Consider the following 55997-nt stretch of genomic DNA (forward strand, 5'->3'; position numbering starts at 1 on the left):
GCGCTTTTTCCTGCGGCAGGAATACCTGGCCGCTGGTGGCATCGCGACCGCCTTCCAGCGCTGCCAGCATCACGCGGGCGAAGTTGATAAAGCTCATGCCGGTGCAGCGATAGCCCCACTTTCCGCCGACGGCGGTTTCGATGCAGCCAATCGCCGCATAGTCATACGCGTCCTCTCGTTCCACGCCGAGCTTGATAAATTCCGGGATGACGATTTCATCGTTGTTAAACGCTGGCATCCCGAAGCCGCAGCGGATCACCTGCACGCAGGCGTCGAGGAAGTCGTTGCTCATGCCCGCGTGGTAGCGCACGCTCAGGTTCGGCTGGGTGGAGCGCAGGCGACCGCAGGACTCCAGAATCGCGTAGGAGAGCGGGTTGACCGCGTCCATTGGCTCGCCGTTGACCAGCTTCTGGCCGCCAATGGTGACGTTCTGATACAGCGGGCTGCCCGCAGAGGCTTTGGAGTGCGAGCCGGAGCGGATTTTGTTCACTTCCAGCAGCTTCAGCCAGCAGCTGTGCAGCAGCTCAATGGCGTGCTCGCGATCCAGGCTCTGGTCCAACTCCACGTCGCGGCGATAGTACGGGTAAAGGTACTGGTCCATACGGGCAAAGGAGACGGAGTGACCGTTGGACTCAATTTGCAGGATCAACTGAATGAAGTAGCACAGCTGTAGCGCCTGCCAGAAGCTTTTTGGCGGCTGGTGGGCGATGATGTCGCAGTTTTTCGCCATCGCCAGCAGCTCGTCGCGGCGGCTGTCGCGGGTTTCGCTGGCGGCCATCTCACGTGCCAGATCGGCGAAGCGCCTGATGTGCAGGCTTACGGCTTCCAGCACGATATCAATGGCTTTCAGGAACTGATCGCCGTGCAGATCGTCCAGTACCGTCAGGTTGATGCGCGAGCGGCGCTCGGCTACTTTCGCGCGCAGGCCGTCGAGCCCTTTCTCCAGCACCAGCGGGAAATTCACCGCCAGGTGTGCGTCGCCTGAGGTCATGTTGCCTTCCGCTTTGATGATGCCGGTTTCCAGCAGGCCCTTCTGCTCGTCGGTAAACATACCGTAGCAGCGATCCTGTACCGTCTGGCCGCGCCACCACGGGCAGATTTCATGCAGAACGCGTTTATTCTCTTCGCTCACCGCAAAGCCTGCACCTGGACGGTCCGCCAGATCGTCAATCTCTTTCTCAATCCAGGAGACGGTATATTCCGGGAAGATCGGCGCGGCGCGCACTTCGCTGGCCTGGTTACCGATAATCAGCTCGTCGTGCTTGATCCAGATGGTACGTTTTGCCAGGTGGTGGGCGAGGGCCAGCGCGCGACGTACCGGGATCGGCTTGTCCAGATGCTGCTGATACATTTCGGTATAGTGCTGCGCGCGTTCGGTACAGACCGGCGGCTTAACGATATGCACCAGAGCCGTTTTGTGCGCCTTGATGCGCTCGCTGAGGGTGTTGAGATTCAGGGTGGTCATAAGTTTATCCTCGTAAGGTCGCGGTTAACCCTTTCTGGCAGGCATACTGCTGCGCGAAGTCCAGCAGGGCAGGGTTATCCAGCGGTTTGTCAGGGGCAGAGTAGGGTTGGCCGAGCAGGGTGTATTTGTTCATGCCCAGCGTGTGATACGGCAGAAAATGAATATCATCGACGCCGAGTTCATCGGCGGCGAAGTTGGTAATGGCGGTAACCGACGCTTCATCGGCGTTAAAGCCCTGGATCAGCGGCACGCGGATGGTGATCTTCTTCCCGACGGTAGCCAGGCGCTTCAGGTTGTCCAGGATCCGCTTAGCAGAGCCATCGGTCCACTGCTTGAACACCTCGCCGTCGACATGTTTCAGGTCCGCCAGGAACAGATCGACATACGGCAGTGAAGGCTCGATATAATGCCAGGGCACGTGAAGGCAGGTTTCAACCGCAGTATGAATGCCTTGTTCATGGCTGGCTTTAAACAGGGCGTGCGCCAGGTCAGGATTCATAAACGGCTCGCCGCCGGAAAGGGTGATCCCGCCGCCGCTGCGGTCGTAGAAGGGCTTGTCGCGCAGCACGGTGGCCATAATCTCCTCCACCTGCTTCTCTTCACCGCAGACGGTAAGCGCCTGCGTCGGGCAGCAGTCGGTGAGGGCAGTGAGCGTCTTTTCACTTAATTTTTCACGATGGATGGTCAACCCGTTCAGCGCGCGTTCAACACACCCTGGCGCGGCCTGCTGACACAGGTCACAGCCGTCCAGACACAGACGGGCGTCAAACAGGACGTCCCGCGTGCGGGAGCGGCTTTCCGGGTTCTGGCACCAGCGACAGCCCAGCGAGCAGCCTTTCAGGAACACCACGGTTCGAATACCGGGGCCGTCGTGGGTGGAGTAACGCTGTATGTTGAAGATCATTTTTTTGCCCTCTAATTACATATGAAGATTAAATTACTTTCGAATGAAAGTTATCTTGATATGGGTCAATTCATGAGCAGGTTTTCTCGTGATAGGGTAAATGCAGGCTAATTTTGAGGGTGACATCATGGAACTTTATCTCGACACTTCCGACGTTGCGGCAGTCAAAAAGCTGGCGCGTATCTTCCCGCTGGCGGGCGTGACCACTAACCCAAGCATTGTGGCGGCGGGTAAAACCCCCCTGGAAGAGTTGCTGCCCGCGCTGCACGACGCGCTGGGCGGCAAGGGCCGGCTGTTCGCTCAGGTGATGGCGAAGACCGCCGAGGGGATGGTGGAAGACGCACGTAAGCTGCGCGCGATAATCAATGACCTGGTGGTGAAAGTGCCCGTGACCGCTGAAGGGCTGGCGGCGATCAAAATGCTGAAAGCAGAAGGGATCCCGACCCTGGGTACCGCGGTATACGGCGCAGCGCAGGGGATGCTCTCCGCGCTGGCGGGTGCTGAGTATGTGGCCCCTTATGTAAACCGCGTGGACGCGCAGGGCGGGGACGGGATCCAGACCGTGATTGAACTGCAACAATTGCTGACGCTGCATGCACCGCAGTCAAAAGTGCTAGCCGCGAGCTTTAAAACGCCGCGCCAGGCGCTGGACTGCCTGCTGGCAGGGTGCGAGTCCATCACGCTGCCGCTGGACGTGGCGCAGCAGTTTATTACCTCTCCGGCAGTAGATGCGGCAATTGTGAAGTTTGAGCAGGACTGGCAGGGGGCGTTTGGGCGGACGTCTATTTGATGCTGTTGCCGGGTGGCGCTGACGCTTACCCGGCCTACGATTTTCTCCCTCTCCCTGTGGGAGAGGGCCGGGGTGAGGGCATCAGGCCGCAGCAGGGTTTAACCTCCGCACACCTCACACCCCGGATTACGCATCAGCTTCATCTCGCGGAACTGACAGGTCATCGCGTCATACATCACGATTTTGCCCGCGGCGGGCGTGCCGTAATGCGCCAGCACCTTAATCGCCTCCATCGCCTGCAAGGAACCAATCACCCCAACCAGCGGCGCCATCACGCCCGCCTCGACGCAGGTCAGCGCATTCTCGCCAAACAGACGGCTCAGGCAGCGGTAGCAGGGCTCTCCCTCAGCGTAGGTGAAAACGCTGATTTGCCCCTCCATGCGGATGGCCGCGCCGGAAATTAGCGGCGTTTTATGGGCAAAGCAGCCCGCATTGAGCTGGTTGCGAATGGCGACGTTATCGGTGCAGTCCAGCACCAGGTCATGCCGTGCAATCTGCGCAAACAGCGCGTCGTCATCCAGCATCGCGTCAATCAGGGTGAACTGAACGTTGGGGTTAATTCGCGCCAGCGCCGTGCGCGCAGATTCCACTTTCGGCTGACCAACCGTCGCGTCGCTGTGCAGCGTCTGGCGTTGCAGGTTCGACACCGACACGGTATCGAAATCCAGCAGCGTCATGCGGCCGACGCCCGCCGCAGCCAGATATTGCGCCGCCGCGCAGCCCAGCCCGCCAAGGCCGACAACCAGCACGCTGGCCGCCTTGAGCGCTTCCTGACCCTCAAAATCAAACCCACGCAGCACGATCTGGCGGTTGTAGCGCATCATCTCCGGGTCGCTCAGTTCCACCGTCATGTCAGCCTCCGAACAGGTGGTTAAAGCGTTCCACTTCAACCCATTCGCCCGCCTCAACGTGGCCGCGATCGCGCTCCAGCACGATAAAGCAGTTACCCTGGCTGAAGGAGCTAAAGATGTGCGAACCCTGATGCCCGGTGGTGCTCACCTCCAGCTCGCCATCGGCGTTGCGCGCCAGAATGCCGCGCTGGAAATCGAGACGGCCCGGAGATTTTTTGAGGCGCGTTGCCGCCCGCACGCGCACACGTTCCGGCAGCGGGTCGGCATTGTTGCCTGAAAGCTTCGCCAGCAGCGGGATCACCAGCTGGTAGAAGGTCAGCGCGGCAGAGACCGGGTTACCCGGCAGGCCACAGAACCAGCTGTGCGGAAGTTTGCCAAACGCGAACGGTTTGCCCGGTTTAATCGCCAGCTTCCAGAAGGCGATTTCACCCAGCTCTTCAAGCAGGGTTTTGGTGTAATCCGCTTCGCCAACCGAAACGCCGCCGGAGCTGATCACCACGTCGGCAGAGGCGTCCGCGTCGATAAACGCCGTGCGCAGTTTCTCCGGATCGTCAGGAATGATGCCGAGGTTAATCACCTCGCAGCCCAGTTGCTCAAGCATCAGGTGCACCCCCAGACGGTTGGTGTCGTAAATCTGCCCCTCGTTCAGCGGCTGACCCGGAAGCTGTAGCTCGTCTCCCGTGGAGAACACCGCCACGCGTACCTTGCGGACAACGTCAATCTCCGCGATGCCAAGCGATGCCAGCACCGGCAGTTCGGCGACCGTCAGTTTTTGCCCGGCGGCAAAGACCGTTGCGCCGAGGGTAATGTCTTCCCCGATGTGGCGGATATTCTGTCCCGCTTTGACGCTGGCGGTAAAACGCACGCCGTCGTCCGTTAGTTCGGTCTCTTCCTGCATCACCACGGCTTCACAGCCTTTTGGCACCGGCGCGCCGGTCATAATGCGCACGCAGGTGCCCGCTGGCCACTCACCGTTGAACGGCTGCCCGGCAAAGGCTTTACCTGCCACCGGCAGCGGCTGACCCGTTTGCAAATCCGCCAGACGTACGGCATAGCCGTCCATCGCCGCGTTATCGAACCCCGGCACGTTCAGCGGCGAGACGATATCGCGCGCGGCAATACGGCCAAAACAGCGCACAAGCGGCAGCGTCTCAACGTCGTGCAGGGGAGTAATACGATCAAGCATCTGCGAGAGTGCCGTCTCAAGCGGCATCAGTCCGGCGGTAAAATCCATGGTGGGCTCCTGCGGAGTAACAACGAAAGCGCTCATTATGGCAGAAAAGTGCGGCTAACTGTATGACCCGATGGGTGTAAGCTTTACATCACAGTTGCGTCTTTCTATATTCAAAAATCATCTGAAGATTCGTCGACGATAATGATATTTATAGAAAAAGCAGCCAGCCAGGCTGATGGGTGATGCGAAATGAGTAAAGCGGTTATCGCAATTCATGGCGGTGCCGGGGCAATCACCCGTGCACAGCTCAGTCCCGAGCAGGAGAAGCGTTATATTGATGCGCTGAACGCCATTGTGGAAACAGGCCAGCGCATGCTGGAAGCGGGCGAAAGCGCGCTGGACGTGGTGACCGAAGCGGTGCGCCTGCTGGAGGAGTGTCCGCTGTTTAATGCCGGTATTGGCTCGGTCTTTACGCGCGATGAAACGCATGAACTGGATGCCTGCGTGATGGACGGTATCACCCTGAAAGCGGGGGCGGTGGCAGGCGTCAGCCGACTGCGCAATCCCGTGCTGGCCGCGCGTCTGGTGATGGATCAAAGCCCGCATGTGCTGCTGGCCGGGGCGGGGGCGGAGAAATTTGCCGTCGAGCACGGGATGGATACGGTCTCGCCCGATCTTTTTTCCACCGAGGAGCGTTACCGGCAGTTGCTGGAGGCCCGTACAGCGGGGATGACGCAGCTGGACCATGCCGCGCCGCTCGATGAACGCAGAAAAATGGGCACGGTAGGCGCGGTGGCGCTGGATAAAGCCGGTAACCTCGCCGCCGCGACGTCGACAGGCGGTATGACCAACAAGCTTCCCGGACGCGTCGGCGACAGTCCGCTGCCGGGGGCCGGGTGTTACGCTAATAACGCCACGGCGGCGGTGTCATGCACCGGAACCGGCGAAGTGTTTATCCGCGCGCTGGCGGCCTACGACATTACCGCGCTAATGGATTACGGCGGATTAAGCCTGAGTGAGGCCTGCGAGCGGGTAGTAATGGAGAAACTGCCAGCCCTGGGCGGGGAAGGTGGCTTAATCGCGGTAGATCGGGAGGGCAACGTGGCGCTGCCGTTCAACAGTGAAGGGATGTACCGGGCGTGGGGGTATGCCGGCGATGCGCCCAGCACAGGCATTTATCGTGAATAAGGGGGCATTGCGTGCCGCACAGTAAAGAGCTGGACAACTGCGAAGTGCTGGCTGTCCACCAACTGAATATTGCCTTTCAGGAAGAGCGGCAGTTCATCCCTGCAGTACAGAATTTATCGTTTTCGCTCAGGCGCGGCGAGACGCTGGCGATTGTTGGCGAATCAGGTTCCGGTAAATCCGTTACCGCGCTGGCGCTGATGCGTCTGCTTGAGCAGACGGGCGGGCAGGTCACCAGCGAGCGGATGCTGTTGCGCCGTCGCAACCGTCAGGTTATCGATCTCAACGAGCTGAGCGCGTCCCGGATGCAGAGGGTGCGCGGGGCGGATATTGCGATGATTTTTCAGGAGCCGATGACCTCCCTGAACCCGGTTTTTCCGGTGGGCGAGCAGATTGCCGAATCTATCCGCCTGCATCAGGGACTGAGCGGTGATGAGGCGCTCAATGAAGCAAAACGGATGCTGGAGCTGGTGCGTATCCCTGAGGCGCACGCGATTTTGTCCCGCTATCCGCATCAGCTTTCCGGCGGCATGCGCCAGCGGGTGATGATTGCGATGGCGCTGTCGTGCCGTCCGGCGGTGCTCATTGCGGACGAACCCACCACGGCGCTGGATGTCACCATTCAGGCCCAGATCCTGCAACTGATTAAGGTGTTGCAGCAGGAGATGGAGATGGGGGTGATTTTCATCACCCACGATATGGGGGTGGTGGCGGATATTGCCGATCGGGTGCTGGTTATGCATCAGGGCAATGCCGTGGAAACCGGCACGGTGGAGCAGGTCTTTCATGCGCCGGTGCATCCTTATACCAAAGCGCTGCTGGCGGCGGTCCCGCGTCTGGGGGCCATGAATGGCAGTGATTTTCCGCGCCGTTTTCCGCTGATCTCACAGACCGAACAGGGCCAGCAGGAAGACGAAACCGAGCAGGATACGGTAGTTCCCGGCAGGCCAATTCTCGAAGTGCGTGACCTGGTGACCCGTTTCCCGCTGCGCAGCGGGATCCTTAACCGCGTGAAGCGCGAAGTGCATGCGGTTGAATACGTCAGTTTTGATCTCTGGCCGGGCGAAACGCTGGCGCTGGTGGGGGAGTCCGGCTGCGGTAAATCCACCACCGGGCGGGCGCTGCTCAGGCTGGTTGAGCCGCAGGAGGGGAGCATCACCTTCAACGGTGAGCGCATCGATACACTCCCCAATGGTAAATTGCAGGCGGTACGCCGGGATATTCAGTTTATTTTTCAGGATCCTTATGCGTCGCTCGATCCGCGCCATACGGTGGGGTACTCGATTATGGAGCCGCTGCGGGTGCACAACCTGCTCGACGGTGAAGCCGCGCAGCGCCGCGTCGCGTGGCTGCTGGAGCGCGTGGGCCTGAAACCGGAGCATGCCTGGCGTTATCCGCACGAATTTTCTGGCGGTCAGCGACAGCGTATCTGCATAGCCCGGGCATTGGCCCTGAATCCGAAAGTGGTGATTGCGGATGAGTCCGTGTCAGCGCTGGATGTCTCCATCCGCGCGCAAATCATCAATCTCCTGCTCGATTTACAGCGGGATTTGGGCATTGCGTTTCTGTTTATCTCTCACGATATGGCGGTGGTTGAGCGGATCAGCCATCGCGTGGCGGTGATGTACATGGGGCAAATTGTTGAAATTGGCCCCCGTCGGGCGGTATTTGAAAACCCGCAGCATCCGTACACCCGCAAGCTGATGGCCGCCGTACCGGTTGCCGATCCTGAGCATCGTCACGCCCAGCGCGTGCTGTTGCAGGACGAAATGCCGAGCAATATTCGTAAACGGGGCGAAACTCTGGAGCGCGTGGCGCTGCGTGAAGTCGGTCCCGGTCATTTTGTCGCACCCCCGCGTCAGGGCAATGCATTCTCGCGGTTATAACTTACAACAGGCAGGAGAACACAATGGTTCCTTTTGTTGCTCGTCAATGGCTGCTTGCCGCGAGCGTGACGGCTGCGCTGGCCGCCGCCCCCGCGATCGCGGCGAAAGACGTGGTGGTGGCTGTGGGGTCTAACTTCACGACGCTGGATCCGTATGATGCTAACGACACCCTTTCTCAGGCGGTGGCAAAATCCTTCTACCAGGGGCTGTTCGGCCTGGACCGCGAGATGAAGCTGAAAAACGTGCTGGCGGAAGGCTATACCGTGTCGGACGACGGGCTGGTCTATACCGTTAAGCTCCGTACCGGCGTGAAGTTCCAGGACGGCACCGACTTCAACGCCGAGGCGGTTAAGGTCAACCTGGACCGAGCCAGCAATCCGGAAAACGGTCTTAAGCGCTATAACCTGTATAAAAATATCGCCCAAACCGAGGTGGTTGATCCGGCGACGGTGAAGATCACCCTCAAAGAGCCGTTCTCGGCATTTATCAATATCCTGGCGCATCCCGCGACGGTGATGATTTCCCCTGCGGCGTTGAAGAAATACGGCAAAGAGATTGGCTTCCACCCGGTGGGGACCGGACCGTACGAACTGCTTACCTGGAACCAGACCGATTATGTGAAGGTGAAGAAATTCGCCGGATACTGGCAGCCGGGGCTGCCGAAGCTGGATACCCTCACCTGGCGGCCGGTCGTGGACAACAATACCCGCGCCGCGATGCTGCAAACCGGCGAAGCGCAGTTTGCCTTCCCGATCCCCTACGAACAGGCAGCGCTGCTGGCGAAAAACAGCAAGCTGGAGCTGGTGGCCAGCCCGTCGATTATGCAGCGCTACATCAGCATGAACGTCACGCAGAAACCGTTTGATAACCCGAAGGTGCGCGAAGCCATCAACTACGCCATTAACCGCCAGGCACTGGTGAAGGTGGCCTTTGCAGGCTACGCCACCCCGGTGACGGGCGTGATGCCGCCAACCATTGAGTACGCGCAGAGCTATCAGCCGTGGCCGTACGATCCGGCGAAAGCGCGGGAACTGCTGAAAGAGGCGGGCTATCCGAACGGCTTTAGCACCACGCTGTGGTCGTCGCATAACCACAGTACCGCGCAGAAGGTGCTGCAATTTACCCAGCAGCAGCTGGCACAGGTGGGCATTAAAGCCAGGGTCACGGCGATGGATGCCGGACAGCGCGCGGCGGAAGTGGAAGGCAAAGGACAGAAAGAGAGCGGCGTGCGGATGTTCTACACCGGCTGGACGGCTTCAACCGGTGAAGCGGACTGGTCCCTGTCGCCGCTGTTTGCTTCCCAGAACTGGCCGCCAACGCTGTTCAATACCGCGTTCTACAGTAATCCGCAGGTGGATAAGGATCTGGCCGATGCCCTGAAAACCACCAAACCGGAAGAGAAAGCGCGCCTGTACAAAGAGGCGCAGGACATTATCTGGAAAGAGTCGCCGTGGGTGCCGCTGGTGGTGGAAAAACTGGTCTCAGCCCACAATAAAGCGCTGACCGGTTTTTACATCATGCCGGATACGGGCTTTAGCTTTGACGACGCGGATCTAAAATAAAACTCATGCTGAATTATGTGTGTAAACGCCTGCTGGGGCTTATCCCGACGCTGCTGATTGTGGCCGTGCTGGTGTTTTTGTTTGTCCACATGCTGCCCGGCGATCCGGCGCGTTTGATTGCCGGACCGGAAGCGGATGCCACGGTTATCGAACTGGTGCGTAAACAGCTCGGTCTTGATCAGCCGCTGTATCGGCAATTTCTGCGCTACATTGGCAATGTCCTTCAGGGCGATTTCGGCATCTCGATGGTGTCGCGTCGTCCGGTGTCGGAGGAGATTGCCAGCCGCTTTATGCCCACCTTCTGGTTAACGATTGCCAGTATGAGCTGGGCGGTTGTGTTTGGCCTGGGCGCGGGGATTGTCGCCGCCGTCTGGCGCAACCGCTGGCCGGATAAGCTCGGTATGGCGCTGGCAGTCACCGGTATCTCTTTCCCGGCGTTTGCGCTGGGTATGCTGCTGATGCAGATTTTCTCCGTCGAGCTGGGCTGGTTGCCCACCGTCGGGGCCGACACCTGGAAGCACTACATTCTGCCCTCTATGACGCTTGGCGCAGCCGTTGCGGCAGTGATGGCCCGTTTCACCCGCGCCTCCTTTGTCGACGTGCTGAGCGAAGATTACATTCGCACCGCGCGGGCAAAAGGGGTGAGTGAGAAATGGGTCATTCTGAAGCATGGTTTTCGTAATGCGATGATCCCGGTGGTCACGATGATGGGGCTACAGTTCGGCTTCCTGCTGGGCGGTTCTATCGTGGTTGAGAAGGTCTTTAACTGGCCGGGGCTGGGGCGCCTGCTGGTCGACTCGGTCGATATGCGTGACTATCCGGTTATTCAGGCTGAAGTTCTGCTTTTCTCGCTGGAGTTTATTCTTATCAACTTAGTGGTGGATGTGCTGTACGCCGCCATTAACCCGGCCATCAGGTATAAGTAAGATGCGATTACTGAACTGGCGTCGCCAGGCCATTTTAAACGCTATGCCGGGGATCAGGCCGGACCATATTCGCACCCCGTGGGTTGAGTTCTGGCGTCGATTCCGTCGTCAGCCCGTCGCTATGGTCGCCGGGTTGTTTGTGTTACTGCTGATCCTGGTGGCGATTATCGCCCCCTGGATAGCCCCGTTTGATGCGGAAAATTACTTCGATTACGACCGGCTGAACGATGGACCGTCGATGATGCACTGGTTTGGCGTGGACTCGCTCGGGCGCGATATTTTCAGCCGCGTGCTGGTAGGGGCGCAGATCTCGCTGGCGGCCGGGGTCTTTGCGGTGCTGATGGGCGCAGCGATTGGCACCGTGCTGGGGCTGGTGGCCGGGTATTACGAAGGCTGGTGGGACCGCATCATCATGCGTATCTGCGACGTGCTGTTTGCCTTTCCCGGTATTCTGCTGGCGATTGCCGTGGTGGCGGTGATGGGCAGCGGCATGGCGAACGTCATCATCGCCGTGGCGGTATTCACGATTCCCGCTTTCGCGCGCCTGGTACGTGGCAACACGCTGGTGCTGAAGCAGCAGACCTTTATCGAGTCGGCCCGCAGCATGGGAGCCGGCGATGCCACTATCCTGTTCAGCCATATTCTGCCGGGAACGGTCTCGTCTATCGTGGTCTATTTCACCATGCGCATAGGCGTGTCGATTATCTCGGCGGCCAGCCTGTCGTTTCTGGGGTTAGGCGCACAGCCGCCGACGCCGGAGTGGGGCGCGATGCTGAACGAGGCGCGGGCGGATATGGTGATCGCCCCGCACGTGGCGATCTTCCCGAGCCTGGCGATTTTCCTGACCGTGCTGGCGTTTAACCTGCTGGGGGATGGGCTGCGCGACGCGCTGGATCCGCGGATTAAGGGGTAGGTTTTTGCAGGAACTTACCCCTCACCCTAACCCTCTCCCCTGAGGGGAGAGGGGACTGCTCGGTGCGGTCTGTTCCCCCTCGCCCCTTTGGGGAGAGGGCCGGGGTGAGGGGTTAAAGATTAAACCCGGCTGCCCCACAAATCATACTCGTCGGCGTTTTCAACCTTCACGCGAATAATATCGCCCGGCTTGACGTTGGTTTCCCCGTTCAGGTACACCGCGCCGTCGATTTCAGGCGCATCCGCCATGCTGCGGCCAATCGCGCCTTCTTCGTCCACTTCGTCGATAATGACCAGAATTTCGCGGCCCACTTTCTCCTGCAAGCGTTCAGCAGAGATCTGCTGTTGCAGCTGCATAAAGCGGTTCCAGCGTTCCTCTTTGACCTCTTCCGGTACCTGGTCCGCCAACTCGTTGGCCGTTGCGCCTTCAACCGGGCTGTACTTGAAGCAGCCCACGCGATCCAGACGCGCTTCTTTCAGGAAGTCGAGCAGCATCTGGAAATCTTCTTCGGTTTCACCCGGGAAGCCAACGATGAAGGTGGAGCGCAGGGTCAGTTCAGGGCAGATCTCGCGCCACTGCTTGATGCGCGCCAGCTGGCGGTCAACGGATCCAGGACGCTTCATCAGCTTCAGAATGCGCGGGCTGGCGTGCTGTAATGGGATATCCAGATACGGCAGGATTTTGCCTTCCGCCATCAGCGGAATCACGCCGTCAACGTGCGGGTAAGGGTAGACGTAGTGCAGACGCGTCCAGATCCCGAGCTTAGCAAGCTGCTCGCACAGGCCAACCATGCTGGTTTTTACCGGCTCGCCGTTATGGAAGCCGGAGCGGTGTTTGACGTCCACGCCGTAGGCGGAGGTGTCCTGGGAGATGACCAGTAACTCCTTCACGCCCGCGTCGGCCAGGCGTTTGGCTTCTGCCAGCACCTCGCCAATCGGACGGCTCACCAAATCGCCACGCATCGACGGGATGATGCAGAAGGTGCAGCGATGGTTGCAGCCTTCGGAAATTTTCAGGTAAGCATAGTGGCGCGGCGTCAGCTTCACGCCCTGTTCCGGCACCAGGCTCAGGAACTGGTTGTGCTTTGGCTTTGGTACGTAGTGATGAACATGTTCCAGCACCTGCTCGTAGCTGTGCGGGCCGGTGATCTCCAGTACCTTCGGGTGCACTTCGCGGATCTGATCCACCTTCGCGCCCAGGCAGCCGGTGACAATCACTTTGCCATTTTCCGTCAGGGCTTCACCAATGGCTTCCAGTGACTCCTGGACCGCGCTGTCGATGAACCCACAGGTGTTGACGATCACCATGTCGGCGTTGTCGTAGCTTGGCACCACGTCATAGCCTTCAGTGCGAAGTTCAGTCAGGATGCGTTCGGAATCCACCAGGTTCTTCGGGCAGCCCAGGGAGACAAAGCCGATTTTCGGCGGGTGCGTAACATTGCTCATAGGTTAAAAATTCATCAATTATGGAGTTATCAGGGCGGGATTTTACAGCGTATCGCGGGGGATTTATACACTCTTGATGGCGCAGTTGAGGCGGGCAATCGTTGTAACATTGTAAAGAATGTTAATCAGTTATCGTTTATTGATCTCAGGCATCACATTGTACAAAAAATGACCTTATTATTAATAGGGTAACATGGCTGACAGAGGAGGAAATAGCATGTCCGTTGACAGACTGAAACGCGATCTGCTTAACAAGCTGATCAACGCCCGAATCGACCTGGCTGCATATCTGCAACTCCGCAAGGCGAAAGGGTATATGTCAGTCAGCGAAAGCGAAAATCTGCGTGATAATTTCTTTGAACTTTGCAATTTCATGCGTGAAAAAGCACCCATACTGAAAGCGCACTGCGCTGAAAACGAATTAGTGGCGCTGCGCCGCGCCGCCGAGGTGCTTTCCATCGCAGGGGTCTGTTTGATGAACGGACGTCACGACTGCCCGAATTTTATTGCCGTTAACGCGGAGAAGCTTGAAAACTGCCTGACCACGCTCGCGCTTTGCATCATGTGTCTGAACAAGCCGGAAACGCTTGCCCGACACTGAACCTGGGGGAGGCAACTCCCCCTTTTGATTAAGCTTTTGTAAAAGTGTTAACGCACCCGGGAACAGTGGCTAATCTTTAAGCCATATGCCGATAAAGGAGTGCGTTATGCCTCGATCCTCGCTGCTTTTCCTCCCTGTACTGTTATTCCCGCTTTCGCTGCTTGCGGCGCCCGAGACGGTTAAGGTCGACGTGCTACAGACAAAGCTGGATCACCCCTGGTCGCTGGCGTTTCTGCCTGATAATAAGGGGCTGCTGATCACGCTAAAAGACGGGCAGCTTAAGCACTGGCAAGCAGGGAAAGGGCTCTCCGATCCGATTATTGGCGTGCCGAAGGTCTGGGCGAGCGGCCAGGGCGGATTGCTGGACGTGGTGCTGGCCCCGGATTTTGAACAATCACGGCGGATCTGGCTCAGCTTCGCCGAGGCGGGTGATGATGGAAAAGCGGGTACCGCGGTGGGCTACGGGCAGTTGAGCGATGACCTCTCGCGCATTGAGGGCTTCCAGGTGGTGTTCCGACAGATGCCGAAGCTCTCTACTGGCAACCACTTTGGCGGACGGCTGGTGTTCGACGGCAAAGGCTATCTCTTTATTGGCTTAGGTGAAAACAACCAGCGCCCGACGGCGCAGGATCTGGATAAGCTTCAGGGTAAGGTGGTGCGCCTGACGGAGGACGGGAAAGTGCCGCCGGATAACCCGTTTGTGAACACCGCCGGTGCACGGCCTGAAATCTGGTCTTACGGCATTCGCAACCCGCAGGGGATGGCGATGAACCCGTGGAGCGACGCGCTGTGGCTTAATGAACACGGCCCTCGCGGCGGGGATGAGATCAACATTCCTGAAAAAGGCAAAAACTACGGCTGGCCGATGGCGACGCACGGGATCAACTACAGCGGCCTGAAAATCCCGGAAGCGAAAGGCGAGCACGTTGAGGGCACTGAAAAACCGCTGTTTGTCTGGAAAGTGTCGCCCGCCGTCAGCGGCATGGCGTTCTACAACAGCGACGTCTTCCCGCAATGGAAAAACAAGCTGTTTATCGGCGCGCTGAAGGAGAAAGACGTCATCGTGCTGAGCGTGAAGGGCAATACCGTGACGGAGGACGGGCGCATTCTTGGGGATAAAGATCATCGAATTCGCGATGTGCGCGTCGGGCCGGATGGTTATCTGTACGTGCTGACCGACGAGACGGACGGGCAGCTTTGGAAAGTCAGCCCGTCCGGGTCGTAATCAGGTCACCGGGATCATCACCACGTTGCGATACGCCGGGCGCTCGCTGAGCTGCTGGATCCAGCGCTGAAGGTGAGGGCGCGGGGTCCAGCTGAGACCCATGTTAGTGAGGTTCCAGACGAAAGGGGCGACGGCGATATCGCCCACGCCGAACGTGTCGCCGGAGAACCAGGTCTGCTTCGCCAGTTCGTCGTCCATCATCGCAAACAGCGACTCGCACGCGTCCTGGGCGGCATGAATGGCGGGATAATCACGATCGGCTTCCGGCGTACGGATAAGCCCCATCAGGATCACGCGGTGCGTTGGGGAAAGCGTCTGGTTTGCCCAGTCCATCCATTTTTCGCCCTGCGCGCGCTGGGCTGGATTTTCTACCCACAGCCGACCCTGGCCGTACTGCGCGGCGAGGTATCGCACGATGGTGTTAGACTCCCACAGCGTGGCGTCTGTCTCGTCATCGCGCAGTAGCGGCACCAGTCCGTTTGGGTTCATCGCCAGGTAGTCCGCGTCTTTATTCACGCCAAACTCCAGGCCCGCCATAACCTGCTTAAACGGTAAATCCAGCTCTTCCAGCGTCCAGAGCACTTTTTTCACGTTGGTCGAATTGTTCCTGCCCCACAGCGTAATCATATTTACTCCCGATGAGATGTGAATCCGAGTCAGCTTTTCGCCATGGTGAGATAAACCTAACAATTACGCAACAGATGCTAAAAAAAACACCGCAATCAAAGCGTATCTGAATGTTATTGCATAAACTTTAAAAACTTTACCTGGAACAGGTTTCTTTGAAGGCTGTAGTGCGCTATTACTCATCGCTTCTTGCGACACGGTGATTGTGACGTGATTTTTAGAATGGACACTCGGGTGGCATTTATGACGCAAAAAACTTCCTCTCTGCGCAGCCTGGCGGCAGGCTCGGCGCTGCTTTTCCTTTTTGCCCCAACGCTCCATGCGGCGGAACAGACAGCGCCCGAAGCGCCGCCTGTTGATGCGCGCGCCTGGATCCTGATGGATTACGCCAGCGGGAAAGTGCTGGCGGAAGGTAACGCCGACGAAAAACTCGACCCGGCGAGCCTGACGAAAATTATGACCAGCTATGTGGTCGGCCAGGCGTTGAAAGCGGGCAAGATCAAGTTGAATGACATGGTCACCGTCGGGAAAGATGCCTGGGCGACCGGTAACCCGGCGCTGCGCGGCTCGTCCGTGATGTTCCTGAAGCCTGGCGACCAGGTCTCCGTGTCCGATCTGAATAAAGGGGTCATTATTCAGTCGGGAAATGATGCCTGTATTGCGCTGGCCGATTACGTCGCGGGCAGTCAGGACTCATTTATTGGGCTGATGAATGGCTACGCGAAAAAACTGGGTCTGACCAATACCACTTTTAAAACTGTTCACGGCCTGGATGCGCCGGGTCAGTTCAGTACCGCGCGCGATATGGCGCTGCTGGGCAAAGCGCTGATCCATGACGTGCCGGATGAGTACGCTATCCATAAAGAGAAAGAGTTTACCTTCAACAATATCCGCCAGCCTAACCGTAACCGTCTGCTGTGGAGCAGTAACGTTAACGTGGACGGCATGAAAACCGGTACAACTGCCGGGGCCGGATACAACCTGGTGGCTTCTGCGACGCAGGGCGATATGCGCCTGATCTCAGTGGTGCTGGGAACGAAAACCGACCGAATTCGTTTTAACGAATCCGAAAAACTGCTGACCTGGGGTTTCCGCTTCTTTGAAACCGTCACGCCGATTAAGCCGGACGCTACCTTCGTGAGCCAGCGTGTCTGGTTTGGTGATAAAAGTGAAGTGAACCTGGGAGCGGGTGAAGCGGGTTCCGTCACCATTCCACGCGGTCAGCTGAAAAACCTGAAAGCCAGCTATACCCTGACCGAGCCACAGCTCACCGCACCGCTGAAAAAAGGTCAGGTGGTCGGGACGATAGATTTCCAGCTTAACGGCAAATCTATTGAGCAGCGTCCGCTGGTGGTAATGGAAGCGGTGGAAGAGGGCGGCTTCTTCAGCCGGATGTGGGACTTTGTGTTAATGAAATTCCACGGCTGGTTTGGCAGCTGGTTCAGCTAAGTTTTTGCCGGGTGGCGGCTTCGCCTTACCCGGCCTACAACGGCTCGAACGTAGGCCGGGTAAGCGCAGCGCCACCCGGCATAACCTCAATACATCAACTTCACCTGCTGCGCTTTCGCGTATGCCACCAGCTCGTCATCCGGGCGGCAATCACTGACGATGGCGTCAAAGCGCGACAGTTCTCCCATCCTTGCCGGACGGACCTTGCCAAATTTACTGTGATCAACCACCAGCACATGCTGCTGCGCGGCGTTGAGCGCCCACTGTTTCACCGGTAACTCTTCAAGATTAAAACAGGTTGCCCCCTGTTTCACATTCACGCCCGCCGCAGAGTAAAAGGCGATATCAGGGCATACATTGCTCAGCGTGTCCTGAATATTCAGCGGCTTGAAGATGGCGTTGCTGGCATGAAACTCGCCGCCACACAAAATCACCCGGCATGCTGGTTTCTCCTGCAAAGCCAGGAAGGTATTTAGCGAATAACAGACGGCGGTAAAGGGAACGGTGCTGTCGATGGCCTCGATGATCCACGGGGTTGTCGTACCGCAGTCAAAAAACAGCGTTTGATGCGGCTGCACCAGCGAGGCGGCGAGCCGCGCGGCTTTGCGCTTCTCTTCCACCAGGCGTGTTTTTTGATCGCTTAACAGATAATGGCTGGCGCTACGCGGCTCCAGAACAATATACCCGCCAAGCAGCACAACGGGGGCGCTGTCGCTGTTCAGATCGCGACGAATGGTCATTTCAGACACGCCAAGCAGGGAAGCGGCTTCCTTAAGATGCAGCTTATCGCTGCGCTTCAGCGCCTGAAGCAGCTGAGCAATGCGGTCATCGCGACGTGTTTCCATAGATCCTCGGGCTAAAAAAGTGAGCCCCCGCAGGGCGGGGGCTCAAGTGTAACCTGACGGACCGGGGTTAGTCACGTATCCAGCCTTTGCGGATCGGAAGGGCAAACAGAACGCGATAGGCCTGTGATAATCCACGATAAAGCGCCGGGCCAAAAAGGCTCCACAGGATGGCTGCGCTGACGCAGCCCATCAGCCCCACCAGGAAACCGCCGACCATATCCAGCGGCCAGTGCACTCCCAGGTAGACGCGGGACCAGGCGATGGCGACTGCCACGCCCATCAGCACTACGCCGGACCACAGGCGATGCCAGAACAGGAAGGCCAGCGCAAAGGTGAAGATCACCGTGCCGTGATCGCTCGGGAACGAGTCATCCGGCGCATGGTGCAGGAAGTTGTAGCCGACGCGATCGACAAACGGACGATCGTGCGGGAAGGCGTGACCCAGCACGTAGCTTGCCAGCACGCTCACGCCAATTGCCATCGCCATTTTGATCACCAGATGGCGCTGGGCGGTGACCTGTGTACGAGGTCCCCATAACCAGAGGATCACCGCCAGCGCCGGTACAATGCTAATCAGATCTTTCGCAATGAAGGTGGCGAGATCGATCATCCATTCCGGTGACGACGGCGTGGCGTTGAGCAGGTAAAACAGTTCGTAGTTCAGATTTTCTAACATAATCTCGTTACTCTTTAGCAAACCGGGCGGAAACCAGCCCGTAAACCAGCACCTGGGAAAACCAGACCCACCACCCGGCCCACAGGTTGTGAGAGAAAAAATGCGCGCCGCGCATGACCTGCCCGAAGCCCATCACCAGCCCCATAACAACGCCTGACGCGACAAAGGACCATGCCAGGCGCGGACGTTCACGCCAGAAGGCAAAAAACAGCCCCATCACCATAAACCCGCTGGAGGCGTGGCCGCCGGGAAAGCAGCGTCCCGGTCCGCTGTCTGCCGGAACGGCGCTGAACAGGGGATACGAAACGGACCTGCCGCCATATTCCACCAGATCCCACGGACAGCTGTGGTGGCTTATGCTTTTCAGCACCCCTACTACCAGCGCACCCAGCCCCATCAGAAGCGCGGCCGTTACCAGTCGGGCATTGCGTTTGTAAGCGCCGTAAATCAGCGATGCGGCAGCGATAACAATGGTCACATATTTCGCCAGCCGATGGTTCAGCAGATCCAGCAGCGGGTTTTGCTGTAGCGGAAAATGATGCGCCGCTGCGTCATACCAGAAACCGGTTATCCATCGGTCAAGCGATTCATCGCGCGAAAGCCAGGTAAAAAGCACCGCAAGGGCAATAAGCACGAAAAGTTGATAACCATAAAAGCGGGCAGGCAAACGGTAAAGACGTTTTGTCTTATTTGTCGGTAACTTAGATAATTCTGAAGGGCTGACGGCGTGTGTCATAGTTTCGGTCAATAACGTGAAATAGCACTATCATAGGGAGGGCAACTTAAGGAAACCTTAAACAACAACGATAAGTGCGTTATTTCTGTTTTTTCACGTTAATTTGCTATCTCAGACAGCGGCAATTCATTACACTCATCGCGATTTTTTCATACTAAAGAGATTGCATGATAAACCGTTCTTCTTCCGGTAATCGTCTGGGTCGTCAGGCGTTACTTTTTCCTCTGTGTCTGGTGCTTTACGAATTCTCTACCTACATCGGCAACGACATGATCCAGCCCGGCATGCTGGCTGTGGTTGAGCAGTACAACGCAGGTATTGAGTGGGTGCCGACATCCATGACCGCCTATCTGGCGGGCGGCATGTTTTTACAGTGGCTGTTAGGGCCGCTGTCGGATCGTATTGGCCGCCGTCCGGTGATGCTGACGGGCGTAGTGTGGTTTATCGTCACCTGTCTCGCCACGCTGCTGGCGCAGAGTATTGAGCAGTTCACGCTGCTGCGTTTCCTTCAGGGCGTGAGCCTGTGCTTTATTGGCGCCGTGGGCTATGCCGCTATTCAGGAGTCGTTTGAGGAGGCGGTGTGTATCAAAATTACCGCGCTGATGGCAAACGTGGCGCTGATTGCACCGCTTCTTGGACCGCTGGTGGGAGCCGCATGGGTTCACGTCGCGCCGTGGGAGGGGATGTTCGTCCTCTTTGCCGCGCTTGCGGCTATCTCTTTCTTTGGCCTGCACCGTGCGATGCCGGAAACCGCCACCCGCCTGGGCGAAAAGCTCTCGCTTAAAGAGCTGGGGCGGGATTATAAGGCGGTGCTGAAAAATGGCCGTTTTGTCGCGGGCGCATTGGCGACGGGCTTTGTCAGCCTGCCGCTGCTGGCGTGGATTGCCCAGTCGCCGGTCATTATCATCAGCGGCGAACAGCTTAGCAGCTATGAGTATGGCCTGTTACAGGTGCCGATTTTTGGCGCGCTGATTATCGGTAACCTGGTGCTGGCGCGTCTGACGTCGCGCCGTACCGTGCGTTCGCTGATTATTTTGGGCGGCTGGCCCATAGCGGCAGGGCTGATTATCGCGGCGGTGGCGACCGTAGCCTCGTCTCATACGTACCTGTGGATGACGGCGGGGCTGAGTGTTTACGCGTTTGGTATCGGCGTGGCGAATGCTGGCCTGGTGCGCCTGACGCTGTTCGCCAGTGAAATGAGTAAAGGCACGGTGTCTGCCGCGATGGGGATGCTGCAAATGCTGATTTTCACCGTCGGTATTGAGGTGAGCAAGCATGCTTATGCGTTTGGCGGAAACGGGCTCTTCAGCCTGTTCAATCTCGCAAACGGTGTGCTGTGGGTAGGGCTGATGGTGGTGTTCCTGAAGGACAAACGCGTCGGAAATGCCCTGCAACCGTAATCCTTATTCCCTCTCCCCCCTGGGCGAGCTCGGGACAGTTCCCTCTCCCTGTGGGCTGAGGGATCCCCAGTAATTTGAAAGCAAAAGCGATAACGTTGCCTCAGAATAACTGAGGGCTTTCAGCGATGCCTCGGTCCGGCTGTAAATCGCTGAGGCGTTTCCTGTAGGCCGGGGCGAGGCGCAGGGATGCGCCGAGAGGGCGGGCTTTACAGGGATGTTACCTCCGCCCGTCCCCGATAAGCCGGAAGGAATAAGCCGAAGGCACCGCGAAGCGGCGATTTTCCGCCGGAAGCCCGGGTCGCCAGGGTGGTGGCGACTGAGCCACCCTGGCACGTTCACCGGTCATGTCGTGACAGAGTAGCAAGGAACATAAAGTGAACGGAATGACCACCAGAGCCGTATGTTCCCCCTCACCCCAGCCCTCTCCCTCAAGGGAGAGGGGGCCATCTGTGCAGGCATTATTTTGTGGGGAACCCTCAGCCCTGTGGGAGAGGGTTAGGGTGAAGGCACCAGACCGCACGGAATCAATTAAACGGCGCCTTCCCCTCCAGCACCATATCAATCACGTCCAGCACCCCTTCGTCATTATTGTTCGGCGCTTCATAGCGGGCCACAGCCTTTATATGCGGTCTGGCGTTGGCCATCGCGAAGCCAAACCCAGCCTGGCGCAGCATCTCCACGTCGTTACCGCTGTCGCCAAAGGCCACCACTTCACTGTCCTCAATGCCCCAGCGCGCTTGCAGGATCCGCAGGCCGTTAGCTTTGTGCACGCCAGGGATTATCAGGTCGATACTGCCGTGACCCGTGGTCACCGGCACCATGATGTCGCCAAGCTTCTCATGCAGCAGCGCCTGAATGCGCGGTATTTCGTCGTCAGAGACGTTAAGCCCGAACTTGAAGAAAATATCGTTGAGGTTGTCAAAGCTGCTGACGCTTTCAAGGCGGTGATAGTATTTCGCCGCAATCTCTTTGAAGAGGTCGTTATACGTTTTCAGCGTGTAGGCGCTGTTTTTTCCGCAGGCAATTATCTCAATGCCGGGCACGTCGTTTAACAGGGTGGCGACGGTCAGAAAATGCTCTTTCGACAGTTCGCCGTTAAACACGTCTTCGCCCGCATCCACCACCCAGCCGCCGTTTTCGGCGACGAAGGCAATTTCATGGGCGATCTCGGGGAAAAATGAGATCAACTGGTAGTACTGGTTTCCGCTGGCGACCACAAAACGGATGCCTTGCGCTTTCATGCGCGCGTACTGCGCCAGAAAACGCGCGCGATTATAGGTTTTCGCATCGCTCAGGAAGGAGCCATCCATGTCGACTGCAATCAGTTTAACGCTCATATCCCTTCTCCATTGTCGTTTGTTCTGCTTCCGGTTTTGCCACCGCACGCGCCACCAGGGCGGCAATAATCACTAACCCTAACACCACCAGCATGGCGCTGCGCAACCCGTAGTGCTCACCGAGGAATCCAAGCAACGGTGGCCCCACCAGGAAGGCAAGGTAGCCCGTGGTCGCCACAACGCTCACGCGCGTCGGCGCATCGGGGCCGGTATCGCTGGCAGCGGAAATGGTCAGCGGGAAGCCAAGGGAGGCGCCCAGCCCCCACAGGATCACCGACACACCGGCAATCCAGTCCACATCCACAAAGATGATCATCGCGATGCCCAGCCCACCCAGCAGGGCGCTGGCACGGACGACCGCCACGCGGCTGTAACGGTCGATAAACCAGCCGCCGGTAAAGCGTCCGACGGTCATGCCGAGCGTAAATCCAGCGTAGATCAGCGAGCCGGAGGTGGGGCTAAATCCGTGCCCGTCCACCATCAGCAACGGTAGCCAGTCGTTGGCGGAGCCTTCAGCAAATGCCATCGCTAGCACCACCACGCCAATCAGCATTAGCTGGAAATCACGATAGAAGGGCAACCCTTTTGCCGCAGACTTCTGTTCGTCCGAGGCGTGTTGCCCTGTGCCTGCGGGAATAGCCCTGATGCCGGTGAGGATCGGGATAATACAGACCAGCGCCGCCAGCAAAATGTGCACATTGGCCGCAATGCCCAGCGCCGTCAGCGCCATCCCCACGCCCGCGCCCGCCAGCGTGCCGAGACTGTAAAAGCCATGCATCATGGGCAGCACCGTTTTGTTCATCGCCTGTTCGACGGCGGCCCCCTCGACGTTAATGGCCACTTCAGCCGCACCAAAGCTGCCGCCAAATACCATCAGCCCAAGGGCAAACATCAGCGGCGAGGCGAACCACAGCGCCACGCTCAAAGCGAACATTCCCACCACGGCGCAGCACATGGTGGTACGGATCACCGCGCGCGTGCCAAAGCGCTTCACCAGCCAGGCCGAGCAGAGGATGCCGCTCATCGAGCCAATCGACAGGCCAAACAGCACGATCCCCATCTCCGCCGTCGAGACGGATAGCGTATCGCGGATTGCCGGGGTGCGCGTTGCCCAGGAAGCCATCAGCAGCCCGGGGATGAAGAAGAACATAAACAGCGCCCACATGCGCAGATGCAGGGCTTTGCGAGGAGAAGTTAGCGTCATTGGGATCAGCACCAGAAGTACAACAATAGCGACAACACTAGCAACTTTGTGTACATTTGTACATAAACCGGATGAGGATTTTATGAGCAGACCACCAAACGACCCTAACCGCCGCGAGAAGATACTCCAGGCGACGCTGGACACCATAGCTGAGCACGGTATTCATGCCGTCACGCACCGCAAAATTGCCACCTGCGCAGGCGTACCGCTGGGGTCGATGACCTACTATTTCGACGGGATGGAGTCGCTTCTGGAGGAGGCGTTCACGTGGTTTACGCAGCAGATGTCTCAGCAGTACCGGGATTTCTTCGCGGGGGTGACCGGGCGGGAGAGGGCGTGCGAGGCCATTACCACGCTGATCCACAGTTCAGCCGTGACCACGCCACACAATATGGCGCTGATGTATCAGCTGTACGCTTTTATGCACCGCAGCGCCGCGCTGAAAACGGTGATGCAGGACTGGATGAAGATGAGCCAGACTACGCTTGAGCAGTGGTTTGATCCGGCCACCGCCCGTGCGCTGGATGCGTTTATCGAGGGGATGACGCTGCATTTTGTAACCGACCGGTCGCCGTTAACCCGGGAGGAGATCCGGGCGATAGTGGGACGGATTGCAGGCGAGGATACCGTCTGATAGCGCTCGCCCCGGCCACGCCTGATGTCAGGAGATTTTTTTCCCGCTGGCGTCAACGACGACTTCGCCATCTTCCTTTGTAAATGCCCCTTTTTGCGCGTCCGGAAGGATGTCGAGAACGACTTCAGAAGGGCGGCACAGACGTGTACCCAGCGGCGTCACCACAATCGGACGGTTAATCAGAATGGGGTATAGCAGCATGAAATCAATAAGCTGGTCATCGGTGAAATTTCCCCCGGCAAGGCCCAGTTGCTCGTAAGGCTCGACGTTTTTGCGCAGCAGATCGCACACGGGAATCCCCATGTCTGCAATCAGCCTGGTCAGTTCATCACGCGACGGTGGGTTCTCAAGATAGAGAATAATTTCGGGTTCCGTACCGCTGTTACGGATCATCTCCAGCGTATTGCGCGACGTGCCGCAGGCCGGGTTGTGGTAAATGGTAATGTTGCTCATATCAGGTACTCACTACAGTGTAACGGAGAGACGTAACGCCAGCGCGGCAAGCGTTACAAACAGGACCGGCAGCGTCATTATCAAGCCCGTCCGGAAATAGTAGCCCCAGGAAACGATCATGTTTTTCTGCGCCAGTACATGCAGCCAGAGCAGGGTGGCCAGGCTACCGATGGGGGTGATTTTCGGCCCCAGATCGCAGCCAATCACGTTCGCGTAAATCATCGCCTCTTTTATCAAACCTGTTGCCGAACTGCCATCAATTGAGAGCGCGCCAATCAGTACCGTTGGCATATTGTTCATTATGGATGACAGCAAGGCGGTGATGAATCCGGTGCCCAGCGTGGTGGCCCAGAGTCCATAACCGGCTAAGCGATCCAGAACGTCTGAGAGATGCTCTGTCAGCCCGGCGTTGCGCAGGCCATACACCACCAGATACATTCCCAGCGAGAAGATAACGATCTGCCACGGTGCGCCGCGAAGCACTTTTCCGGTATTGATAGCGTGCCCGCGTTTTGCGACGACAAACAAAATCAGCGCGCCCACGCTCGCGATGGCGCTGACGGGGATGCCGAGAGGCTCAAGCACAAAGAATCCGACGAGCAGTAGCAGCAGCACGATCCAGCCCGTTCTGAACGTCGGCAGGTCATGAATGGCCCGTGCGGGCTCGCGGAGTTTTGCCAGGTCATATTCCGGCGGTATTTCCTTGCGGAAGAACAGATGCAGCATCACCAGCGTCGCGGCAATTGCGGCGATATCAACCGGGATCATCACCGAGGCGTATTCGCTAAAGCCCAGCTTAAAGAAGTCCGCTGAGACGATGTTGACCAGGTTGGAGACAATCAGCGGCAGGCTGGCGGTATCGGCGATAAATCCCGCCGCCATCACGAACGCCAGCGTGGCCTGCTTGCTGAACCCCAGCGCCAGCAGCATGGCGATAACGATAGGCGTCAGGATCAATGCCGCACCGTCATTGGCGAACAGCGCCGCCACGGCCGCACCCAGCAGCACGATCCAGGTAAACAGCAACCGCCCGCGACCGTTTCCCCAGCGAGCAACGTGCAGCGCCGCCCACTCGAAAAAACCGGACTCATCCAGCAGCAAACTGATAACGATTACCGCGATAAACGTGGCCGTCGCATTCCAGACGATGTTCCAGACCACCGGAATGTCGTTAACGTGGATCACACCGCTCGCCAGCGCCAGCGCGGCGCCAATGGTGGCACTCCAGCCGATACTGAGCCCTTTGGGCTGCCAGATAACCAGTACCAGCGTAAACAGAAAAATAGCCCCTGCCAGAAACATCTTTTACTCCGTTATATCTGTTTTTGTGAATGTGTTTTGGTCAGCACGAGCCCGGGAGGCGGTTTTTCAGCTTCATACGTGTCTCTTCTCGCAGGCAGTTCCAGCTGTTATCGATAACGGTTGCCGCCCACGCGGGCATGTTGGGAGAGAGACGGTAGTAGATCCATTTACCCTCACGACGATCGATGACCAGCCCGGCCTCGCGCAGTAAGGCCATATGGCGGGAGACTTTCGGCTGCGGCTCGTTGGTAGCGGAGCAGAGATCGCAGACGCACAGCTCGCCCGCTTCACGCAGAAGCATGACGATGGAGAGGCGCGTTTCGTCGGAGAGGGTTTTGAAGAGCTGAACGGGGTGAAGCATCTGGCGATCCTGCGTGGTTTTTGTCATATACATTAAATCATATATGTTTGTGGCGAGTGAGGGAAGGGCAATAAGGGCAAATAAATGTCCTCAGTGAAGTACCATTACATTGAGCAGTCGTCTTTGAGCCACAGACAGGGCGGGATTAGAAGATTAATGATTCCTGGTTTTGTTGAATATCTTCAATGTTATGAGACAGACGATCGTTGCAGATGTTAACAGAATCAAAATATCAATATTTGTATATGTTTCGTACATTGTCTCCGCATTAATATCACCATAGATGAAGCCGCAAATAGCAGTTGCAACGTCGTGGTTAATATAAGCTGTTGAAGGACCCAGCATACGTCCTGCCAGGAAGCTAATTAACACAAACCAGACGGCCTTAAGTAGTCTTGAGCCCCATTTACGGGCAAGGGTAGTGATATCCACCGTCAATAACCTCAATACTATTGCACGCGATATGTGAACGCATACATGGGACCTAAATAAATTCCGGTTTCAGAAGAGCGATTACGAAATTGGAGTGGTGAGCGAGCTTTATGTAGACTTCTGCCGCTATCCCCGGATGAAGCCTTCATTCCTTTTCCTGTCATCAGGTGGATTAATTCGTTCCAGCTTATGCCAGCTGCCTGTATCGAAGTTCAAACCCGATCATATCTACGCTCAATCGTTGTTCTTTTAAGATATTGACCAGGCAAAATTTAACCGCGCAAGAAGATCAGCTATACCGCCATGGAAAATAAGGTAGTGTTATAAGTAATTGATAGGGAAGGGTATTAATTTCAGGAAACAAAAAACCCATCAACCTTGAACCAAAAATGGCGGGGTTGATGGGCTCCACAAATTGGGGACATCAAAGAAAAGCAGTGGCACTAGTTATGACTGCACCCTGCGTAAAAAGTTCTGCGCGTAACGAAAATTTTTTCAGCCACACGCAATCTTGAGATTTATCCGAGTCCTGGCCAGATAATGATGATCAGCGTACCTGCCAGCGTCAGCAGCACGTTTGCGATGGCGTAGGTGCCTGCATAGCCCAGCGCCGGGATGTTGCTGCGCGCGGTGTCGCTGATGATCTCCATTGCCGGTGCGCAGGTGCGCGCGCCCATCATCGCGCCGAAGAGCAGGGCGCGGTTCATGCGGAGCACGTAGGCGCCGAACAGGAAGCAGATGACTACCGGTACCAGGCTGACGATAAGTCCGGAAACCAACATTTGCCAGCCGACCGCACCCAGGCCATTGCCAATGCCGCTCCCGGCGCTTAAGCCGACACCCGCCATAAAGACCATCAGACCGAACTCTTTCACCATGTTCAGCGCTCCCTGAGGGATGTAGCCGAAGGTGGGATGGTTCGCTCGCAGGAAGCCCAGCATGATCCCGGCGAACAGCAGACCGGCAGCGTTACCGATGCCGAAGCTAAAGTTACTGAACTGGAAGGTGATCATTCCGATCATCAGGCCAACAATGAAGAAGGCGCAGAAGGCTAACAGGTCCGTCACCTGACTGTGAATCGAGATAAAGCCGATACGGTCGGCAACGGTTTTAACACGTCGGGCATCGCCGCTGACCTGCAACACATCGCCTTTATTAAGCACCACGTTATCGTCGATAGGCATTTCAATCTGGCTGCGGATCACGCGATTGAGGAAACAGCCGTGGTCGGTCAGCTTCAGCTGCGCCAGACGGCGGCCCACGGCGTTGTGGTTCTTCACCACAATCTCTTCGGTGACGATACGCATGTCCAGCAGGTCGCGGTCGAACACTTCTTTCCCGTTGCGGAAGCTCGGATCGAGACGCGCGTGGGCGTCCGGGTAACCAACCAGAGCGATGTCATCGCCCATCTGGAGCACCGCGTCACCGTCCGGGTTTGCCAGAATGCCGTTACGACGGATACGTTCGATGTAGCAGCCGGTCTGACGGTAAATCCCCAGCTCGCGCAGGTTTTTCCCGTCGGTCCAGGCAACCAGCTCTGGCCCGACGCGGTAGGCGCGGATCACCGGCAGGTAAACTTTACGTTTGGAGTCCGTATCCAGACCACGCTCTCGGGCAATGGTTTGGGCGCTGGTCTGGAGATCCTGATGCTGAAGTTTTGGCAGATAGCGCGCGCCAACAATCAGGCTCACCAGACCAATCAGATAGGTCAGGGCATAGCCCAGGCTCAGGTTATCCAGCGCGGCGGAAAGCTGCGTGCCTGCCATGCCAGAATGACGAAGCGTATCCCCCGCGCCAACAAGCACCGGCGTGGAGGTCATCGAGCCTGCCAGCATACCGGCCGTTAAGCCGATGTCCCAGCCAAACAGTTTGCCCAGCCCTAACGCAATCAGCAGGGCGCTGCCGACCATCACCAGCGCCAGCATCAGATAATTTTTGCCGTCTCGGAAGAAAATGGAAAAAAAGTTCGGACCGGCTTCCACGCCAACGCAGAAAATAAACAGCATGAAACCTAAGTTAAGCGCGTCCGTGTTAATACTGAAATGTTGCTGACCTAATAACAGGGAGACGACTAAAACGCCAATGGAATTACCAAGTTGAACTGAACCCAGGCGCAATTTACCCAGACAAAGGCCCAGTGCCAGTACCACAAATAATAACAGGATGTAATTCCCATTTAACAAGTCTGCGACGTTTATATTCACGGAGGCTAACTTCTTGTTTACCAGTAAGTTGTTGAATGAAAGGACTATTTGGGCTACTGTTTTCAGAGTCAGGGAATCACTTTGCACCTCCCTGCTTCCTGATAAATACCCTAAACACTAGCAGGCGGTTAGTTTAATCGTAATAGCTACCGACAGCCACCTATTATCGCACGACTTGTGTGCGTGCTTTGGCAAGGATTGCCGCAATGCTTTATCTGACTGGGCGTCCACCGGACGATTTTTGTATTTGATAGAGATAAGTCAGGAGGATAGTTTGAAATTTAAACGAAACTGGGTTGGCGTAATCAGCTGCTTTTTGCTGTTTACGGTCGTTTGCATGTCGCTTGCTTTTAATGTGAAGGGCGCCTTCAGAGCGTCCGGTCATCCCGAGCTGGGCCTGTTGTTCTTCATCCTGCCGGGGGTAGTGGCCAGTTTTCTCTCGCGCAAAGGCGAGGTGGTAATGCCGCTGCTGGGGGCCATCCTTGCGGCGCCCCTCTGCCTGCTTCTGATGCGCGTGCTGTTTCTCTCGTCGAGAAGCGTCTGGCAGGAAGTGGCGTGGCTACTAAGTGGCGTTTTCTGGTGTGCGCTGGGGGCGCTCTGTTTCTTATTTATGCGCAGCCTGCTGCAACAGCGGAAGCATCATAAATAAAAACGCCCTCAGGGTGAGGGCGTCTTAGCATTACTGAGCGGCAAACAGGCCCAGGTGCTCTTTGGCGTACGCTTCGAAATCGGTGCAGCCTCCGATGTGTTTCTGATCGAGGAAGATTTGCGGCACGGTTTCAACCGGTTTACCCACGGTTTTTTCCAGATCGGCTTTGCTGATGCCTTCCGCGTGGATATCCACGTAACGGAAGTTGAAATCATCACGTTCTTCAGTCAGTTTCTCAGCCAGCTCTTTCGCGCGCACACAGTAAGGGCATCCTGGACGACCAAAAATTACTGCAAACATTTCTCTCTCCTCAAAAAACAAGCCTGACGGCGAATAATCCCTATAGTGCACGATAACCTGCCGTCATGGAAAGAAGGTTTCACCTGTCACTTTGATACAGTCAGGCTATGTTTCGCCAATTACATCAGGTGGATCATTGCCTATACTGGCTGCCATACGTTTTACGCAATACAAAGAGAGACAAAATGACGCCAACCATTGACCTGCTTCGTTCCCACCGTTCCATTCGCCATTTCACCGATGAGCCGATCACCCAGGCGCAGCGGGACGCGATCATCGACAGCGCAAGAGGCACCTCCAGCTCCAGCTTTTTGCAGTGCAGCTCCATTATCCGCATCACCGATCCGGCGATGCGTGAGCAGCTGGTAACGCTGACGGGCGGACAAAAGCACGTTGCCCAGGCGGCTGAGTTCTGGGTGTTCTGCGCCGATTTTAACCGTCACCTGCAAATCTGTCCTGAGGCGGAGCTGGGGCTGGCGGAACAGCTGCTGCTGGGCGTGGTGGATACGGCATTGATGGCGCAAAACGCGTTCACGGCGGCGGAATCGCTGGGGCTTGGCGGCGTCTATATCGGCGGGCTGCGTAATAACATCGAAAGCGTGACGCAACTGCTGAAGCTGCCGAAACACGTGCTGCCGCTGTTTGGTCTGTGCCTCGGCTGGCCGGCGGATAACCCGGATCTGAAGCCGCGTATTCCTGCTGCGATGCTGGTGCATGAAAACCACTACCAGCCGGTCGATCAGGACGTTCTGCATCAATACGATGAAGAGCTGGCGAACTACTATCTGACGCGCGACAGCAACAACCGCCGCGACACCTGGAGCGACCATATTCGTCGCACCATCATTAAAGAAAACCGCCCGTTCATTCTTGATTACCTGCACAAACAGGGCTGGGCAACGCGATAGTCCCTTCCTCCTGCGCCTCGTGTATGATAGGCAGGCTTTTCCCATGTCTTTAGAGAGGTGCAGGGTGAAAATTGCCATATTGTCCCGGGATGGAACGCTCTATTCATGTAAACGCCTGCGAGAAGCGGCGGCGAAACGCGGACATCAGGTTGAGATCCTCGATCCGATGTCCTGCTATATGAACATCGACCCTGCGGCGTCGTCGATTCATTACAAAGGCCGCAAACTCCCGCATTTTGATGCGGTAATTCCCCGCATTGGCTCCCAGATCACCTATTACGGCACGGCCGCGCTGCGCCAGTTTGAAATGCTGGGAAGCTATCCGCTCAATGAATCCGTGGCGATCTCACGCGCCCGCGATAAGCTGCGCTCGCTGCAACTGCTGGCGCGCCAGGGGATCGATCTGCCCGTCACCGGGATTGCTCACTCCCCGGACGACACCAGCGATTTAATCGACATGGTGGGCGGTGCGCCGCTGGTCATTAAGCTGGTGGAAGGCACGCAGGGTATTGGGGTGGTACTGGCGGAGACGCGTCAGGCGGCGGAAAGCGTGATTGACGCCTTTCGCGGTCTGAATGCCCATATTCTGGTGCAGGAGTATATTAAAGAGGCCAAAGGGTGCGACATCCGCTGCTTTGTGGTGGGCGATGAAGTGGTTGCCGCCATAGAGCGGCAGGCGAAAGAGGGCGACTTCCGCTCTAACCTGCACCGCGGTGGTATCGCGCGGGTGGCCCTTATCAGCGAGCGCGAGCGCGAGATTGCGGTGAAAGCGGCGCAGACGCTGGGCCTGGACGTGGCGGGGGTCGATCTGCTGCGTGCCGACCGCGGGCCGCTGGTGATGGAAGTTAACGCCTCGCCGGGGCTGGAAGGGGTGGAAAAAACCACAGGCGTCGATATTGCAGGTAAAATGATCGCATGGATTGAACGCCATGCGACGCCGGGATTTTGCCTGAAAACGGGCGGTTAAATGGATCGGCGCGCACTTTTTGCGTAAGCTGGACAACGTTTTTATTTAAGAGGCTGCACAGCGATGGATTTACAGGTCGTACCTACACTGGATACGTTACGTCAATGGCTCGATGATGCCGGTATTACTTTTTTCGAATGCGACTCCTGCCAGGCGCTGCATCTGCCTCACATGCAAAATTTCGATGGTATTTTTGATGCCAAAATCGATCTGATTAACGACGTGATCCTGTTCTCGGCGCTGGCTGAAGTGAAGCCTTCAGCGCTGCTTGCACTGGCATCCGATCTGTCAGCGATTAACGCCAGTTCTTTGACGGTGAAAGCGTTTCTCGACATACAGGATGATAATCTGCCGAAGCTGGTGGTTTGCCAGTCTTTATTCTCCGGCGCGGGGCTCTCCTTCAAACAGTTCGCCTGGTTTATGCGCCTGAGCGAAGAGCAAATTTCCATGGTAATGATGGAAGCCAACGCACATCACCTGCTGTATAGCGCGGAAGATGATGCCGAGAATAATGATGCATCTTCCAATTTTCTCCACTAAGCCTGTCTGACTTTTGCGCAGTCGCTACCAGAGCGGCTGCATAACACCGCTTTTTCTGCTGCTTTTAACCTTTCTTTAAAGAATTTTTCACCTCCTCTCGGGCCGTTTCGGCTTATCACGTAGACATAATCTGCATAAAAAATTGATAAAAGGCGTTTTTTCGTCTGGGCTATAGCCGGAGACACGGGCTACAGTTATTCTTGCGGTGCTTAAAAAAGCGAGCGGAACCTGCCGGGAAGAGGGGTATATTTTATTTCGGGCAGAGCGACAAACTATGCATGAATATTGCATATCTTCAGGCTGCACAGTTTTGGTTCGTTTGTTAACGAGCTTTCAGAAGGAATAACAATATGATCGCCTTGAATAAAAAATGGTTATCGGGTCTGGTTGCGGGTGCTCTGATGGCCGTCTCTGCCGGCACGCTCGCTGCGGAACAAAAAACGCTGCACGTCTATAACTGGTCTGACTATATTGCGCCGGACACCGTCGCGAATTTTGAAAAAGAGACCGGCATTAAGGTTGTCTACGACGTATTCGATTCCAACGAAGTACTGGAAGGCAAACTGATGGCGGGCAGTACCGGTTTCGACCTGGTGGTGCCCTCTGCAAGCTTCCTGGAGCGTCAGCTGACCGCCGGTGTCTTCCAGCCGCTGGACAAGAACAAGTTATCGAACTGGAAAAACCTCGATCCGGAAGTGCTGAAGCTGGTGGCGAAGCATGATCCGGACAACAAATACGCCATGCCTTACCTGTGGGCGACCACGGGTATTGGCTTTAACGTGGATAAAGTCAAAGCGGCGCTGGGCCCGGACGTCAAACTGGACAGCTGGGACGTGGTGCTGAAGCCGGAAAATCTCGAGAAGCTGAAAAGCTGCGGCGTCTCTTTCCTCGATGCGCCGGAAGAGATTTTCGCCACCGTGCTTAACTATCTCGGCAAAGATCCAAACAGCAGCAAGGCCGACGACTACACCGGTCCGGCGACCGACCTGCTATTGAAGCTGCGTCCGAATATTCGCTACTTCCACTCCTCTCAGTACATCAACGACCTGGCTAACGGAGATATCTGCGTGGCCATCGGCTGGGCGGGTGACGTCTGGCAGGCAGCGAACCGTGCGAAAGAGGCGAAAAACGGTGTGAATGTTTCCTACTTCATTCCGAAGGAGGGGGCGCTGGCGTTCTTCGACGTCTTCGCGATGCCGGCTGATGCGAAAAACAAAGAGGAAGCGTATCAGTTCCTCAACTACCTGATGCGTCCGGAAGTGATTGCCCACATCAGCGACCACGTCTACTACGCCAACGGTAACAAGGCCTCCGTGCCGCTGGTGAGCGAAGAAATCCGCAATAATCCGGCGATCTACCCGCCAGCCGATGTGTTTGCCAAGCTCTTCACCCTGAAAGTGCAGGAACCGAAAATTGACCGTGTGCGTACCCGCGCGTGGACGAAGGTGAAAAGCGGTAAGTAACGGCGTTTGATATCGTTGCCCGGTGGCGCTGTCGCTTACCGGGCCGACAAATCCCGTAGGCCGGGCAAGCGTTAGCGCCGCCCGGCGATACGCACCCTGACGGTGCGTTTGCACCAGTGTTGATCTATGCCGGAGAGCACCCCGTGAATGACGCGATCCCCCGCCCGCAGGCGAAAGTCCGTAAAGCGCTGACCCCGCTTCTTGAAATTCGTAACCTCACCAAATCCTTCGACGGCCAGCATGCCGTGGACGATGTCAGCCTGACGATCTACAAAGGTGAAATATTTGCTTTGCTCGGCGCATCCGGCTGCGGTAAATCGACCCTGCTGCGTATGCTGGCCGGGTTTGAACAACCTACCGCCGGGCAGATCGTGCTGGATGGGGTAGACCTCTCCAGCGTGCCGCCGTACCAGCGGCCCATTAACATGATGTTCCAGTCCTATGCCCTGTTCCCGCACATGACCGTCGAGCAGAACATCGCCTTCGGCCTGAAGCAGGACAAACTGCCGAAAGCCGAAATCACCGCGCGCGTGGCGGAGATGCTGAGCCTGGTGCACATGCAGGAGTTCGCGAAGCGTAAGCCGCATCAGCTTTCCGGCGGCCAGCGTCAGCGCGTGGCGCTGGCAAGAAGTCTGGCGAAGCGTCCAAAATTACTCCTGCTCGACGAGCCGATGGGCGCGCTGGATAAAAAGCTGCGCGACCGGATGCAGCTGGAAGTGGTAGATATCCTTGAGCGCGTAGGGGTGACCTGCGTGATGGTGACGCACGACCAGGAAGAGGCGATGACCATGGCCGGGCGCATTGCGATCATGAATCGCGGTAAGTTCGTGCAGATAGGCGAGCCGGAGGAGATTTACGAACACCCGACAACCCGCTACAGCGCGGAGTTCATCGGCTCGGTAAACGTCTTCGAAGGGCTGCTGAAGGAACGCCAGGAAGACGGTCTGGTGATTGAATCGCCGGGGCTGGTGCACCCGCTTAAGGTTGATTCTGATAATTCCGTGGTGGACAACGTGCCGGTTTACGTTGCCCTGCGCCCGGAAAAAATCATGCTTTGCGATGAGCCGCCCGCCGATGGCTATAACTTTGCCGTGGGCGAAGTGGTACACATTGCCTATCTCGGCGATCTGTCGATTTACCATGTCCGCCTGAAAAGCGGGCAGATGCTCAGCGCCCAGTTACAGAACGAACACCGGTATCGCAAGGGACAGCCAACCTGGGGCGACGAAGTGAGCCTGTGCTGGGATGCGGACAGTTGCGTAGTCCTGACGGTATAAGGAGCGGTCATGAGCACACTTGAACCTCCAGCCCGCGTCAAAAAACCGGGCGGTTTCTCGCACTGGCTGGCGCGCGTGCAGATGGCGCATGGCCGCAAGCTGGTCATCGCCATGCCCTATATCTGGCTGATCCTGCTGTTTCTGCTGCCGTTCCTGATCGTCTTTAAGATCAGCCTGGCGGAGATGGCGCGGGCGATCCCGCCGTATACCGATTTGTGGGAGTGGGCCGACGGGCAACTGACGCTGACCTTAAACCTTGGGAATTTCCTGCAACTGACTGAGGATCCGCTCTATTTCGAAGCCTATTTACAGTCGTTACAGGTTGCGGCGATCTCAACGATCTGCTGCTTGTTGATGGGCTACCCGCTGGCGTGGGCAGTGGCGCACAGCAAGCCGTCGACGCGAAATATTTTACTGCTGTTGGTCATTTTACCGTCGTGGACATCGTTCCTGATCCGCGTGTACGCGTGGATGGGGATCCTGAAGAATAACGGCATACTGAATAACTTCCTGCTGTGGCTTGGGGTGATCGACCAGCCGCTGACGATCCTGCATACCAACCTTGCGGTGTATATCGGGATTGTCTATGCCTATCTGCCGTTTATGGTGCTGCCAATCTATACGGCGCTGACGCGAATCGATTACTCGCTGGTGGAAGCCTCGCTGGATCTCGGCGCACGCCCGTTGAAGACGTTCTTCAGCGTCATTGTGCCGCTCACAAAAGGCGGGATCATCGCCGGATCGATGCTGGTGTTTATCCCGGCGGTCGGGGAGTTTGTGATCCCCGAACTGCTCGGCGGCCCGGACAGCATCATGATTGGCCGCGTGCTGTGGCAGGAGTTCTTCAATAATCGCGACTGGCCGGTGGCCTCGGCGGTGGCGATTGTCATGTTACTGCTGCTGATCGTGCCGATCATGTGGTTCCACAAACATCAGCAGAAACAGATGGGAGACCACGGATGAACAACTTACCGGTAGTACGCTCCCCGTGGCGAATTCTGATCCTGATTATCGGCTTTACCTTCCTGTATGCGCCGATGCTGATGCTGGTGATCTACTCGTTCAACAGCTCTAAGCTGGTCACCGTCTGGGCGGGCTGGTCGACGCGCTGGTACAGCGAGCTGTTCCACGATGATGCGATGATGAGTGCGGTGGGGCTGAGCCTGACCATTGCGGCGCTGGCGGCGACGATGGCCTGCGTGCTGGGCACGATTGCCGCGCTGGTGATGGTGCGCTTCGGCCGTTTTCGCGGAGCAAATGGTTTTGCGTTTATGATCACCGCCCCGCTGGTCATGCCGGACGTCATCACGGGTCTGTCGCTGCTCCTGCTGTTTGTCGCGCTGGCGCACGCCATCGGCTGGCCAGCGGATCGCGGGATGCTCACCATCTGGCTGGCGCACGTCACCTTCTGTACGGCGTATGTGGCGGTGGTCATCTCCTCGCGGCTGCGCGAGCTGGATCGCTCCATTGAAGAGGCGGCGATGGATCTCGGCGCCACGCCGCTGAAGGTCTTTTTCATCATTACGCTGCCGATGATTATGCCGGCGGTGATCTCCGGCTGGCTGCTGGCGTTCACGCTCTCGCTCGACGATCTGGTTATCGCCAGCTTTGTGTCGGGGCCGGGCGCGACGACGCTGCCGATGCTGGTCTTCTCCAGCGTGCGCATGGGGGTGAATCCGGAGATTAATGCCCTGGCCTCCATCATCCTCGGGGTGGTCGGAATTGTCGGATTTATCGCCTGGTATTTGATGGCGCGCGCGGAAAAGCAGCGCGTGCGCGATATCCAGCGTGCAAGACGCGGCTGAAGGAATTATTATTTCCAGTGATGTGCCGCGTATGACGCGGCACTGTTTTTCAGGGAAGTAAAAACATTGGGATTCTTGCAAAAAACACGTCATTCGCACGCCCGTCCGAACGTCCCTGCGCTGGTGCAGGTGGCGGCGCTCGCCATTATTATGATCCGCTGCCTGGATGTGCTGATGATTATGAACACGCTGGGCCCGCGAGGCATGGGGGAGTTCATTCACCGCAGCGCGCAGACGTGGAATCTGACGCTGGTGTTTCTCAGCAGCCTGATGCTGGTGTTTATTGAGATCTACTGTGCGTTCTCGCTGGTAAAGGGGCGCAACTGGGCGCGCTGGGTATATTTTCTTACGCAGATCACCGCCGCCAGCTATCTGTGGGCCGCCTCGCTGGGCTATGGCTATCCGGAGCTGTTCAGCATTCCCGGCGGCTCCCGCCGCGAGATTTTCCATTCCTTAGTGATGCAAAAATTGCCGGACATGCTGGTGCTCTGCCTGCTCTATGTTCCCGCCTCCAGTCGGCGGTTCTTCCGCCTGCAATAATGTGTATAATCGCAGCCCTCGTGATTCTTAAGGTTTTCATATGCAGTGCGCACTCTATGACGCCGGACGCTGCCGCTCCTGTCAGTGGATAGAACAGCCGGTCCCTCAACAACTCACCGCCAAAATGGTCGACCTGCAACAGCTGCTGGCAGCACACGCGGTGGGCGAGTGGTGCGCACCCGTCAGCGGGCCGGAGCAGGGCTTTCGTAATAAAGCCAAAATGGTGGTCAGCGGCAGCGTCGAAAAGCCGCTGCTGGGCATGCTGCACCGTGACGGCACGCCCGTCGATCTCACCGGCTGTCCGCTGTATCCCGCCTCGTTTGAGCCGGTGTTTACCGCCCTGAAACCCTTTATCGCCCGCGCGGGGTTAACGCCCTATAACGTTGCCCGCAGGCGCGGCGAGCTTAAGTACCTTCTGCTGACCGAAAGCCAAATCGACGGCGGGATGATGCTGCGCTTTGTGCTGCGTTCGGAAACCAAACTGGAGCAGCTTCGCGCGGTGTTGCCGTGGCTGCAGGAACAGCTTCCGCAGCTCAAGGTCATTACCGCTAATATTCAGCCGGTGCATATGGCGATCATGGAAGGAGAGAAAGAGATTTTCTTCACCGAACAGCATGCGCTGGCGGAGAATTTCAACGGCGTGCCGCTGTGGATCCGTCCGCAAAGCTTCTTCCAGACTAACCCCACCGTCGCCAGCGCGCTGTACGCGACCGCGCGCGACTGGGTGCGTGCGTTACAGGTTCATCACATGTGGGATCTGTTCTGCGGCGTCGGCGGCTTTGGCCTGCACTGTGCCACGCCAGACATGCAGCTCACCGGGATTGAAATTTCTGCGGAGGCCATCGCCTGCGCGAAACAGTCCGCCGCGGAGCTGGGGCTGACGAATCTGCACTTCCAGGCGCTGGACTCGACCCGGTTCGCCACCGGCCAGGGCAACGTGCCGGAGCTGGTGCTGGTGAACCCGCCGCGCCGGGGTATCGGCCAGGCGCTCTGCGACTACCTGAGCCAGATGGCGCCGGAGTACATCGTCTACTCCAGCTGTAACGCGCAGTCCATGGTGAAGGATATCGCCAGCCTGCCGGGCTACCGCATTGCGCGCGTTCAGCTCTTTGATATGTTCCCGCACACTGCGCATTACGAAGTGCTGACGTTGCTCGTGAAATCTTAAACAAAATGTGAACTCTTCCCCCGCTCGAAATCAGGTAAGCTTACGCCATAACAAATGATTGAAGGCTTACCCATGAAGCAGATCCTGCTGGTAGAAGACGACCACGATATCGCTGCACTCCTGCGTCTTAACCTGGAAGATGAAGGCTACGCCATTACCCACGAGCCGGACGGGGGAAAGGCGTTACCGCTTCTGGAAAAACAGCCGTGGGACGCGGTGATCCTCGATCTGATGCTGCCGAATGTTGATGGTCTGGAGATTTGCCGCCGTATCCGCCAGATGACCCGCTACCTGCCCATTATCATCATTAGCGCCCGCAGCAGTGAAACTGACCGTATTACCGGCCTGGAAACCGGGGCGGATGATTATCTGGCAAAACCTTTCTCGGTGCAGGAGCTGATTGCCCGCATTAAGGCGCTGTTCCGCCGACAGCAGGCGATGGGCCAGGCGCAGACGGACGGCATTATTCAGGCGCACGGTCTGACTATCGATCCGCTGGCGCGCACCGTGCGTCTTAATGGTCAACACGTCGATCTCACCCCGCGTGAATTTGAACTGCTCTATTTTTTTGCCCGCCATCCCGGAGAGGTCTTTTCACGGCTGGCATTGCTGGAGCAGGTGTGGGGGTATCAGCACGAAGGCTACGAACACACCGTCAACACCCATATTAACCGCCTGCGCATCAAAATAGAGAAAGATGCCGCCGAGCCGGAGATCGTTCGCACCGTCTGGGGCAAAGGCTACAAATTTGCGGAGCAGAATCATGATGCGTCGCTTTAGCCTGAGCCAGCGCCTGACGCTGCTGTTTACGGTGTTACTGTTGCTCTGCGCCACCGTCGCCTGTGCGGTGCAGCTCTACGTTAGCATGCAGTACGGCAATGCGATGGTGCAGCGTCTCTCCGGCGGGCTGGCGCAGCAGATTGCGCAGCGGGAAGCGATTCTGGATACGCAGGGCAGGGTGGATCGCAGCGCCTTAAAGCCGCTGTTCGACCGGCTGATGACCTTTAATCCGAGCGTCGAGCTGTATGTTGTCTCGCCTGATGGCGATATCCTGGCCGATGCCGCCCCGCCGGGGCACATTCAGCGGCAAAAAATTGACCTCGCGCCGATACAGAATTTCCTGAGCGGGACGGTGATGCCGGTGTTTGGCGACGATCCCCGAAGCCAGAATAAGAAAGTCTTCAGCGCCACCCCGCTGCGGCAGGACGGTGAGCTGAAGGGGTATCTGTACATTATTTTGCAGGGGGAGGAGTCCAACGCGCTGGCGGAGATGGCCTGGCACAAAGCGCTCTGGAGTACGGCGCTGTGGTCGATGCTGCTGGTGGCGCTGTTTGGTCTGCTGGCGGGGCTGCTGCTCTGGTACTGGGTGACGCGCCCGGTTAAACAGCTCACGCTGGACGTGGCCGGGCTGGAGCAGGACAGCATCAGCGCGATTAAGCAGCTGGCGGCCCAGCCGCTCGAGCCTGCCGGCCAGGATGAAGTGGCGATCCTGCGCAATACCTTTATCGAGCTGGCGCGCAAAATCACCTCTCAGTGGGATCGGCTGGCCGACAGCGACCGCCAGCGCCGGGAGTTTATCGCCAACATTTCGCACGACTTACGCACCCCGTTGACGTCGCTGCTGGGTTATCTGGAAACGCTGTCGCTGAAATCCGCCACGCTGTCGCCGCAGGAGCATCAGCAGTACCTCGCTACCGCGCTGCGTCAGGGGCAAAAGGTACGCCATCTGTCGCAGCAGCTGTTCGAGCTGGCGCGTCTTGAGCACGGCGGCATCAAGCCCCAGCGCGAGCGTTTTGCCATGGCTGAACTGATTTCCGACGTGGCGCAGAAGTTTGAACTTACCGCCCGCACGCGCGAGGTGAACCTGCGCATTGATGTGCCGGGGCGATTGCCGCTGGTGAACGCCGACGTGTCGATGATCGAGCGCGTGGTCACTAATCTTCTGGATAACGCCATCCGTCATACGCCGAGCGGCGGAGAAATTCGTCTGGCGGTCTGGCAGGAGAATGAACGACTTCAGGTCGAAGTGGCAGACAATGGTACGGGCGTAGATGCCTCGCTGCGCGACGATTTGTTCCAGCGGCCTTCAGCGTTAAATCCTCAGGCGTCGCGGGAGAACCGTGGGGGATTAGGGCTGTTAATCGTGAAGAGAATGCTGGAGCTGCACGGTGGCGGGATCAGGCTGATGGAGTCCGTGAGCGGGGCGCGGTTCAGGTTCTTTGTGCCGCTATGAGAAATTGCCGGGTGGCGCTGCGCTTTCCCGGCCTACAGACCACCCCCGTAGGCCAGACCACCCGGCAAAAAGAGATTACTGCGGGAACCACTGCTCGCTGATTTTCTGGTATGTGCCGTCAGCTTTGATCGCTTTCAGCGCGCCGTTCAGTTTTTCCAGCAGGGCTTTGTTATCCGGACGTACCGCGATGCCGAGGCCGGTACCAAAGTACTGCGGATCGGTCACTTTCTCCGTCGCTGTACCCAGCTGCGGGTTGGTTTTCAGCCACTCATTCACGACCGCGGTGTCGCCAAATACGCCATCGATACGGCCATTTTTCAGGTCGATAATTGCGTTCTGGTAGCTGTCATAGGCCACGGTTTTCACTTCAGGATGCTTGTCCTGGAGATATTTCTGGTGCGTGGTGCCGTTTTCCATGCCGATGCGCTTGCCTTTCAGTTCGTCGAAAGACTTATAAGCCCCTTTCTTCGCAATCACTACCGCAGAGTTCGCGTAGTACGGGTCGGTGAACGCGACCTGCTTGCTGCGCTCTGGGGTGATATCCATGCCGGAGATCACCGCATCGTATTTTTTAAATTTCAGGGACGGGATCAGGCTGTCAAACGCGTGGTTAGTAAAGGTGCAGTCGGCCTGCATCTGCTTGCACAGCGCTTTCGCCAGGTCAATGTCAAAGCCGACGATCTGGTTGCTGGCATCCAGCGATTCAAACGGCGGATAGGTGGCAGAAACGCCAAAATTGATTTTATCTGCGGCGGATGCGCCTGCGGCGAAGGTTGCGAGTAATGCGGCCAGAACTAACTTTTTCATTGTAATGCTCCCGTCTGTCTTATTTATGCGCCGTGTCTGCGGCCTGGATATACAATGCCATCTACTGAATTTATATGCAATAAAAATGATTAAATATTACCTTTGTTGCAAAAAAAAGCGGATAACCCATCAGGTTACCCGCTCAATCAATACCGTTTTATGCATTGGCGTGATTAATTCCTGCGCTCAAACGCCAGCGCCTTACGCTCGATAAGACGCATCATCAGCGTCAGCAGACCGTTGACCACCAGATAGACCAGACCCGCCGCACCGAACACCATCACGTCGTAGGTACGTCCGTACAGCAGCTGCCCGTGGCCCATCACTTCCATCAGGGTGATGGTGTAGGCCAGAGAGGTGCTTTTGAACACCAGAACGACTTCATTGGAATAGGAAGAGAGCGCACGCTTAAAGGCGTATGGCAGCAGGATCGCCAGCGTGTCCTTCTTGCTCATGCCCAGCGCACCGCAGGACTGCCACTGGCCTTCCGGGATCGCGCGGATCGCGCCGTAAAACAGCTGCGTGGTATAGGCCGCGCTGTTCAGTGAGAGAGCTATCAGGGCGCAGAGCCATGGCTCAGAGAGCAAATGCCAGATAACCGGATATTCCTGTAACGACGGGAACTGCCCTGGACCGTAGTAAATCAGGAAGATCTGCACCAGCAGCGGCGTACCGGTAAAGAGCGTAATGTAGCCACGGACAATCCACACCAGCACCGGCGTTTTCAGCGTCAGGACGATGGTGAAGAACAGCGCCAGGATCAGCGCTACGATGATAGACGCAACGGTCAGCGTCAGGCTGGTGTGCAGCCCTTTCATCAGTTCGGGTAAATAATCCAGCATCAGCCTGGTCTCCGTTCAAAACGCGTCGCGCGCAGATCAATACGCTTCAGAACGTACTGGCTCAGCAACGTGATCACCAGGTAGATAGCCGCCGCGACGATGTACCAGGTAAATGGCTCCTGCGTACGGGTGGCGATACTTTTGGTTTGCAGCATCAAATCGTTCACGCTGATCAGGCTCACCAGCGCGGTATCTTTCAGCAGTACCAGCCACTGGTTACCCAGCCCTGGCAGGGCATGACGCCACATCTGCGGCATCACCAGGCGGAAGAAGATCGCCGCTTTCGACAGGCCCAGCGCCTGACCGGATTCCCACTGTCCCTGCGGTACCGCTTTCAGCGCGCCGCGCAGCGTTTGTGACGCATAGGCCGAATAGAGCAGGGAGAGCGCAATTACGCCGCACAGGAACGGGCTGACGTCGAAGTTCTCAATCTGCATTTGCACCGGGATCTGCGCAAAGCCGAGATTAATCGTAAAGCCGTCCGACAGCGTTAACAGCAGCTGTGAGGAGCCGAAATAGATAAACAGGACCACCAGAATCTCCGGCAGTCCACGCAGCACAGTTACCAGCGCTGAACCGAGCCATGCGACAGGGCGCCACTTAACGGACTCCCACACCGCAAAGAACATCGCCAGTACGAGGCCGATAATCAGTGCACAAACGGCAAGGCCGACGGTCATCCCGGCGGCGCTTGCTAAAGGAAAAATTTCATTCATCAGGAATTACTTCTGGAACCATTTTTTGTAGATGGTTTCGTAGGTGCCGTCTTTCTTCACTTTTTCCAGCGCAGCGTTGAATTTCTGCTGCAGCTCGGTGTTGCCCTGACGTACGGCAATACCCAGACCTGTACCGAAGTAGTCTTTATCTGTCACCTTGTCACCCACGGCGGCCAGCTTGTCGTTCGCTTTCAGCCATTCAGTCACGACAGCCGTGTCCCCGAACACCGCATCGATACGGCCGTTTTGCAGGTCCAGCTTCGCATTCTGGTAGCTGTCATACGGCACGGTGGTGATTTCCGGGTGCTTATCCATGATGAATTTCTGGTGCGTGGTGCCGTTCTGCACGCCGACTTTCTTGCCTTTCAGCAGGTCAACGGAGGCGTATTTACCTTTCTGACCAATGAACAGCGCCGAGTTGTCGTAGTAAGGGGTGGTGAACAGAACCTGCTTTTCACGTTCCGGAGTGATGTCCATACCGGCCATCACGGCGTCGATACGGCGGAACTTCAGGCTGGGGATCAGGCTGTCGAACGCCTGGTTGCTGAAGGTACAGGTCGCGTCGATCTCTTTACACAGGGCATTTGCCAGGTCCACGTCGAAGCCAACAATCTTGTTGTTCGCATCAATGGATTCAAACGGAGGGTAGGACGCTTCAGTGGCGAAACGGATGGTCTGGGCTGCGGTAGCGGAAAGGCTGACGCTAGCAAGCAGCGCGGCAATCAATACTTTTTTCATTATAATTTCCCTAACACATCAGTGTGATAAGTAGTTTTTGAAGGCATCGGTTTGCGGGTTGGTGAAGCAGCTCGCATCACCTTGCTCAACGATATACCCGTTTTCCATGTAGACCACGCGGCTGGCGGTTTTGCGCGCCACTTCCACCTCGTGGGTCACGATGACCTGGGTAATGTTGGTTTCCGCCAGTTCACGAATGATACTCACGATCTGGGCAGTAATTTCCGGGTCCAGCGCTGCGGTTGGTTCGTCGAACAGCAGCACCGCTGGCTCCATCATCAGCGCACGGGCGATTGCCACACGCTGTTGCTGACCACCAGAGAGATGCAGAGGATAACGGTCGCTGTACGGTTTCAGACGCAGACGTTCCAGCAGCTTTTCAGCTCGCGCCATCGCCTGGTCTTTGCTTAAGCCAAGCACGCGGCACGGGGCTTCAATCAGGTTTTGCACCACCGTCAGATGCGGCCAGAGATTATATTGCTGGAAAACCATGCCCACGTTTTGACGCAGTTCACGAATCGCTTTATCAGAAGGGGTTTTCGCGAAGTCAAAATGGTTACCGGCGATGGCCAGCGTTCCCGAACGGGGCATTTCAAGCAGATTTAAAACACGCAGAAGGGAGCTTTTTCCCGCGCCGCTTGGGCCGAGCAAAACCAGCGTTTCGCCCTCCGGGCAGCTCAGCGTAATGTCGAACAGCGCCTGGTGTGCGCCGTAGAAGCAGTTAATGCCGTTTAGTTTAATACTCATCGGGGCAGTCTTTACTCATCCAGGCAATCTATAGCAATTGAGGCCGCAGATAGTACCGTTGACAGAATAGTTATGCAATATTTCTGCGTTAAAAGTTAAATATAACCCGTGTTTCCTCTTAAACATAGCACAAAATAGCGACGGGAAAGGGGGGCGAGAATAAATGTCGGCATTCCGCATGAAATGCCGGACATTTTACGGGGTTAACGTTTATTTAACGTATGCGTTAGCGGTTCTCAATCGACTGGCGAAGGGTGCCCGCCGGAGCATGAACGCTGCCGCCAATGTAGCGCACATCATCTATTGCCCAGCACTGGCCTTCACGGATCATCAGCACCTCATCCTGCCAGGTTTGCGTCCCCTGGGTTAGCTTCACGCGCAGAGGAATATTCCGTGCGTCGGTATTCGGAATGGTGGACGCGCTGGCGACGTCGGCGCTGTCCGGCAGCGTGGCGCGGCTGGAGAACGGATCGGATGAAAGCAGCGCGTTTTGCTGCGGATCGCGCGAGGCGTCATTAAGCAGTTTCGCCAGATTATCGCTCAGGTACGGGCGCAGGGCGGTGAGGTCATTACCGCGATGCTGAATGCGATAATCATAGAACTGTTGCGCCACGGCGTCCGGGCCGCCCTCAATGCAGGGGCCGCTGCGGGAACCGATATCCTTAAAGGCTGGCGTGACCGGCGTAGTGCAGGCGCTGAGCACCAGCGCGCAGGGCACTAAAAGCGTTAAAGCAGAGTAGCGCATGTTGATTTCCTTATTTATTAACTATCCTTTCAATCATAGCGTAACGAACCGATAATGCAGTTGCTAACGCATTGAACGCTAAAGACGGAGAGGAAGTATGCAATTTTCAACAACACCAACCCTGGAAGGTCAACCCATTACCGAGTACTGCGGCGTGGTCACCGGTGAGGCGATTCTGGGCGCCAACATCTTCCGGGACTTCTTTGCCGGCATTCGGGATATCGTCGGCGGGCGCTCCGGTGCCTACGAGAAAGAACTGCGTAAAGCGCGTGACATTGCGTTTAAGGAGCTGGGCGAGCAGGCCAAAGCGCTGGGCGCGGATGCGGTGGTGGGCATTGATATCGACTACGAAACGGTCGGGAAAGATGCCAGCATGCTGATGGTGAGCGTAAGCGGCACGGCGGTGAAAACCCGTCGATGAAGCGTTCGCTCTCAACCCTCCTGCTGGCATTGTTGCTGGCAGGATGCGCCTCGGAAGAGGGCATTGTTGATAAAGGCGCGTACGAACTTGATACGCGCCATCAGGCGCAGGCGGCCTACCCGCGCATAAAGGTGCTGGTGATCCATTACACCGCCGATGATTTCGACACCTCGCTTGCGACCTTAACCGATAAAAACGTCAGCTCTCACTATCTCATCCCCGCAAAGCCCCCAGCTCCGCAGGGCAAACCGCGTATCTGGCAGCTGGTGCCGGAGAGCGAGCTGGCCTGGCATGCAGGTATTAGCTTTTGGCGTGGGACCAACCGCATAAATGATACCTCCGTCGGCATTGAGCTGGAAAACCGCGGCTGGCGGAAAACCGATGGTGTGAAAACCTTTACCCCCTTCGAACCGGGGCAAATTGCGGCGCTAATCCCGCTTGCCAGAGACATCATCGCCCGCTACGACATTAAACCGCAGAACGTTGTGGCCCATTCGGATATCGCCCCGCAGCGTAAAGACGACCCTGGCCCGCTGTTTCCGTGGCGCGAACTGGCGCAGCAGGGCATCGGAGCCTGGCCCGAACCGGCGCGGGTGAATTTTTATATCAACGGGCGACCGCATTATCAGCAGGTTGATACCGCAGCATTGCTCGATGTGCTGGCGCGCTACGGTTACGAGGTGCCAGAAAACAGCACGCCTGCACAGCAAAAACGCATCATCATGGTGTTCCAGATGCATTTCCGTCCGCAGTTATGGAATGGCGTAGCGGATGTTGAAACCATGGCGATTGCCGAAGCACTTTTAGAGAAATACGGGCAGGGGTAAACCTTTGGCTTACCCCCAAATGAGTATATTTCCGCAAGTTTCTATTAGATTAATCCTAAGTACAATCTCATTTCATTTTTAGTTAATTGACTTAAAATTATTCGGATTTAAGATGGACACATAGCACGCTAAGCAATTTAGCGAATAAAAAACTTCACTCTTTTTTTTATTCTTGAGTTTTTCATCAGGAAAATATTTATGGTTCGGTATGAATGCCGTTGCCATGTTATTTTAAAATCACATCTTAAAACGGGTATAACAATGTTAAGCATCTATGGAAAAAAATTACGTCCGCAACATGAAATGGAAAAGATTATTTCTGCAACCTCATGCGTTGAAGAAAGAACGTTAAAAAAATGGCAGAAGATTTCCACTGCTGATTCCGGTTTAATTCATATTATTGTCAGCGGCGAAGTCGAATTTCGACGTGACTCTGACGAACTGTGCTTGTTCACCGTTACCGGGCAATGCATTTTCGGCCTGTCGTCGATGTATTACAACGCCACCCATATGTACGGCCTTGTTCGGTCGAATACGGTTGTTCGCTCGATCAAGAAAGAGGTCTTCGCCCAGCTGATGACCGAGAAAAACCTGTGGCCTGAACTGACAAAAGTGCTTTCCTGGTACATATGCCTGATGAGCAAGCGCGATGATATTCTGGTCGCTCGCAGCGCATATTCTGTTGTTCGCGAATTTTTATATGAGATCAACGACCTGATTGTACAGCATCAGCGTGATATTAACGTTTACGATTACATTCAGGAATACACTAACCTGGCACGTAGCACCATTATTAAAATCCTCTCCGATCTGAAAAAAGGTCAATATATTGTGGTGGAAAAAGGTCGACTGCTTAACCTCACAGCACTGCCTGAAAAATATTAATGCCTACTCCCGCCGGTCTCCTTTATCATTGAAAGGGGAACGGCTGTTTTCACTGTTTTTAACACTTGCTTGTGAATTATCCTGCGTTTCGTCAACCGGCGGTGCGGGAATTTTTCCTTGAGAATAATCCTGCTCCTGCTCTTTTAATGCCTGTTTAAATAATTCCGTTAATGATGACTCTTCACTGCTCGTGCTGGCGGGGGCGGTATCGTGCTCATGCGCCTCAGTTCCGGGTAGGGTATCCCGCGAGGGTTCTTGCGGCACCGCGCCGTCGGGCGCCTGCTGCCAGTCGGCATCATCACTGATGATCGGCAGATCCTGCATCGGTGGAACATCAACAGGCACTGGCGCAGCTTTAGGCTGCGGATGTGGGAACGGTTTACTCACATACACGTAGTGCATCTCCGAAAGCTGGGTTTCCGGTTTGGCAACGCTGGCGTTGACTGGTTCAGGCGCCGGGTGGCGCATGTTCCAGTAGACATGCATATACAGGCCGACAACCAGCATGGCGCAAAGGCCGACCATCCATAATGCTGTTTTGCCGAAAACGTTTTTCAGGCTGGGGAGGCGGTACGAAAACCAGACCGCTTCCCCGGTTGTATAGCTGCGCTGGGCCGCAAGGCAGATGGTCGACATTAGGCTTTCTTCTCCTGCATTTTTGCGTCCGGGGTAGTGCGGGTGGCCTGAATCAGTACGCTCGGCGTGCTGTTGGTTACGCGCATCAGCTGCATCAGCGTTTCTTCGCCGGGGATGCCATCCACGTGCAGATGCATTTTTTGCTGAAACTCACGGGTGCGTTTCATCATCTCTGCGGTCCAGATCCGGGCATGCGTTTCGGGCTGGTTCAGCGCGATGCTTAACTGCTGATCGAGCCAGGCCATGTCTTTGCTGTCGCTGGCCGCGCCGATCGCGTCTTTTCCTTCCGGTGTCAGGCGGTGCAACTGGGTGAAGTTGCCGGTCGCATGCCGGTTAAACCAGCTGCGGCTCACCTGCCAGGTCCGGTTATTCATTAACAGGTCAATTGATGTATCTCCGACCCTGGCGACCACCGCATAGTTAAGGTGACCGCTGGTTTTCAGTTCACTGACCCACGGATACCCTTCCTGCGCCAGCGTCTCCGGCGACGCGTTCCCCTGTTTACACATCAGGTTCACTTTAGCGGCATTCTGGCACAGCGCATCTTCGGCCGAGGCGTCATATCCCCACATCAGATAGAGCTGGTGCATCGCATCCGGCTGATTAACCATTTCATTGTCGATAACCGGCACCACGGGCGCCTCCGTTTTTCGCGTCGGCTGTTTCCAACTGACGGGGACCGGCAGCTGGATGGGAAGATGCCCGCTGATGGACGAGGTTAAATACCAGCCGCAGGCGGCAAACAGCACCGATGCGAACAGCCCCACGGTTGCCAGACGCTTACCGTGTTTTTTCGCGGGCAGGATCTCTCCCGCCGCCAGGCGTAAATGACGCGGGCTGACCTGCGACGCGCGTTCCGTCCAGGCAGCGAGCATTGACAGGTGCGCCAGTTCGTTAAGTTTGCTGATGTTGCCTTTGGTCAACGTGTGCATTTTGCGCACGCGGGCCGGCGTTAACGGCGAATTTTCACAGCCGTGTTCTTCGCATTGCGCCTGCACATAGCCCAGGAATTCGCGGCAGGTCAGGGGGCGCAGGACATGACGAGTGTGTGTATATTCGCGCAGTTCAGGTTGCTTAAGCAGGATTTCCTGATCCGCAGTGCCCGTCAGCACCACGGAGAGCCGGAAGTTCAGCTCCTGGGCTCGCGTGAGCAGCGTACCCAGGACTTCACGGCAGCTCTCTTTCATGGCTTCGGCGTGTGAAATCACCAGCACTCTGGTTTTCGCTTTTCCCTCGTGCCACTGGCGCAGGATGGCATCCACCGCCTGCAGGCGATTCTTGCTCTCTTTCGTTACCGGATTGAGCTTGTACAGCAGGCTACTGGCACTCAGTTTGGGAAACGCATTGATAACAAGGACGTTACTGTGGCGGGTTTTTAGCGCATCGCTGAAGTGACCCAGAAGCGGGGCGTCGTCGCAAAAGAGCCCGATAATTCCCGCCTGCTGGGTTTTCTCTTTCAACAGGTTGAACACATCCTGATGATAAGGCACCAGAAAATCCCCGGATAAACGGGCGATCGATCTGAATGGCGGATTTTTAAAATTAAAGTGGCTCTGATACATAACGACTTACCGTCTCTGATTAGGAATAGCAACAGCATCAGAAAGTAAGGTAACGCCCCTGAACGGTCAATTTGCAAACAGGGTAAAAATATCCTGCTGGCAGCGTCTAACATTTGGATTTTATACGGTCAATATTTTTCTTTATGAAAGTTAGCGGCGAAGTCAGTGGTCGCATTTGCACCAGCTTATTACTATTTTCATCCATATTGGCGCAGTATGACGCTGCTTATTTTTGCTTTGCTATAGGCCGGATAAAAAATGAGGTTCTCATTTCTTTCACGGTGGATAACGCCTTGTATTATGTTTGTGCTGCTGATCTTTTGCGGCCAGCAAGGGTATCTCACCTTTAAAGATTATAAAAAAGTTATGAATAAGTTGGCTAATGCCGATCAACAGCCGCTGAAAAAAACGCGCGAAGAGAAATCCTTTTCGCTTTTTACGGCAGCCGTGCGTCAGGAAATCTTACCGGGTGCGGTGAAAGCCCCGCTGGCAGCTGAAATCGAAGGTATTGTGAACAGCGATGACGCCTGGCTCTCCTTTGCTGTCATCAAAACGCCAGGCGGTCAGAGAAGCTACCGTGAGGGTGAACCTCTCTCTGGATTTAACGACGCATTTATTCAGGAAATAAACAAAGATAATGTGGTGGTTAATTATGAAGGTACTACGCAGGTTCTGGCATTAAATAAACCGGACTATTTTAAGGGTGGCGTGGATAGCGGCCCGGTAACGAAATCGACAAAAGATGTTGGCGCAGAGAGTGTGCATCTTGATGATTATCTGGTATTAAAACCCATAATTGAAAAGGGCCGACTGGAAGGCTACAGGATAAACCCAAGGAATGCCTCCGCCTTTTACAGCCAGTCAGGTCTGGAAAAAGGCGATGTGGCGGTTCAGGTTAACTCTGTCGATATGACCGATGAAGCAAAAGCGAAAAGCATTATTGCCAACTGGTCAAAAATGAAAGAAGCGGAGGTCATCGTACGACGTCACGCTCACCTTGAAAATATTCGGATTAATGTTCTAAACAATTAAAAAGTGTGCAGACATGAAAAAAATTCCCTGGGCGTGCGTGGCGCTGACCGCATTGTCGTTATATTCCAGTTCGCTGCTTGCAGCTAACTTTAGCGCGAGTTTTAAAAATACTGATATTCGCGAGTTTATCGATACGGTAGGCCGCAATCTCAATAAAACCATTCTGGTCGATCCGTCCGTCCAGGGAACCGTCTCGGTCCGAACCTACAACGTGCTGACGGAAGATGAGTACTATCAATTCTTTCTGAGCGTGCTGGATCTCTACGGCCTGTCGGTGATCCCGATGGACAACGGCATGGTCAAAGTGGTGCGCTCAAGCGTAGCGCGTACCGCCGGTGCGCCGCTGGCAGACAGCAAAAATCCGGGCAAAGGTGACGAGATCATCACCCGCGTGGTGCGCATGGAAAACGTGCCTGTTCGTGAGCTGGCCCCGCTGCTGCGTCAGCTCAACGATGCCACCGGTATCGGGAATGTGGTCCACTTTGAGCCGTCCAACGTCCTGCTGTTAACCGGTAAAGCCTCGGTGGTGAACCGGCTGGTGGATCTGGTGCAGCGCGTCGATAAAGACGGCATCCAGCGTCGCGAAATCATCCCGCTGCGCTTTGCGTCCGCCAAAGAACTCTCGGAGATGTTGAATAACCTCAACAATGAAGAACAGAAAGGGCAGAACGCGCCGCAGCTGGCGACTAAAGTCGTCGCGGATGACGAAACCAACAGCCTGGTGATCAGCGGCGCGGAAGATTCGCGGGCGCGCACCCGTTCCCTTATTCATCAGCTGGATCGTGAGCAGAATAACGAGGGCAATACCCGCGTCTTCTACCTCAAGTATGCCAGCGCCACCAAAGTGGTGCCGGTTCTCACCGGGATTGGTGAGCAGCTGAAAGACAAGCCGGGTGCGGCCAAAGCGAAATCCGCGAGCGCCTCAACCGATCTGAATATTACCGCCGACGAGTCAACCAACTCCCTGGTGATCACCGCACAGCCTAACGTGATGAACTCCCTCGAGAAAGTGATCGACAAGCTGGATATTCGCCGTCCGCAGGTGCTGGTGGAAGCGATCATTGCCGAAGTGCAGGACGGTAACGGCCTGGATCTTGGCGTGCAGTGGACCAGCAAGCACGGCGGGGTGCAGTTTGGCTCCACCGGCCTGCCAATCAGCCAGATTAAAAATGGCACCATGAAAGGGGCAAGTTTCACTGGCCTTGCGACCGGCTTCTTTAACGGTGACTTCGGTGCGCTGGTGACCGCGCTTTCCACTGACGGCAAAAATGACATCCTCTCCACGCCAAGCGTGGTCACGCTGGATAACAAAGAAGCGTCGTTCAACGTCGGTCAGGATGTGCCGGTGCTTTCCGGTTCGCAAACCACCAGCGGCGACAACGTCTTTAACTCGGTTGAGCGTAAAACCGTAGGGACCAAGCTGAAGATTGTGCCGCAGATTAACGATGGCGACATGATCCATCTGAAGATTGAGCAGGAAGTGTCGAGTGTCGACAACAGCGCGACGGAAGACTCCAGCCTCGGCCCAACCTTCAACACACGCACGATTAATAACGAAGTGATGGTCCACAGTGGTCAGACGGTGGTGCTCGGCGGTCTGATGGAAAATGTGACCAAACAGTCCGTGTCCAAAGTGCCCCTGCTCGGCGATATCCCGCTGGTCGGTCAGCTGTTCCGCTACACCTCGCAGGATACTTCCAAACGCAACCTGATGGTGTTTATTCATACCACCGTCCTGCGTGACGACGACAACTACAGCGCGGCCTCGAAAGAGAAATATGACCAGATCCGGGTGCGCCAGATGCAGCGAGTGGAGGAGAAAAAGCTCGGTATTGTTGAGCCGACTGACAACGCCGTCCTGCCCGCGTTTCCCTCTGCAAGCACTGGCGCCGCACCGGTGAAAACCAGCGCCACGCGCAATCCGTTTAAAGAATAGCGCGGAGGGGTAACGTGGACGAACTGAGTAAAACACTGTGTAGCAGCAACTACGCAAAAGATAACGGCGTTCTGTTTTACAACAATGATGTCTATATCCGGGACGACACTCCTGCGCATGCTCTGCTGGAGGTGCGCCGGGTGCTGGGCCGTGCTTTCATCCCCGTCACTGTGACGCCGGAAGCGTTTGACGAGATGCTGGCCAAAATCTGGCAGCAGAGCAGCGGCGTGTCGCAGCAACTGGTGGACGACATGGACGCGGATATCGATCTGATGGCCTTAACCGAGGAGATCCCGGATAACGAAGATCTGCTCGATAACGACGAAAACTCACCGGTGATCCGCCTGATCAACGCCATTCTCGGCGAGGCGGTGAAGGACGGCGCGTCGGATATTCATATCGAAACCTTCGAGCGCACGCTGAGCATCCGCTTCCGCGTTGACGGCGTGCTGCGCCCGGTGTTGCAACCGGCGCGTAAGCTCGCGCCGCTGCTGGTGTCGCGTATTAAGGTGATGTCGAAACTCGACATCGCCGAGAAACGTCTCCCCCAGGATGGACGTATCTCCCTGCGCATTGGCCGTAAGGCCATCGACGTGCGTGTGTCGACCATTCCGTCTCAGTACGGCGAGCGCGTGGTCATGCGCCTGCTCGATAAAAGCAATCTCAAGCCCGACATCAACAAGCTTGGGCTGATTGATGAAGAGCTGGAGAAGCTGAAAGGGCTGATTGACCGCCCGCACGGGATCATCCTCGTTACCGGCCCGACGGGTTCCGGTAAAAGTACCACGCTGTACGCCATTCTTTCGGCGCTGAACGGTCACGAGCGCAACATTCTGACCGTGGAAGACCCGATCGAATACGAGCTGGAAGGCGTGGGGCAGACGCAGGTTAACCCGCGCGTGGACATGACCTTTGCCCGCGGGCTGCGCGCGATTCTGCGTCAGGATCCGGACGTGGTGATGATCGGGGAAATTCGCGACGGTGAGACCGCCCAGATCGCGGTGCAGGCGTCGCTGACCGGTCACCTGGTGATGTCGACGCTGCATACCAACAGTGCCGCAGGGGCGATAACCCGTCTGCGGGATATGGGGCTGGAGTCGTTTTTAATCGGTTCATCGCTGCTCGGTGTCATTGCCCAGCGTCTGGTGCGTCGGCTGTGTACGCACTGCCGGACCACCAGTCCGCTGGATGCCAATGAAAAAGCGTTGTTCAGCTTTATGGACGCGCCGCCAAAAGCAATTTATCGCGCGGTAGGGTGTGAACACTGCCGTCAGAGCGGCTATCAGGGCCGCGCCGGTATTCATGAGTTTCTGGTGGTGGACAGTACCATGCGCCGCGCCATCCATGAAGATAAGGACGAAATGTCCATAGAAACGCAGCTCTTTAAGCAGGCCTACAGCCTGCGTGAAAACGGGCTGCTGAAGGTGATTAGCGGCGTGACGTCTCTGGAAGAAGTCATGCGCGTCACCGCCGAGCGTGGGGGGGATGCGTAATGGCTTTCTACGCCTGGACGGCGACGAGTGCCGCGGGAAAAACCCAGCGCGGGACGTTACAGGCCGAGGGACAGAAGCAGGTTCGCCAGTGGCTTCGCGAGCAAAAGCTGATGCCCGTGAGTATCACCGAAACCCGCGAAACGGCGACAGGCGGGAAAGCGAAAACCGGGGCGAAGCTCTCTACCCCGGTGCTGTCGATGTTTACCCGTCAGCTTTCGACGCTGGTGAACGCCGCGCTGCCGCTGGAAAGTGCGCTGAAGGCGATCTCTAAGCAGACGGAAGATAAAAAGCTGGCGGCGATGGTGGTGGAGATCCGCGAGAAGGTGGTCGAGGGGCATACGCTGTTCGACGCCTTTAGCCAGTTTCCACGCACCTTCGACAAACTTTACTGCACGCTGGTGATGGCCGGTGAAAAGACCGGCCACCTGGGCGACGTGCTGGAGAAGCTGGCGGAGTACAACGAGCAGCGCCAGAAGATGAAAAGCAAGCTGACACAGGCGATGGTCTACCCGATTACCCTCACCGTGGTCGCTATCGCGGTGATCGGCATTCTGCTGGTGGCGGTGGTGCCGCAGGTGATTGAGCAGTTTACCCACATGAAACAGCAACTGCCGATCACCACCCGGACGCTGATTGCGGTAAGTGATTTCCTGCAAGCCTGGGGTATCTATATTGTCGGCAGCCTGGCGGGGGCGTTCGTCGGCTTCAAAACCTGGGTGCGAAACGTGAAAAACCGTTTTCGCTGGCACAGCTGGCTGGTGAACGGCTCGCCGATTAAAAAGCTGGTGTGCGCCATCAACAGCGCCCGCTATATCCGTACCCTGAGCATTTTGCAGGCCAGCAGCGTGCCGCTGCTGGAGGGGATGTATATCGCGATGGACGGTATTGAAAATCTCTATGCCCGGCAGGTGCTTGAGCAGGCCGCCGATACCGTACGTCAGGGGGCGTCGCTGTATGCGGCGCTGGAACAGGCGAAATTATTCCCGCCAACCATGCTGTATATGATTGCCTCCGGTGAAGAGAGCGGGGAATTAGGTAATTTAATGGATCGCGCGGCGGAAAATCAGGAATCGGCATTACAGCATCGAATTACATTAACGCTGTCGGTATTTGAACCGGCGCTGGTGGTATCCATGGCGACGATTGTTTTATTCATCGTTCTTTCAATATTACAACCGCTTCTGCAACTTAATAATATGGTAGGTTAAATCATGGCTCTAAAACGTAAAAACCTGGCTCGCCAGGCGGGCTTCACATTGCTCGAATTAATGGTGGTGATTGTTATTCTTGGCGTTCTGGCGAGTATGGTAGTGCCAAACTTAATGGGTAATAAAGAAAAAGCGGATACGCAAAAGGCGACCAGCGATATTGTCGCGCTCGAAGGCTCGCTGGATATGTATAAGCTGGACAACCACCGCTACCCGACCACAGAGCAGGGTTTGCAGGCGCTGGTGACGAAGCCGGAAATCGCACCAATCCCGAACGGCTATCGCGCGGATGGCTATATTCGCCGCCTGCCGCAGGATCCATGGGGCAGCGATTATATTCTGGTCAGCCCAGGTGAACACGGTGCGGTGGACATTTTCTCTGCGGGTCCGGACGGCGAAGCGAATACTGCCGATGACATTACCAACTGGTCTCTGGATAAGAACGAGAAGTAATGAAAAATCAACGCGGCTTTACGTTGCTGGAAATTATTCTGGCGCTGGTGATATTTGCCAGCTGCGCCATGATGGTGGTGTCCACCATTCCTTCGCGCAGCGGCGCGGATATATTTGGCCAGCAATTAAAAGCGCTCGTTGATTATGGTTCAGACCGTGCGGTGATGGACGGAAATATTGTCGGGCTGGTGATCGCCACTGATAAATATCAGCTGGTGACGATCGCGGATAAAAATGGCGAGCGTCACTGGGTGCCATTATCTGCCGGACGTATTACCACCAAAGGTGATTTTCCGGAAGAGATGCACGTGTCGCTCTCGCCGCAGCGCCTGGCCGCGACGGTGGCGTCCGAGCCACAGGTGATCTTTTTACCGGACGGTGAAATCAGCCGCTTTACGCTGACGCTGCAAAGTTACGACAAACAGCACCATTTCCGCGTGGTGTCGCAGGGTGCGGCGCCGGTATCGGTAGAAAACGATGGCTAACGACAACACAAAGCAAAAGGGGATGAC

At 56.4% G+C, this 55997-nt stretch carries 57 protein-coding genes (2 of these 57 cut by a window edge); 33 read left to right on the top strand and 24 right to left on the bottom strand.

Going from position 1 to position 55997, the window contains the following annotated elements; all coding sequences use genetic code 11:
• Together BFV65_RS06710 and BFV65_RS06715 are read right to left on the bottom strand one after the other, a co-directional pair.
• Positions 1-1465, bottom strand: partial view of a formate C-acetyltransferase/glycerol dehydratase family glycyl radical enzyme gene (locus BFV65_RS06710; protein ID WP_069596386.1) — the 5' portion only. It extends 968 nt beyond the left edge of the window; only the first 1465 of its 2433 coding nucleotides appear in the window; it begins with the start codon at positions 1463-1465; its stop codon lies off the left edge, out of view.
• Positions 1466-1469: 4 nt separating this feature from the next.
• Entirely contained in the window at positions 1470-2369 is a 900-nt protein-coding gene (locus BFV65_RS06715) for a glycyl-radical enzyme activating protein (RefSeq protein ID WP_023305754.1), read from the bottom strand.
• A 127-nt stretch (positions 2370-2496) separates the two neighbouring features.
• Between BFV65_RS06715 and fsa the strand changes: the two genes are divergently transcribed.
• Positions 2497-3159, top strand: coding sequence for a fructose-6-phosphate aldolase (gene fsa / locus BFV65_RS06720; protein ID WP_032624911.1), 663 nt, complete (start codon positions 2497-2499; stop codon positions 3157-3159).
• Between the two features lie 98 nt (positions 3160-3257).
• Here fsa and moeB read toward each other — a convergent pair whose 3' ends face one another.
• Together moeB and moeA are read right to left on the bottom strand one after the other, a co-directional pair.
• The gene (moeB, locus tag BFV65_RS06725) at positions 3258-4010 is read right to left on the bottom strand and encodes a molybdopterin-synthase adenylyltransferase MoeB (RefSeq protein ID WP_038415730.1); all 753 of its coding nucleotides are present in this window, start codon (positions 4008-4010) and stop codon (positions 3258-3260) included.
• 1 nt (position 4011) lies between these two features.
• On the bottom strand, positions 4012-5244 hold the full coding sequence (moeA, locus tag BFV65_RS06730; protein WP_069596387.1) for a molybdopterin molybdotransferase MoeA: 1233 nt from the start codon (positions 5242-5244) through the stop codon (positions 4012-4014).
• 189 nt (positions 5245-5433) lie between these two features.
• Here moeA and iaaA point away from each other — a divergent pair, with 189 nt between their 5' ends.
• Genes iaaA through gsiD form a run of 5 tightly spaced genes read left to right on the top strand, consistent with a single transcriptional unit; the run spans position 5434 to position 11656 of the window.
• On the top strand, positions 5434-6372 hold the full coding sequence (gene iaaA, locus BFV65_RS06735) for a beta-aspartyl-peptidase (protein ID WP_069596388.1): 939 nt from the start codon (positions 5434-5436) through the stop codon (positions 6370-6372).
• Between the two features lie 11 nt (positions 6373-6383).
• Positions 6384-8255, top strand: coding sequence for a glutathione ABC transporter ATP-binding protein GsiA (gene gsiA, locus BFV65_RS06740; protein ID WP_069596389.1), 1872 nt, complete (start codon positions 6384-6386; stop codon positions 8253-8255).
• 23 nt (positions 8256-8278) lie between these two features.
• Positions 8279-9817, top strand: a complete 1539-nt coding sequence (gene gsiB / locus BFV65_RS06745; protein ID WP_069596390.1) for a glutathione ABC transporter substrate-binding protein GsiB — start codon at positions 8279-8281, stop codon at positions 9815-9817.
• 5 nt (positions 9818-9822) lie between these two features.
• Positions 9823-10743 (top strand): glutathione ABC transporter permease GsiC, encoded by a 921-nt coding sequence (gsiC, locus tag BFV65_RS06750; RefSeq protein WP_006809475.1) that lies wholly within the window; start codon positions 9823-9825, stop codon positions 10741-10743.
• Position 10744: 1 nt separating this feature from the next.
• Entirely contained in the window at positions 10745-11656 is a 912-nt protein-coding gene (gene gsiD, locus BFV65_RS06755; RefSeq protein WP_032624585.1) for a glutathione ABC transporter permease GsiD, read from the top strand.
• A gap of 119 nt (positions 11657-11775) precedes the next feature.
• Here gsiD and rimO read toward each other — a convergent pair whose 3' ends face one another.
• The gene (gene rimO, locus BFV65_RS06760) at positions 11776-13101 is read right to left on the bottom strand and encodes a 30S ribosomal protein S12 methylthiotransferase RimO (RefSeq protein WP_069596391.1); all 1326 of its coding nucleotides are present in this window, start codon (positions 13099-13101) and stop codon (positions 11776-11778) included.
• 217 nt (positions 13102-13318) lie between these two features.
• Between rimO and bssR the strand changes: the two genes are divergently transcribed.
• Positions 13319-13702, top strand: a complete 384-nt coding sequence (gene bssR / locus BFV65_RS06765) for a biofilm formation regulator BssR (protein WP_063149500.1) — start codon at positions 13319-13321, stop codon at positions 13700-13702.
• 106 nt (positions 13703-13808) lie between these two features.
• Positions 13809-14927: a PQQ-dependent sugar dehydrogenase gene (locus tag BFV65_RS06770; protein ID WP_069596392.1), complete on the top strand. Its 1119-nt coding sequence runs from the start codon at positions 13809-13811 to the stop codon at positions 14925-14927.
• Here the strand turns inward: BFV65_RS06770 and BFV65_RS06775 are convergent, their stop codons facing one another.
• Positions 14928-15554: a glutathione S-transferase family protein gene (locus BFV65_RS06775; RefSeq protein WP_032624583.1), complete on the bottom strand. Its 627-nt coding sequence runs from the start codon at positions 15552-15554 to the stop codon at positions 14928-14930.
• 243 nt (positions 15555-15797) lie between these two features.
• Here BFV65_RS06775 and dacC point away from each other — a divergent pair, with 243 nt between their 5' ends.
• Positions 15798-17003, top strand: a complete 1206-nt coding sequence (gene dacC / locus BFV65_RS06780; RefSeq protein WP_023299674.1) for a serine-type D-Ala-D-Ala carboxypeptidase — start codon at positions 15798-15800, stop codon at positions 17001-17003.
• Positions 17004-17089: 86 nt separating this feature from the next.
• Here dacC and deoR read toward each other — a convergent pair whose 3' ends face one another.
• The 3 genes from deoR to BFV65_RS06795 form a co-directional block, all read right to left on the bottom strand.
• Positions 17090-17848 carry a DNA-binding transcriptional repressor DeoR gene (deoR, locus tag BFV65_RS06785; protein ID WP_022647554.1) on the bottom strand — a complete coding sequence of 253 codons (759 nt, stop codon included), beginning with the start codon at positions 17846-17848 and terminating at the stop codon, positions 17090-17092.
• 67 nt (positions 17849-17915) lie between these two features.
• Positions 17916-18524, bottom strand: coding sequence for an undecaprenyl-diphosphate phosphatase (gene ybjG, locus BFV65_RS06790; RefSeq protein ID WP_022647555.1), 609 nt, complete (start codon positions 18522-18524; stop codon positions 17916-17918).
• A gap of 7 nt (positions 18525-18531) precedes the next feature.
• The gene (locus BFV65_RS06795; RefSeq protein WP_023299675.1) at positions 18532-19260 is read right to left on the bottom strand and encodes a phosphatase PAP2 family protein; all 729 of its coding nucleotides are present in this window, start codon (positions 19258-19260) and stop codon (positions 18532-18534) included.
• A 167-nt stretch (positions 19261-19427) separates the two neighbouring features.
• Between BFV65_RS06795 and BFV65_RS06800 the strand changes: the two genes are divergently transcribed.
• Complete coding sequence (locus BFV65_RS06800) at positions 19428-20660, top strand: MFS transporter (RefSeq protein WP_069596393.1); 1233 nt, start codon at positions 19428-19430, stop codon at positions 20658-20660.
• A 524-nt stretch (positions 20661-21184) separates the two neighbouring features.
• Here the strand turns inward: BFV65_RS06800 and BFV65_RS06805 are convergent.
• Both BFV65_RS06805 and BFV65_RS06810 read right to left on the bottom strand, forming a co-directional pair.
• Positions 21185-21997, bottom strand: coding sequence for a Cof-type HAD-IIB family hydrolase (locus tag BFV65_RS06805; RefSeq protein ID WP_022647558.1), 813 nt, complete (start codon positions 21995-21997; stop codon positions 21185-21187).
• The gene (locus tag BFV65_RS06810) at positions 21987-23201 is read right to left on the bottom strand and encodes an MFS transporter (protein ID WP_023299676.1); all 1215 of its coding nucleotides are present in this window, start codon (positions 23199-23201) and stop codon (positions 21987-21989) included. The genes BFV65_RS06805 and BFV65_RS06810 overlap by 11 nt, the downstream gene beginning before the upstream one ends.
• 82 nt (positions 23202-23283) lie before the next feature.
• Between BFV65_RS06810 and BFV65_RS06815 the strand changes: the two genes are divergently transcribed.
• Positions 23284-23835: a TetR/AcrR family transcriptional regulator gene (locus BFV65_RS06815; RefSeq protein WP_032624580.1), complete on the top strand. Its 552-nt coding sequence runs from the start codon at positions 23284-23286 to the stop codon at positions 23833-23835.
• A 27-nt stretch (positions 23836-23862) separates the two neighbouring features.
• On the opposite strand, the gene arsC is transcribed toward BFV65_RS06815, so the two are convergent.
• The 4 genes from arsC to BFV65_RS06840 form a co-directional block, all read right to left on the bottom strand.
• Entirely contained in the window at positions 23863-24288 is a 426-nt protein-coding gene (arsC, locus tag BFV65_RS06820) for a glutaredoxin-dependent arsenate reductase (RefSeq protein ID WP_023299678.1), read from the bottom strand.
• Between the two features lie 12 nt (positions 24289-24300).
• Positions 24301-25590, bottom strand: a complete 1290-nt coding sequence (locus BFV65_RS06825; RefSeq protein WP_069596394.1) for an arsenic transporter — start codon at positions 25588-25590, stop codon at positions 24301-24303.
• 40 nt (positions 25591-25630) lie between these two features.
• Entirely contained in the window at positions 25631-25951 is a 321-nt protein-coding gene (locus BFV65_RS06830; RefSeq protein ID WP_022650686.1) for a metalloregulator ArsR/SmtB family transcription factor, read from the bottom strand.
• Positions 25952-26901: 950 nt separating this feature from the next.
• Positions 26902-28587 (bottom strand): aspartate:alanine antiporter, encoded by a 1686-nt coding sequence (locus tag BFV65_RS06840; RefSeq protein WP_001024855.1) that lies wholly within the window; start codon positions 28585-28587, stop codon positions 26902-26904.
• Between the two features lie 274 nt (positions 28588-28861).
• On the opposite strand from BFV65_RS06840, the gene BFV65_RS06845 reads away from it, so the two are divergent.
• Positions 28862-29236 carry an inner membrane protein YbjM gene (locus tag BFV65_RS06845; protein WP_069596395.1) on the top strand — a complete coding sequence of 125 codons (375 nt, stop codon included), beginning with the start codon at positions 28862-28864 and terminating at the stop codon, positions 29234-29236.
• Positions 29237-29266: 30 nt separating this feature from the next.
• Here the strand turns inward: BFV65_RS06845 and BFV65_RS06850 are convergent, their stop codons facing one another.
• A complete protein-coding gene (locus tag BFV65_RS06850; RefSeq protein WP_014169305.1) occupies positions 29267-29536 on the bottom strand; it encodes a GrxA family glutaredoxin in 270 nt (89 codons plus the stop codon).
• A gap of 185 nt (positions 29537-29721) precedes the next feature.
• Between BFV65_RS06850 and nfsA the strand changes: the two genes are divergently transcribed.
• The 11 genes from nfsA to BFV65_RS06910 all read left to right on the top strand — a co-directional run bounded on the left by nfsA (position 29722) and on the right by BFV65_RS06910 (position 40437).
• Entirely contained in the window at positions 29722-30444 is a 723-nt protein-coding gene (nfsA, locus tag BFV65_RS06855; RefSeq protein ID WP_023299683.1) for a nitroreductase NfsA, read from the top strand.
• Positions 30445-30508: 64 nt separating this feature from the next.
• Positions 30509-31411: a 30S ribosomal protein S6--L-glutamate ligase gene (rimK, locus tag BFV65_RS06860; protein WP_032621711.1), complete on the top strand. Its 903-nt coding sequence runs from the start codon at positions 30509-30511 to the stop codon at positions 31409-31411.
• A gap of 63 nt (positions 31412-31474) precedes the next feature.
• Positions 31475-31951, top strand: coding sequence for a YbjN domain-containing protein (locus BFV65_RS06865; RefSeq protein ID WP_022647571.1), 477 nt, complete (start codon positions 31475-31477; stop codon positions 31949-31951).
• 350 nt (positions 31952-32301) lie between these two features.
• Positions 32302-33414, top strand: coding sequence for a spermidine/putrescine ABC transporter substrate-binding protein PotF (gene potF, locus BFV65_RS06870; RefSeq protein WP_022647572.1), 1113 nt, complete (start codon positions 32302-32304; stop codon positions 33412-33414).
• Between the two features lie 143 nt (positions 33415-33557).
• Positions 33558-34691 carry a putrescine ABC transporter ATP-binding subunit PotG gene (gene potG, locus BFV65_RS06875; RefSeq protein ID WP_006809449.1) on the top strand — a complete coding sequence of 378 codons (1134 nt, stop codon included), beginning with the start codon at positions 33558-33560 and terminating at the stop codon, positions 34689-34691.
• A 9-nt stretch (positions 34692-34700) separates the two neighbouring features.
• Positions 34701-35654, top strand: coding sequence for a putrescine ABC transporter permease PotH (gene potH, locus BFV65_RS06880; RefSeq protein WP_022647573.1), 954 nt, complete (start codon positions 34701-34703; stop codon positions 35652-35654).
• Complete coding sequence (gene potI / locus BFV65_RS06885; RefSeq protein ID WP_022647574.1) at positions 35651-36496, top strand: putrescine ABC transporter permease PotI; 846 nt, start codon at positions 35651-35653, stop codon at positions 36494-36496. The genes potH and potI overlap by 4 nt, the downstream gene beginning before the upstream one ends.
• A 42-nt stretch (positions 36497-36538) precedes the next feature.
• On the top strand, positions 36539-37036 hold the full coding sequence (locus BFV65_RS06890) for a YbjO family protein (RefSeq protein ID WP_087878582.1): 498 nt from the start codon (positions 36539-36541) through the stop codon (positions 37034-37036).
• A 40-nt stretch (positions 37037-37076) separates the two neighbouring features.
• A complete protein-coding gene (rlmC, locus tag BFV65_RS06895; RefSeq protein ID WP_069596396.1) occupies positions 37077-38204 on the top strand; it encodes a 23S rRNA (uracil(747)-C(5))-methyltransferase RlmC in 1128 nt (375 codons plus the stop codon).
• Positions 38205-38276: 72 nt separating this feature from the next.
• Positions 38277-38984 (top strand): response regulator transcription factor, encoded by a 708-nt coding sequence (locus tag BFV65_RS06905; protein ID WP_023299686.1) that lies wholly within the window; start codon positions 38277-38279, stop codon positions 38982-38984.
• Positions 38968-40437 carry a sensor histidine kinase gene (locus BFV65_RS06910; protein ID WP_023299687.1) on the top strand — a complete coding sequence of 490 codons (1470 nt, stop codon included), beginning with the start codon at positions 38968-38970 and terminating at the stop codon, positions 40435-40437. Before BFV65_RS06905 ends, BFV65_RS06910 begins: the two co-directional genes overlap by 17 nt.
• Positions 40438-40512: 75 nt before the next feature.
• Here the strand turns inward: BFV65_RS06910 and artJ are convergent, their stop codons facing one another.
• The 6 genes from artJ to BFV65_RS06940 form a co-directional block, all read right to left on the bottom strand.
• Positions 40513-41244, bottom strand: coding sequence for an arginine ABC transporter substrate-binding protein ArtJ (artJ, locus tag BFV65_RS06915; protein ID WP_015571008.1), 732 nt, complete (start codon positions 41242-41244; stop codon positions 40513-40515).
• A gap of 173 nt (positions 41245-41417) precedes the next feature.
• On the bottom strand, positions 41418-42086 hold the full coding sequence (gene artM / locus BFV65_RS06920) for an arginine ABC transporter permease ArtM (RefSeq protein ID WP_022647579.1): 669 nt from the start codon (positions 42084-42086) through the stop codon (positions 41418-41420).
• Complete coding sequence (gene artQ, locus BFV65_RS06925; RefSeq protein WP_003858367.1) at positions 42086-42802, bottom strand: arginine ABC transporter permease ArtQ; 717 nt, start codon at positions 42800-42802, stop codon at positions 42086-42088. Before artQ ends, artM begins: the two co-directional genes overlap by 1 nt.
• A 6-nt stretch (positions 42803-42808) precedes the next feature.
• Complete coding sequence (gene artI / locus BFV65_RS06930) at positions 42809-43540, bottom strand: arginine ABC transporter substrate-binding protein ArtI (RefSeq protein WP_006174322.1); 732 nt, start codon at positions 43538-43540, stop codon at positions 42809-42811.
• Positions 43541-43558: 18 nt separating this feature from the next.
• Complete coding sequence (artP, locus tag BFV65_RS06935; RefSeq protein WP_006809439.1) at positions 43559-44287, bottom strand: arginine ABC transporter ATP-binding protein ArtP; 729 nt, start codon at positions 44285-44287, stop codon at positions 43559-43561.
• Between the two features lie 226 nt (positions 44288-44513).
• Complete coding sequence (locus tag BFV65_RS06940; RefSeq protein WP_022647580.1) at positions 44514-45032, bottom strand: lipoprotein; 519 nt, start codon at positions 45030-45032, stop codon at positions 44514-44516.
• A gap of 97 nt (positions 45033-45129) precedes the next feature.
• Here BFV65_RS06940 and BFV65_RS06945 point away from each other — a divergent pair, with 97 nt between their 5' ends.
• The 3 genes from BFV65_RS06945 (at position 45130) to BFV65_RS06955 (ending at position 47165) form a co-directional block, all read left to right on the top strand.
• A complete protein-coding gene (locus BFV65_RS06945) occupies positions 45130-45453 on the top strand; it encodes a heavy metal-binding domain-containing protein (RefSeq protein WP_003858361.1) in 324 nt (107 codons plus the stop codon).
• Complete coding sequence (locus BFV65_RS06950) at positions 45450-46280, top strand: N-acetylmuramoyl-L-alanine amidase (protein ID WP_063163408.1); 831 nt, start codon at positions 45450-45452, stop codon at positions 46278-46280. Before BFV65_RS06945 ends, BFV65_RS06950 begins: the two co-directional genes overlap by 4 nt.
• 261 nt (positions 46281-46541) lie before the next feature.
• The gene (locus BFV65_RS06955; RefSeq protein WP_022647582.1) at positions 46542-47165 is read left to right on the top strand and encodes a helix-turn-helix domain-containing protein; all 624 of its coding nucleotides are present in this window, start codon (positions 46542-46544) and stop codon (positions 47163-47165) included.
• Between the two features lie 3 nt (positions 47166-47168).
• On the opposite strand, the gene BFV65_RS06960 is transcribed toward BFV65_RS06955, so the two are convergent.
• Both BFV65_RS06960 and BFV65_RS06965 read right to left on the bottom strand, forming a co-directional pair.
• Positions 47169-47801 carry a type II secretion system protein GspB, cryptic system variant gene (locus tag BFV65_RS06960; RefSeq protein ID WP_069596397.1) on the bottom strand — a complete coding sequence of 211 codons (633 nt, stop codon included), beginning with the start codon at positions 47799-47801 and terminating at the stop codon, positions 47169-47171.
• Positions 47801-49363, bottom strand: coding sequence for an ExeA family protein (locus BFV65_RS06965; protein WP_063150540.1), 1563 nt, complete (start codon positions 49361-49363; stop codon positions 47801-47803). The genes BFV65_RS06960 and BFV65_RS06965 overlap by 1 nt, the downstream gene beginning before the upstream one ends.
• Positions 49364-49663: 300 nt before the next feature.
• Between BFV65_RS06965 and gspC the strand changes: the two genes are divergently transcribed.
• The 7 genes in view from gspC to gspI are tightly spaced (at most 14 nt apart) and all read left to right on the top strand, a layout consistent with a single transcriptional unit that may run on beyond the window.
• On the top strand, positions 49664-50395 hold the full coding sequence (gene gspC / locus BFV65_RS06970; RefSeq protein WP_032621712.1) for a type II secretion system protein GspC: 732 nt from the start codon (positions 49664-49666) through the stop codon (positions 50393-50395).
• A 13-nt stretch (positions 50396-50408) separates the two neighbouring features.
• Positions 50409-52331: a type II secretion system secretin GspD gene (gene gspD / locus BFV65_RS06975; protein ID WP_069596398.1), complete on the top strand. Its 1923-nt coding sequence runs from the start codon at positions 50409-50411 to the stop codon at positions 52329-52331.
• Positions 52332-52345: 14 nt separating this feature from the next.
• Positions 52346-53824: a type II secretion system ATPase GspE gene (gene gspE / locus BFV65_RS06980; protein ID WP_063152061.1), complete on the top strand. Its 1479-nt coding sequence runs from the start codon at positions 52346-52348 to the stop codon at positions 53822-53824.
• The gene (gene gspF, locus BFV65_RS06985; protein WP_023305783.1) at positions 53824-55032 is read left to right on the top strand and encodes a type II secretion system inner membrane protein GspF; all 1209 of its coding nucleotides are present in this window, start codon (positions 53824-53826) and stop codon (positions 55030-55032) included. Before gspE ends, gspF begins: the two co-directional genes overlap by 1 nt.
• Positions 55033-55035: 3 nt before the next feature.
• Positions 55036-55485: a type II secretion system major pseudopilin GspG gene (gene gspG, locus BFV65_RS06990; RefSeq protein WP_023299696.1), complete on the top strand. Its 450-nt coding sequence runs from the start codon at positions 55036-55038 to the stop codon at positions 55483-55485.
• Entirely contained in the window at positions 55485-55970 is a 486-nt protein-coding gene (gspH, locus tag BFV65_RS06995; protein WP_023299697.1) for a type II secretion system minor pseudopilin GspH, read from the top strand. Before gspG ends, gspH begins: the two co-directional genes overlap by 1 nt.
• On the top strand, positions 55963-55997 hold the 5' end (the start) of the coding sequence (gspI, locus tag BFV65_RS07000; RefSeq protein WP_048966125.1) for a type II secretion system minor pseudopilin GspI. It continues 346 nt past the right edge of the window; 35 of the gene's 381 nt are visible here — the first part of the coding sequence; its start codon is at positions 55963-55965; the stop codon falls past the right edge of the window. The genes gspH and gspI overlap by 8 nt, the downstream gene beginning before the upstream one ends.

It is taken from the genome of Enterobacter hormaechei subsp. hoffmannii (assembly GCF_001729745.1).
GTDB classification, from domain to species: domain Bacteria; phylum Pseudomonadota; class Gammaproteobacteria; order Enterobacterales; family Enterobacteriaceae; genus Enterobacter; species Enterobacter intestinihominis.

Excerpts from the sequence above, each read along its gene's own strand:
- gspC (WP_032621712.1), top strand. The coding sequence starts at position 49,664 with ATGTTTGTGCTGCTGATCTTTTGCGGCCAGCAAGGGTATCTCACCTTT.
- BFV65_RS06910 (WP_023299687.1), top strand. The coding sequence starts at position 38,968 with ATGATGCGTCGCTTTAGCCTGAGCCAGCGCCTGACGCTGCTGTTTACG.
- BFV65_RS06775 (WP_032624583.1), bottom strand. The coding sequence starts at position 15,554 with ATGATTACGCTGTGGGGCAGGAACAATTCGACCAACGTGAAAAAAGTG.
- bssR (WP_063149500.1), top strand. The coding sequence starts at position 13,319 with ATGTCCGTTGACAGACTGAAACGCGATCTGCTTAACAAGCTGATCAAC.
- gspH (WP_023299697.1), top strand. The coding sequence starts at position 55,485 with ATGAAAAATCAACGCGGCTTTACGTTGCTGGAAATTATTCTGGCGCTG.
- BFV65_RS06905 (WP_023299686.1), top strand. The coding sequence starts at position 38,277 with ATGAAGCAGATCCTGCTGGTAGAAGACGACCACGATATCGCTGCACTC.
- BFV65_RS06800 (WP_069596393.1), top strand. The coding sequence starts at position 19,428 with ATGATAAACCGTTCTTCTTCCGGTAATCGTCTGGGTCGTCAGGCGTTA.
- BFV65_RS06865 (WP_022647571.1), top strand. The coding sequence starts at position 31,475 with ATGGATTTACAGGTCGTACCTACACTGGATACGTTACGTCAATGGCTC.
- artI (WP_006174322.1), bottom strand. The coding sequence starts at position 43,540 with ATGAAAAAAGTATTGATTGCCGCGCTGCTTGCTAGCGTCAGCCTTTCC.
- BFV65_RS06940 (WP_022647580.1), bottom strand. The coding sequence starts at position 45,032 with ATGCGCTACTCTGCTTTAACGCTTTTAGTGCCCTGCGCGCTGGTGCTC.
- rlmC (WP_069596396.1), top strand. The coding sequence starts at position 37,077 with ATGCAGTGCGCACTCTATGACGCCGGACGCTGCCGCTCCTGTCAGTGG.
- potH (WP_022647573.1), top strand. The coding sequence starts at position 34,701 with ATGAGCACACTTGAACCTCCAGCCCGCGTCAAAAAACCGGGCGGTTTC.
- ybjG (WP_022647555.1), bottom strand. The coding sequence starts at position 18,524 with ATGTTAGAAAATCTGAACTACGAACTGTTTTACCTGCTCAACGCCACG.
- gsiB (WP_069596390.1), top strand. The coding sequence starts at position 8,279 with ATGGTTCCTTTTGTTGCTCGTCAATGGCTGCTTGCCGCGAGCGTGACG.
- arsC (WP_023299678.1), bottom strand. The coding sequence starts at position 24,288 with ATGAGCAACATTACCATTTACCACAACCCGGCCTGCGGCACGTCGCGC.
- artQ (WP_003858367.1), bottom strand. The coding sequence starts at position 42,802 with ATGAATGAAATTTTTCCTTTAGCAAGCGCCGCCGGGATGACCGTCGGC.
- BFV65_RS06825 (WP_069596394.1), bottom strand. The coding sequence starts at position 25,590 with ATGTTTCTGGCAGGGGCTATTTTTCTGTTTACGCTGGTACTGGTTATC.
- potF (WP_022647572.1), top strand. The coding sequence starts at position 32,302 with ATGATCGCCTTGAATAAAAAATGGTTATCGGGTCTGGTTGCGGGTGCT.
- BFV65_RS06945 (WP_003858361.1), top strand. The coding sequence starts at position 45,130 with ATGCAATTTTCAACAACACCAACCCTGGAAGGTCAACCCATTACCGAG.
- BFV65_RS06815 (WP_032624580.1), top strand. The coding sequence starts at position 23,284 with ATGAGCAGACCACCAAACGACCCTAACCGCCGCGAGAAGATACTCCAG.
- artP (WP_006809439.1), bottom strand. The coding sequence starts at position 44,287 with ATGAGTATTAAACTAAACGGCATTAACTGCTTCTACGGCGCACACCAG.
- dacC (WP_023299674.1), top strand. The coding sequence starts at position 15,798 with ATGACGCAAAAAACTTCCTCTCTGCGCAGCCTGGCGGCAGGCTCGGCG.
- BFV65_RS06805 (WP_022647558.1), bottom strand. The coding sequence starts at position 21,997 with ATGAGCGTTAAACTGATTGCAGTCGACATGGATGGCTCCTTCCTGAGC.
- gsiD (WP_032624585.1), top strand. The coding sequence starts at position 10,745 with ATGCGATTACTGAACTGGCGTCGCCAGGCCATTTTAAACGCTATGCCG.
- BFV65_RS06830 (WP_022650686.1), bottom strand. The coding sequence starts at position 25,951 with ATGCTTCACCCCGTTCAGCTCTTCAAAACCCTCTCCGACGAAACGCGC.
- gspD (WP_069596398.1), top strand. The coding sequence starts at position 50,409 with ATGAAAAAAATTCCCTGGGCGTGCGTGGCGCTGACCGCATTGTCGTTA.
- BFV65_RS06795 (WP_023299675.1), bottom strand. The coding sequence starts at position 19,260 with ATGACACACGCCGTCAGCCCTTCAGAATTATCTAAGTTACCGACAAAT.
- BFV65_RS06955 (WP_022647582.1), top strand. The coding sequence starts at position 46,542 with ATGTTAAGCATCTATGGAAAAAAATTACGTCCGCAACATGAAATGGAA.
- BFV65_RS06810 (WP_023299676.1), bottom strand. The coding sequence starts at position 23,201 with ATGACGCTAACTTCTCCTCGCAAAGCCCTGCATCTGCGCATGTGGGCG.
- nfsA (WP_023299683.1), top strand. The coding sequence starts at position 29,722 with ATGACGCCAACCATTGACCTGCTTCGTTCCCACCGTTCCATTCGCCAT.
- moeB (WP_038415730.1), bottom strand. The coding sequence starts at position 4,010 with ATGACGGTGGAACTGAGCGACCCGGAGATGATGCGCTACAACCGCCAG.
- artM (WP_022647579.1), bottom strand. The coding sequence starts at position 42,086 with ATGCTGGATTATTTACCCGAACTGATGAAAGGGCTGCACACCAGCCTG.
- deoR (WP_022647554.1), bottom strand. The coding sequence starts at position 17,848 with ATGGAAACACGTCGCGATGACCGCATTGCTCAGCTGCTTCAGGCGCTG.
- gsiC (WP_006809475.1), top strand. The coding sequence starts at position 9,823 with ATGCTGAATTATGTGTGTAAACGCCTGCTGGGGCTTATCCCGACGCTG.
- gspF (WP_023305783.1), top strand. The coding sequence starts at position 53,824 with ATGGCTTTCTACGCCTGGACGGCGACGAGTGCCGCGGGAAAAACCCAG.
- gspG (WP_023299696.1), top strand. The coding sequence starts at position 55,036 with ATGGCTCTAAAACGTAAAAACCTGGCTCGCCAGGCGGGCTTCACATTG.
- BFV65_RS06715 (WP_023305754.1), bottom strand. The coding sequence starts at position 2,369 with ATGATCTTCAACATACAGCGTTACTCCACCCACGACGGCCCCGGTATT.
- BFV65_RS06960 (WP_069596397.1), bottom strand. The coding sequence starts at position 47,801 with ATGTCGACCATCTGCCTTGCGGCCCAGCGCAGCTATACAACCGGGGAA.
- BFV65_RS06850 (WP_014169305.1), bottom strand. The coding sequence starts at position 29,536 with ATGTTTGCAGTAATTTTTGGTCGTCCAGGATGCCCTTACTGTGTGCGC.
- BFV65_RS06770 (WP_069596392.1), top strand. The coding sequence starts at position 13,809 with ATGCCTCGATCCTCGCTGCTTTTCCTCCCTGTACTGTTATTCCCGCTT.
- BFV65_RS06950 (WP_063163408.1), top strand. The coding sequence starts at position 45,450 with ATGAAGCGTTCGCTCTCAACCCTCCTGCTGGCATTGTTGCTGGCAGGA.
- moeA (WP_069596387.1), bottom strand. The coding sequence starts at position 5,244 with ATGGATTTTACCGCCGGACTGATGCCGCTTGAGACGGCACTCTCGCAG.
- BFV65_RS06965 (WP_063150540.1), bottom strand. The coding sequence starts at position 49,363 with ATGTATCAGAGCCACTTTAATTTTAAAAATCCGCCATTCAGATCGATC.
- potI (WP_022647574.1), top strand. The coding sequence starts at position 35,651 with ATGAACAACTTACCGGTAGTACGCTCCCCGTGGCGAATTCTGATCCTG.
- fsa (WP_032624911.1), top strand. The coding sequence starts at position 2,497 with ATGGAACTTTATCTCGACACTTCCGACGTTGCGGCAGTCAAAAAGCTG.
- artJ (WP_015571008.1), bottom strand. The coding sequence starts at position 41,244 with ATGAAAAAGTTAGTTCTGGCCGCATTACTCGCAACCTTCGCCGCAGGC.
- iaaA (WP_069596388.1), top strand. The coding sequence starts at position 5,434 with ATGAGTAAAGCGGTTATCGCAATTCATGGCGGTGCCGGGGCAATCACC.
- rimO (WP_069596391.1), bottom strand. The coding sequence starts at position 13,101 with ATGAGCAATGTTACGCACCCGCCGAAAATCGGCTTTGTCTCCCTGGGC.